Below are 42,530 nucleotides of genomic sequence, written 5' to 3' on the forward strand. Positions count from 1 at the left end.
TGGGTGGAAGGGCCTGGGCATCCCCGGCTACGGCGACAAAAGCCCCGTCCGGTGGTGCTTGGAGGTCGACTACCGCCCCGGCGTGCCCCAGCACAGAGACCAGTTGGTTGGGGCCCTGACCGACCCCGTGTTCGGGCTGCCCCTCGCATCCGCACAACACCTCGACGCGTCACGAGGTGGTCCACTCCCAGCCCACATCGTGCAGCTCGATGACGCAGGGCGTACAGCCCTGATCGAACTACGCTCTTCTATCGGAATGTTCGACTCCCTTAAGAAGAGGCATCCAGACGTCGATGCCAGAATCAGGAACAGGGTCCAACGGATCCTTACCCGGCATGAGAACTGGTCGCGTGCTGTATGAGACGGTCCTGCCGCCCCCTTTCTGCTTGCCGGACGGATGCGAACGCGCAGAAGCGGGAGCGCCCTACTTCTCGCCTACCTGCGCAGAGCGAACCGGGCGGTGGCCTTTCCTTCCCAGGGGCTTTGCCCCGGGAGTCCGCTCGGAGGGTTGCAGCGCTCGCCGTAACCACTGTGTTCTGACGGAATCACAGCGGATTCAGAAGACGTCGTCCGAGGCGATAGCCAATGATCCGGCCGGGGCATCAAACCGGAGGCTGCGTCCGGAACTTCGTCAGGAACGATCCTAAGCGCGGACCCGTTTCGCGGCCGACGACATACTTCGGTGAGAAGTCGACGCAGCGCCGGATTCAAAACGGCACGGCCAGTCCGTTGGCGATCCGCGATGAGCAACATCGAGCACGCAGCGCTGATCCATCGTGAGAGTGTGATCGGATGATGCAGTTGACGCGTACGCACCGGATACTCGTCGGGCTCGTGGTCGCCGGTGCGGTGCTCATCGCAGCGATCGGTTTCGCGGGCTCGTACGCGGCCGTGCGTGAACTCGCCGAACAGAGGGGCTTCGGGAGCTTCTCGGTCGTCTTCCCGATCGGCATCGACGCCGGTATCTGCGTCCTGCTCGCGCTGGACCTGCTGCTGACCTGGCTGCGCATCCCGTTCCCGCTGCTGCGCCAGACGGCCTGGCTGCTGACCGCCGCGACGATCGCGTTCAACGGCGCCGCAGCCTGGCTCGACCCGCTCGGGGTCGGTATGCACGCCGTGATCCCGGTGCTGTTCGTCGTCTCCGTCGAGGCCGCCCGCCACGCGGTGGGCCGGATCGCCGACATCACGGCCGACAAGCACATGGAGGGCGTCCGCCTCACCCGCTGGCTGCTCTCGCCCGTGCCGACGTTCCGGCTGTGGCGGCGGATGAAGCTGTGGGAGCTGCGGTCGTACGAGCAGGTCATCAAGCTCGAACAGGACCGGCTGATCTACCAGGCCCGCCTCCAGGCGCGCTTCGGCCGCAGCTGGCGCCGCAAGGCCCCCGTCGAGTCCCTGATGCCGCTCCGCCTCGCCAAGTACGGCGTCCCGCTGGCCGAAACCGGCCCGGCCGGACTCGCCGCCGCAGGCATCGAACCGTCCCTCCTGCCCCCCGCCCCGGCCCCCGGCCTAGTGGCCGTCGAAGCGCCCCAGGCCCAGCAACCCGAGCTCGTGGGAGCCCGTCAGCACGTCCTGGCCGCAGGGGAGTCGGACCAGGTTGCAGCGTCGCCAGCCGAGCCGGCGCCCCCGATAGTCTGGGAGGGCACCGAGTCCTCCGTCGAGGGGGACCAGCCGGCGTTGCCCGACATCGACTACAACGACGCGGTCCTGGGCTATCACAATCAGTTCGGGGAGCTGCCGAACGCAAGGCAGTTCGGGCTGTTCCTCGCGCAGTACGGGGTCTTCGACCCCCTCACGGGCGGGGTGCTCCCGGAGGGGCAGCTCCGTCCCGTCCTGCATGACTTCAAGGTGACGCGTCATTCGGAGATTGTTTCCGAGGGGGCCGAGGACCTGAGCGAAGCCGTCGCAGAGCAGGAAGCTCTCGACCTGGACGAAGATGCTGGCCTCCGCAGTGGGGGAGCTGACGCTGCGATGGGCGGTTCATTCGAGGGCCGGTCCGTCACCGCGGTGTCCTTGCCGGAGCCGACGGCGGCACCGCAGTCGGAGAGTGTGCCGGTTCTGGAGCCGGCCGCGCTGACGGGCGAGGCCGGCGACGGTGGGGGAGTGCCGCAGCGGACCGTGCTCGATGTGCCAGCACCGCGGTCCCCGGAAGCGCCCGCTGGGGATCCAGGTGCCTGGGATGCCGCGGTCACTGACACTGGCGCAGCCGCTGCTCTGGTGCCCGCGCAGCAGAGCGACGAGCCCGTCCTGGACCCGGTTGAGCAGCAGGTCGTGACCGTCGTGAGGTGGCTGACCGAGGCGGAAGAGACCGGCGGCAGGCTTACCGGAGCCGAGGTCGCTCGCCGGCTGAGTCTGTCCCCGAAAACGGGCCAGAGGCGCGTGAACGCCGCTGCCGAACGTCTTGAAGCGGAGCGCCGGCAGCAGGGCCGTGCACATCTTCGGTCGGTCAACCGCTGACCGATCCGCCGCTCGCACGTGGCCGATGACCGTGACCGGTCATCGGCCACGGCCATGTCGGTCTCCTGTTGTTGGACGTGACTGGCCGCCAAGTGACCAATGCCCGTGACCGATTTAGTGACCGGTGACCGACGAATGCGGTGACTGATCTGGTGACCGTGACCGGTGACCGATCGGTCCGACGTCGGTCACCGGTCATGGCCGATGCCGGTACTTCGGTCACCTCCCGGCCTGACCGGTCACCCAGTCTCGGGAACGGTGTGGACGCATGGCCGGACCTGAGCACCAGGTCTTCGTGGGGGCTTGCCTGGGGTTGCGCCGCTGGGTCAGGGGGCCCAGTTGGTCACCATGGGCATCTCTGTGCGCCGACGCCGGTGTCCAGGCCGCAGTGGCCGACGGGCACGTGACCGATCAGCTGGCCGACGACGTCGCGGACGTGGCCGAAGCCGTGACCGATGTCTGGGCGCGCACCCTTGGTCCCGCGCTGCTGCTGGCCGCGCTCCGCCTGGTCGGCCATACCTGAGCATCGAGGTGACCGAGGCCGTGACCGGTAGGTGTGTCCGGTGCGCCACTGAGGTCGTGAGCGATCTGTTCGTGATCGGTGGGGCCGAATCGGTCGCCGGTCACGGTTGCCGTTGCGGGTATCCCGTGGCCTGGCCGCTGTCTGGCCTTGCATCTTCGGATACCGGGAGGGAGGAAGGGACTTGAGGGGCTTCTGCGCATCGGTATAGCGGTGTCGGTGGAGAGGGCTCTGGCCTGCGAGCTTCTGGCTGGGTCAGTGATCGGGTCAGCGGCTGGGTCGGCTTTTGGGTCAGGCGCGTCGCGATGTCTGTTGGAGAGACGGAGGCGACAGCATGGGACGGTTGGCGCCCAGGGGGAACTGGCGGGGCCGGGACGCGCAGGACGACAGTCCAACTTCAAGTGCAACTTGAAGTTGGGTGGTGGGCATGTCATCCTCGTGTCATGAGCAAACCGGATTTTGCAGCGCTTCGGAAACGAGTCGAGAAGGCGGAGAAGATTGCCGACGGCCACAGGGCCGAGTGGTATGAGGCTGCCATCACCGAAGCCATGACCTCGACCGAGTACGGCCACGTCTCAGCCGTTGCTCGGGAGGCGGGCATCAACGTTCAGCACCTCCGCGACCTCATCAACAAGGCCCACCCCGGATGGCTGGCCCAAGCATCCGAGGAGCGCGAAGCCGTCAAGTCAAAGCGGAAGAAGACGGCGTGATGGCTGCGGCTGGCATCGCATCCCTGGGGGAGCCGGTGCTGTGATGATTGTCAGACCCCAAGGCCGGTAGTGGGGTGGGCGCTTGCCCGCGTTCGGGATCACCTGACGGTGCACACAGAAAGGGCCTTGCCCCATACGCTGACAGTGACGAGCTGTTCAGAGAGGGGCAAAGGCCATGCCGGAAGACGCTACCCCGGACCCGTACGGCGACCCGATCGCATTCGGACAACGCATGCAGATCCTCCGTACGAAGCGGGGCATGTCCCGGCCAGTGGCTGCCGGGCTGTTGGGCATGTCGGCCTCGTGGGTGAAGCAGGTCGAGCGAGGGGAGATCGGCATGCCCAGGCTCCCCGTCGTGCTGCGGATCGCTGAACTGCTGCGCGTCCGTAACCTCTGCGACCTGACCGGCGACCAGACCGCACCCGTCAACCTGTTCATCGGGCCGGGACACTCCCGGCTGCCGGCAGTGCGGGACGCGGTGAACGCGCTGACCCTCGGTGGGGACCGGCAAGCACAGTCGGCCGAGCACGTAGCGGCCCGGCTGTCGAAGGCGTGGCTGGCCCGGCACAAGGCGGCGAACCACCGAGAGGTCCTCGGAGAGTTGCTGCCCGATCTGATCCGGGACGCGCAGTTGACGGTGCGGCAGGCGGACACGGCTGCGGAGCGGCGGGCTGGGCAGGCCGTCCTGTCCGAGGTGTACAGCCTCAGCCAGTTCTTCGTGGCATACCAGCCGGACAGCGCCTTGCTGTGGCGGGTGGCCGAGCGCGGCATGGTGGCGGCGCAGGAGTCCGAGGACCCGCACGCGATCGGTGTCGCGGCGTGGCTGGCCGCACAGGCGCACCGGGATTCGGGTCCGTCACACTTTGACGCGGCGGATGCCATGACGATGGAGGCGCTCGGCTACCTCGAACGCTTCCTGCCCGACGCGGATGACCGGACCGTGGCTATCGCCGGCGCGTTGCAGTTCGAGGCCGGATACACCGCGGCCCGGCGCGGCGAGTCCGGTACGGCGTGGGGCTGGTGGGACAAGGCGCAGACCACGGCGCGCCACCTGGGGCCCGGCTACTACCACCCGATCACCTCGTTCTCGCAGGCCATCATGGGCGCCCACGCCGTGACCGTGGCAGTGGAGCTCAGGGCCGGCGGGGAGTCGGTGCGTCAGGCCGTGGCCGCGGATGCGGTAGCGATCCCGTCGAGGCCGCGGCTGGCCCGACACCGCATCGAGGAGGCCCGCGCGTACCAGCTGGACGGACAGGCCGAAACGGCGCTCGCGACCCTGGCAAAGGCGCACGAAGCCGCCCCGGAGACGATCAAGTACAACGGCTACGCCCGGCGGATCGTGCTGGAAGAGACGGAGTCGAAGGTGCCCGCCCACCGGCAGCGCGCCGCCGCGCTCGCCGACCAGTTGGGCCTGCTCGCCGCATAGTTCGAACCTTTGAACGAGGGGCAGGAATCCTGCCCCTCGTTCGCTGCGCCCGCCCGTACCGTCACAGAACTACCGACGAGACGACCCGGGGACGCCATGACCGTGAGGGAATTACCGCCAGTCAGAGACCTCACCGAGCAGCAGCAGCGGGGCTGGCGCTGCGTTTGGTGCCGCTACCCCCTCACGGTCGGTGCGGACATCGACCTAGTTGAGCAGCGCAGCCAGGCGGTCAACGGGGCCGCGTACTCGTGGTTCCCCCGCGCCTGCCGCGACACCACCGCCTGCGCCGGCCGTGAAGCGGGGATGGGCTGATGGCTGTCCGATCTGTGATCCGTCTCGCGGACTGGGCGATCGGCCCGGACCGCACCCCCGGCGCTTCGGCCCCCGTGTACGAGGTCGAGTGCACCACCTGCCTGGAGACTTCCGACGCGTACGAGGGGCCGACATCGCCCGAGGACTGGGCGCTGGCCCACGCCGGACGTAACCCGAGCCACCGCAGCTACCGGGCGATCATCACGTCATTCCTCCGCGTCACCCCGGCCCCGGGCAACCCGCTTTGTCAGGAGGCGCCGTGAGGGATGCGCCTGTGGCCACGATCTCCGGCTAATGCTGGAATCAGAACCCCACCGCGGCGGGGCGCTGCGTCCTGAACCCGGGCCATCTTGGTCCGCACTACGACTGGTTCGCGCGCCCGTCGTCGGACCGGCCGGGTGTCGAGTGGCCGCAGGAGCGAGCGGGGCCCAGCAGAAGGCCCCCACCGAGCTGATCAAGGTGGGGGCTCTTCACATGGACCAAGGGACGTCCGGCTTACAGCACGCGCAGGACCTGCTCGGTCTCCTCGTCCATGGAGGAGCCCAGCTCCAGAAGCAGTTCGTCGAGCTGCCGGATCGACGATTCGAGCGCGGCTTCCTCGCCGAGGAGAGACAGCGCCCGGAACTTGTGGCGCCACAAGCACTCCATCTCCCGCGCGACAGTCAGGCCGCGGGTCGCTGCCCACAGGGCGTTACGTGCGTCGCCGCGCTCCAGGTACCCCTCGGCGAGTTCGTCGGCGGCATCGACGATTGCGGAGACCATTTCCTGGGCCAGGGATTCTGCCCACGCGTATCGGCGTGAGGGGATGCCGGAGAAGGGCCGGCCGTGAACGAGCTCCAGCGCCCGGTGCAGCAGCAGTTTGCTGCCCGGGCCGTCGACGGTCCGGCTGGCGTGGACGAGTTCCTGGAACTGGCTCCAGTCGCAGTCCACGCCCGCAAGGCGGTAGAGCTTGTCGGGCTGGGCGCTCACGTGGGGCAGGTGTTTGTTTCCTTGGTCGTCCGTACCGAGCCACCGGCGGACGTCTCCGAGGCGGGTGTTGCGCGTATCGCGGGTGACGAGTCCGCCGGGTGCGAGGACCTCGTCGAGCTGATGGTGGTTCGCCCCGGGGTGAACCACCAGCCAGGCCGTCATCTCCAGCGCGAGGGTCCGCCGGTTGGACTTGATGGTGCCGCGGGCGCCGAGGAGATCGACGGTCCCGAGGAGCTGCACCAGCGGGCGGTCCGGGCTGTCGGACTTGCCGGGCTGCTCGGGAAGCGGGAGAGCCGTGTCGAGCGCGGGCGTGACGTCTTGAGGGCCGGTGGGTGCGGGGATCCGCGAGCTGACCCGGGGAGCAGGGCTGGACAGCGCCGGCAGTACAGGCGTTCCGGGCGACTGCGATGCAGTGGGCAGCGGTTCCGGTCCGGGCGCGATCTCCTTGCCGACGGGCGAAGCTGTTGCCTGCTCCTCTGTGTCAGTGTCAGGTTCGTCGTCCAGGTCGGCGAATGCGGCCATCAGCCCAGGCTTACGGACCGCGCGGGCATCGTCGCTTGCGGGAGGCGTCTGCGATTTCGGGAGGGGCACGGAGGTGGAGCCGTGGCTTTCCACTGGCTCCGCCGCCGGGGCTGGCTCGTGCACGGGGGCGGGTACGTCGCCGGGTGCGTCAGCGGTGAGTGCGACATCCAGGATGTCGGCGTACTCGGCATCGGAGCACACCGACAGCACGACACGAACCGATGTGCCCGGAACGGTGATGTGCGGCAGATCGGTGTCCACCGACCATGCCCTGTCGGCGCCCTCCGGAACGGCGGTGCTGCTCGTGACCACGGCCACCGCTGACCGCAGCTGCTGACCCAGCACCTCCCACAGGGCTGTCTGCGCTCCCTCGGGAGCAGGGCAGGAATCCAGATCTGCCACGACGACCAGCGGCCACAGATCTCCCACCTCTGCCCCGTGAACCGACGACAGGCCGTCCCCGTCACCGAGCCCGTCCAGGGCCCGCTGCTGCTCCGCGTGATGAGCTTGCAGGGCCCGTACAGCATCGGTCAGGTCCGGGTACGGGGTGACCCGGTCGCTGTCCAGGATCGCCAGCCCGGGCGCGGTGTCCTCTCCGGCGACCGCGATGTCGAGCTGCTCGGCGAGCGGTGAGAGCGCCAGCGTCAGCGCGAGGGTTCGCAGGACTTCATTGCGCAGCCCGCCGGTGAGGTGGAGCGCGCGGATGTGTTCGAGGTCGACGAGCACGATCGCGCCCTGGTCGTCCTCGCCCAGCGCGAGCAGTCCCGGATAGGGCGGGTCGACCTCCCGGCTCTCATCGGGGGACAGCAACTCCCCGGAATCCGCAGGGCACCACCACACCGTGCTCTGCGACGGGTCAGAGGTGAACGGGGCGACCGCCGGGGCGGGGGAGCCAAGGTGCAGCCGGACCCCCTCGGTGCCGAGCTGCACCGCGGCCAGAGTGGGCAGCGGCCGGCTCTCCTCGGCGAGGACGGCGGCTGCGGTCCGCAGCGCACGGTCCAGCACCGCCAGCTCCGTGCCGGCGTCCGCGCTGCGCAGCGCGATTTCTGTGAGGGCGGTCCGGTCGGTGGGCATCGGGATCCGGCGTCCGCGAGGTCGGCGGCGCTGCTGCAGGATCCGCCGGGTGGCCAGGGTGCCCACGAGTCCGGCGGCCAGGACTCCGGTGGCTCCCAGACCGATCATGCCGGCCCGCATCCCGGTCGTCGTTTGATGGTCCTCTGTGGCGGAGACGGCCGACGGCGTCGGATTGCCGGGCGTCGGCGTCTGGGCGGCGGGTGCGGGCGTCACGGTGGGGGAGGGCGACGCCGTGCGGCTGGGGGAGGGTGCGGCGGTTGACGGTGATTCGGTGTCCGGGGCCGATTGCGACGGCGATGGAGTGTCCGCCTTGGACGGCGTTGAACCCTCGTGATCGCCGTGGGTGGGCGCCTTCTCGGCAGAGCCGGAATCGGAGCCGGGGTGCTCCACGTCTGGGTCGGTTCCGGTGTGCTGGGCGCTGCCGGGCAGCGCGAGTTCCTGGCCCGGATAGATCCGGTCGGGATCGTCGAAGACCTGCCCGTACGGCTGCTGTGTGCCCTTGTTCGCGTCGTACAGCTCGGGCCACCGGTCCCCGTCACCGAGTTTGTCCTCGGCGATCTTTGACAGATAGTCGCCCGGCCGGACGGTGTACGACGTCTGAGATTCGGCTGCGTTGTCCGGTGTCCCGGCCGTGGGGCCTGCTGCCTTGGCGGCGGGGGAGGAGGCTTGCGCGGTGTCGGCTGCAGCGGGACGCCGTGCGTCGGCGGGCAGCGTGATGATCGCGCCCTTGGGCAGGTACTGGTCGCCGGCGGCGAGTTCGGGGATGTCGGGGTTGAGAGCGGCAATGTCCTTCCACCGGGGACCGCTGCCGAGATACGTCTGCGCGAGCTCCCACGGTGACTCCGTGACCGAGGTGACGGTGTGCCGTAGTTCGGCCCCGTCCGGGCGTGTGCTCTCGTGCTTCGCCGAGACGCCTGCAGCGTCCTGTCCGGCGGTGTGCGTCGCGGTCGCGGTTGCGGCGACTGCGGGAGTGACCGTGGCGGCGGAGGCGACGGTCGGGGCGAGCAGCACGATCCCACCGATCAGCGCGCCGGCGAGGGACTGCATCCCGCCCAGACCTCTGATGCGCGGTGCGGAGCGGCGGCGCAGCACGGCCACGATCTCCACCAGGACGGAGAACGCGAACGCCGCCCACGCCACCCAGCCGATACAGGTCAGGACCACGAGGAACAGCGACCCGTCATCCTGCTGGGTCAGCAGATCCAGGCCGCCGGAAAGCTCAGCCGGCTGGTGGCCCAACTTGAGCAGCAGATACGGCACGCCGCCGACCAGGGCCGCCAGGAGGGCCAGGCCGAGCAGTGCCCGCAACAGGGCGCCGACGGCGCGCAGCGGGGCGGGGGTTCGGTGGGCCATGGGGGATCAGCCTCCAGCTTGGGTCTGCAGATGGGCCGTGGCAGTGCCGGTGACGTTGATCTTTGCCATGCCGATGACTTGGGCGAAGTGGGTGGTGTAGCTGTCGTGCACGGTGACGTGGAGCGTCTGGCCGTTGTCGCTGATGCTGACGTCGCCTTGGACGTTCGCGGCGGCGAGGTAGTCCTGGGCTGCGCCGATGGCGGCGTCCGGGTCGATGGTGATGGCGGTGCCCTCGATGGCCTGGGCGGGATCGAGTTGCTGTCCGGCAGTGCGGGCGGCCTCCTGGGCGAGGGAGGTGGCTCGGTTGCCGGCGTTCAGGGCGCCGCCGCCGTCGACCAGGAGTCCCATCACCATCAGGATGGCGATCGTCGTCAGGGCGAAGAACACTGACATGGAGCCGCGGTCACGCCAGCTCAGCGCCGTGTACCGCACGGCCGCCCGCTGGCGGAGTCGGCGGATCATTGGCGCCCCCGGTAGGTGTCGATCGGGCTGGTCCACGATGCGCGGAGGGTCTTGCCGCCGGGCAGTCCGGGCAGACCGATGTCGGACAGGTCCGCGGTACAGGCGATCGTCGCCGTGACGGTGGCGTCGGCCCCGATATCGAGCGAGTAGCCCGCGGTGTCCACCGTCACGCTGGACGTTCGGCACGTGATGCCCTCTCCCTCCAGACTGCGCGAGGCCGCGGCCTGGGCCTTGTTCTGGGCGCTGCCGGCGTCGCGTTCCAGGGAGGCGGCGCGGGCCGCGGCATGGGCGGCGGAGTCCACGGCACCCTCGGCATCGATCACCCGGCCGAACGCCACCATCAGCAGCAGCAACGTGATCATCACTGGGGCGAGAACCGCAGTTTCCACGGCGTAACTGCCCCGGTCACCACGCAGAGCAGACAGCGCTCGTCGGTGTTGCGTGCGGGCGGTCACGGGGTGGTCCAGCGCTCGACGGGGGCGTCGGCGTACTGACTGACGTGCAGCTCCAGCCCGGGTACGAGGGTGGCGACGCTGCCGCTCACGGTGATGCGGACCTCTTCGGCGGAACTGCCCGCCGAGGACACGCTCGCGCCTCGGACGCTCCCCCCAAAACGGGCAAGGAAGGCCTGCGCCTCGGCAACACCGTCACCCTCGCCGGAGCCGAAAGCCCGCCCTGCCTCGACTCCATGGCGTGCCGCGGACTGGGCCACCTTGCGGGCATGGAAGTACAGGCCGACCTGGATGGTGGTGAAGACCAGGCCCAGCACCACCAGGGCCAGCACCGCGAATTCGACGCTCGCGAACCCGCGGTCGCCGCGTCGCCTCGCGAATGCCCGCCTGTATCTGCGTAGCCGGGTTCTCACGCCTGCCCTCCCCTTCCCTTTGGACTTCCTGTCGCGGTCTTGCGTCAGCCGCCGCTGATGATGCCGACCTTCTCGGCCACCTTCGTCTTGATGGCCAGGGCGACTCCGGCGGCCACGACGATGACGACGGCGGTGATTACGGCGACCTCGGTGGTGCCCTGGCCTTCGTCTCGGGCGGTCTTCAGCCGGTGCCAGTGGGCTTTGAGTAGCAGGGTGAGCGCTTCGATGTTCACGGTCTATTTCCTCCGGATCAGCTGACGAGAATGGTGAAAGTGAGGGGGATCATGACGAAGACGAGCATGAGGACGACGCCGAACGTGACGGGCAGGACCATGGCCGCCGAGGCCTCGTTGGCCTGCGCCTTGGCATCGGACAGCATCGCGATCCGGAGCTGCCTCGCCTGGGCCTGCAGGGTTGCGTAAACGGCTGCGCCGTCACCTGCCAGGGCCAGAGTGTCCGCGGGGCGGGTGAGTTCGGGAATGTCGAGCTCGTCACCGAGCTGCTTCAGGGCGTCCCACACGGTGACTCCGGCGAGGTCGGCCTGGTGGAAGATCTGCCGCATCCTGACGAAGATCCAGCCGTCGCCGACTTCCGCGGTCTCGGTCAGGGACTGGGCTGCGCCCGAGTTCGCGATCCGCGCCAGCGCGACGCGTTCCAGGTAGGAGGCTGCGGCGTGCCGGACCACGAGGCGGGCGGCTGCTGCCTTCCGGGCGACTTCCCGGCCGGGCAGGATCCAGAACAGGGCTGCCAGGGCGAGCGAGACGACGAGGGGGATGGTGAAGGAGAACGCTGCCCCGGCCAGCGCGAGGAGCGCTTGCATCAGCTGGGGGAGTAGCAGCCCGTACAGGGAGAACAGCACGCGTTTGCCCAGGTGTTCGGCCGGGCTGATCCGCAGCAGGTTCAGGTCTTTGAGCGGCAGGGCGATCCGGCCGCCGAGCTCGCCGAGCAGCCGGTTGCCGACGCGTTCGCTCAGCGAATTGGTCACCCTCGGAGCTGCGGACGGCAGCGCCGCTTGGGTTTTGGTGACGTCGAGCCGGTCCAGTACGGAGGAGAGGTCGGGCTTGGCCGGCCAGGCGGCCCGTACGGCGAGGCCGATCAGGGCGCCGGCTGCGGCTGCGGGAAGGACGGCCTGCACGGGGATCACCGAGCACCTCCACCGGTCGGGACGTTGGTGGGCAGCCCGTCCGGCCGCCGCGGTGCTGCGATACCGGGTGCGGCTGGCAGGTCGGTGGTGGGCAGCGGGGCCAGGAGGCGGGGGTCGGGCTTGGTGCGGGCGATGCGGCGCAGCCACGACAAGGTCCAGGCGAACATGACGCCGAGGACGGCCAGCACGATTTGCCCGGCCGGTGACTGGTACCAGCCCGACCAGCCCTCATTGAGCATGCACCCGACGACGACGATCGAGATGACGACCGAGACCATGCGCGAGGACTTGCGGACCTTCGCCCGGTCGGCCTCGATATCGCGGGCGTCGGCGGCCTGCTGATGGATCGTGACCGCGAGCTTCTCCAGCGCGTCGGAGAGGCCGGGCCCCTTGTACACGGCGTGGCTCTGGAACAGCAGGACCACGTGGTCGGAGACCCCGTCGGCGAGCTCGTCCGCAAACAGGGCGAACGCGGTGTGTGCCTCCACGCCCGAGCGCAGCCGCTCGGACAGGGCCCGTACGTTCGCGGCGATCGGTGCGGGGGCGTTCTTCGCCGAGGCCCGGATGGTCTGGGGCAGGCTGATTCCGGCGGTGTGGACACCGGCGAGATGGTTGAGCCACTGCCCCAGCGCTTCGAGGCGGTCGATGCGGTGCACCGCGGCGGTGCCCGGGTTCAGGATGAACGGGAATCCGAGCACGGCGGCTCCGGCGAGGAGCCCGTGCACTGGCCATCCCGTCCACGCCCACACCACCAGGGTGACGATCGCGGCCGCCATGACGAGGTGGCGCCAGCGGTGTTGCCACTTCTCCGGCAGTTCGGACCGGGCACGCTGGATTCGGTCGGTCATGCGCGAAGCGGGCTTGACCGGGTCGGGCACCCGACCGCGGAACTCACGGACGGCGGCGAGAACGGCCAGCAGGCCAAGAACGGTGCAGCAGGCTGCCACCAGGGCCAGTTGGGATGTGGTCATCGTGTGCTCACTGTCTGCAGGGGCGGGCCCCACCAGCTGTGCGGGTTCTCGGTCAGCCACTGCCTGGCGAACTTGCCGGTGCGCTCCAGCTCTCCGATGAAGGACGGCATGTTCTTGTACACCGCCCGCACTTCGGTGCCGTGCGGGGCGAACAGCTCGGAGGTGGTGGGGCGTCCGCCTTCCCCGACGACGTCGTGGATCTCGTAGATGTGCGACACGTAGCGGTGCTTCTTGCCGCCGAGCGCGGTCTCGTCCAGGTAGGTGAGGTAGACGACGACGTCGATGGAGGAGGCGATGAGATGGTGCGCGGCCTCGGTCGCCATGCCGGCCTCGGTGCAGAGCTGGACCAGCCGACTGATGATGGCGTGCGGCCGCCGGACGTGAAGGGTGCACATCGAGCCCGAGCCGCCCGCGGACATCGCCTGCAGCATCGGCACGATCTCCGTGGACCGGACCTCCCCGACAATGACGCGGGTCGCGTTGTACCGCAGCGCCGTGGCGAACATGTCGCCGATGGTGACCTCACCGGCCAGCTTGTCGCCGTGGCGCTCGCCGTTGGACTGCCGCGCCTCGAACGCATAGGTGACGGGGCCGGGCTTGGGGCCGGGCTCGTCGAGGTAGAGCTCACGGTCGGATTCGAGGGTGACCAGGCGCTCGGCCGGCGGGATCTCCCGGCCCAGCGCACGCAGCAGTGACGTCTTGCCCGCGCCCATGTCACCGACGACCAGGACGTTCATCTTGGCGTGGACACAGGAGGTGAGGAACGCTTCCAGAAGGGGGTTGATCGAGCCCCATTGGACGAGTTCGGCGATGCCGTGCTGGCGGATGCGGTGCTTTCGGATGACGACGGAGGGCCGTGTGGTGAGCAGTGAGGCGGTCACGCGGGAGCCGTCGGGCATGCGGAAGCCGACCATGGGGGTGGCCTGGGTCAGGGCCCGCTCACCGTGGCCGGACAGCCTCGCCATCCGGTTGACCCACGTGATCAGCTCTTCGTGGCTGTCGGCGACCTTCTCCACGGTGCGTCGCGGCCGGTCGTGGTACTCGACATGGGCGCGCAGACCGTCGACCATCACGTCCTCCACGCCCTCCTCGTCGAGGAGGGACTGCAGCCTGCCGCCGCGGTACATGGAATCGAAGACCGCGGCGCCGATCGCACCTTCCTGATCGGCGGTCAGCGGAGTGTTGCCGTGGGCGTGCTTGGTGGACCAGTCCGCGACCGCGGTGGTGACCAGGGCCCGGGCGAGAGCCCGGCGGTCGGGCTCGGGCAGGTGCTTGTCGGGATCTTCCTCGCTCAAAGCCTTCGATACATCGCTCTGCAGGGCCTCGATCACGTCCCAGCTCACCGGGAGCTCGCCGGGCAGTCCGGCCAGACGCGGCACAGCACCCGGACTCACCGCCGGGGCGGCGGCCGGCGGTTGCGGTGACTGGGCGGGCGCAGGGGCGCGGCGCTGACCGAGATGCCCGGACAACAGCGAAGCGAGCTCCTGGCGGCCCAGCGGGTCGGGATGCCCGTTGGCGCCGGGCCGCTGGTGGGTATCAGCCACGGCTTCCTCCACGCTGTACGGCCAGCTGCTGCAGCACACCCGCCAGCTGCGGGTTCGCAGGACGGGGCGGGTACTCCTGCTGGATCCGGCGGCGCGAGGTGGCCGCCTCGATCTGCTCGGTCGCGGTGCGAGCGTGGCGGAGTAGTGGGCTGCGGGCGTAGCCCCGCGGCGGCCGGCCCCCCAGGGTGAGGTACTGGGCGGTGTCCGTGTCCCAGGGCAGGACGCCCAGCACCGGCACCCCGTGGAGCGCGTCGCTGACCTGATGGGCCCGGTAGGTACCGCCCTCGATGAGGAGCAGACCCAGCGCGTCGGCGCCCGAGCCACGTTCCTGCAGCTCGGTGCGCAGCGGGTCGATCACGTGGCGGGCCAGGGTGAGGGACTGCTCGGTGCCTTGGACCACGAGCAGGACCAGGTCGGCCTGATGCAGCAGTGGTGCGGGAGTCAGCGTGGGATGCAGGTGCCCGGACTCCAGCGCGAGGCGCCCGGCGTCGACGAACACGTCGTATCCGGCTTCGGCGGCCAGGACGTGCAGGACATCCGACAGAGCCGGCCACGTACGGCCGAGCGCCGCCGCCTGGGCGGGGTCGGTCAGACCGGGCAGCAGCCTGCGGTGCCCGGCCTCGTCCAGCGGCCACAAGTGATTGGCGAACGCATTCGCGAGCGCATCGCGCCCCGTGCGCTCAGCGGCTGCCAGGTGGTAGAGGCCGTACCCCGCGGTGGCGCGTCCGGCCAGGAGCCCGGCACGGATGGTGCCGCCGGCCGGGTCGCACTCGGCGAGCAGCGAGGGACGTGTCGAGGCCATGGTCAGCGCGAGCGCGGACGCGGTGACGCCGCAGGACTTGGCGGAGACAAGAGTGGTTACGGGCATCGTCAGTTGCCCCGCGGTTCGCGGACCAGAGCGATGCGCCCCGTTGACGCCCTGGTCGCCAGCAGCGGCCCGTCGGTGGGGGAGACGGCGAGGTTGACCACGATCGTGCCCGAGGCGTCCGGGCGGGACACGGAGACCACGACACCGTTGATCGACGACGGAGGCGCCTCGACGCCCTTGGCGTCGGACTGCTCGCCCTGGGCCGGGGTGGTGACGGCAAGCACCTTGTCACCGGGGGCCAGGGAGCCGGCCGGGGCCTGGCCCCGCTTCACCTGCACACCCACCTGCTGCTTGTCGTCGCCCAGTCCAGTGCCGGCGGACAGCTGGGAGGCCGTCAGCAGCCCGCCCTTGCGCAGATCCACGGCGGGACGCTTTCCGACCATGCTGCCCCGGTCGGAGGCCGGGACCGGAGTGAGATGCGCATCGGCCGACACCTCCGCCACGGTGAGATCGCCATCCGTCAGCGCCTGCCCGGCCGGGACATCCCGGGCGACGGCAAGAACCCGGATGCGGTCGCTGGCCGACGTGACCGCCGCCGCCGCGCCGAGCCCGGCGACAGCCGCCAGGACGATGCAGAGCGCGACCACAGACCAACGGCGCTCCCGCTTGACCGGGGCCGTTGTGGTGATGGGGATGTCAGGGCGGGCCGGAGCGGAGGGCCGGGGCGCCGGCGGTGCGACGGGGGACTCCATGCTGTGTTGCCTCTCGGATTCTGCGAAGAGAACGTGTTAGTTGAGGACCTGGACCTCAGCGACGGTGATGTCCACGGCGCTGTCACGGATCTCGGTGAGCTGCCCGGTCTGGCCGCCGCCGGTCCAGTCGACCGTCCAGGTCGACGTCGCGGTGACGTGGTACTTCCCGGACTCGCTGGAGGAGGAGGGCTGGGTGTAGCGGTGGCCGCAGTCCGGCGACGGCCTCTTGCCGTACTCCGCCCTGTACGGCGTCCCCGCGGTCGTGCACGTGACGGCTGTACCATCCCCCATCGTCCACACGATCTTGCTGACCTTCGCAGTAGCCGTAACGGTGACAGCTCCAGCCGTGGCAGAGGCCCGGTTGGGCCCATACGTCGCGGCTCCCCTGCCGGTCCACATGTAGACCGGCATGCCGACCACTCCCTTGCCGCCCGGCTTCGGAGTGATACCGATCCGCGGGCCCTTCAGCAGCATCTTGTCCACGGCCTGCTGGGCCACGACGGCAGGATCAACCTGGGCCGCGGGAGGATCGGCCGCCCAGACCAGTTGGGTAATAGCGTTATCGGTCCTTCCGGGGGCGCACGTCTTTTCGTAGACCGCACCATCACCCGGTTCATGGCCGTCCCACTCCACGCTTCCGGACGGAGGCTGCGGCTCGGCCAGCTTGTATGTGCAGGGCATGCCGATGACGGGACCATTGCTCTGGTTCCCTGCCTTGTCCACCTCAGGACGGCCGGCGGGCTTGGTGCCTTCGGACGTGCCTGGGTCGTCAGCTTCCACACACACGAAGAGCCCGCAGCCGTCCACTCCGGTGCCCGTGCCGTCTGCGGCCCGGGCACCACTGGGGAACGCGAGAACTGCCAGAACCATGGTCGTGACAGCGGCAGCGGGCCGGTGGCTCAGCATTTCTTCCCCCGGGGTTCGTCGCTGATGACCCTCCAGCCCTCCGGCCACCGTTCGACGGTGGACACGATGACGTACTTGGTCAGCCGCTTCGGAGGAAGGGCTACCGGCTTCTTGGTGGTGCTGTCGATGACTTGCCAGTGCGAGATGTCCAGGCAGCTGGAAATCTTCGCGTTGGGGATCTTTCTGTTGATGTCGACACTGGTCACGGTAGGGCTGCCGACAGTGACTTGGCCGGAGATCACGTGTCCCTTGTCATGCATGCTTTTGGCATCCGACTCGGCGTTCTTCAACGCTGCGCCTGCGGCGTACTGCTTCAGGTCTGTGTTCTTCGCGTTGACGTCCGCGTAGAGGCGTTCCATTGCTTGCCAATACTTCTGGTACGTGGCGACGGCTTCGGTCTTGGTCGTTTCGGTAGGGTCTGCTGGCTTGCTCGGGGTCTGCTTCACTGAAGCAGACGGTGGAGGGGCCACTTTCGGGTCATTTCCTTTATCGGAGCTGCACCCGGTTGCGGTCGTGAGTGTGCAAGCGGCGACGAGCAGGGCTACCGAACCCACGCGGTTTCGTTTGCGAATGTCCGAGTTCCTCAGTCGCACTGACTGCGTCACTGTGCCTCCCCATGTGTATGCCACGGTGCCCCGACCTGCGGCGCGCGTTGCGAGTGGCAGCATGCGCGAGGCGTGGTCCAGAAGAAACCGTGCGGTCTGGTTCCATATGCTACGCAAAGTTCGACCAACTTCCCATCCTGTTCATCCAGTTCATGGCTATGGCGTGCGCCGCAAATCGCCACAATTTCGCTTGGCGGGAATCCGGTGTCAGGGATTCCGCGTTCCGCGTGCGACCCGGTGCGAAAGTTGAACGCAGAACGGCGCGGCTAAAGGGGCCGGTTTTGTCGACTCGTCGGCAATTGTGGGGTATTCCGATTCACTTGCTCGCTCCCGGTTCGTCATGCGACGTCAGTAGTGCGTCGGTGGGCTCGGCGTTGTCCAGCACCGGCGTGAAGATGGGTGCGAAAGGGCCGTGTCTGTCAAGGAGTTCGGCGGTGGTGATCCCGGCACGCAGCTGGCTTCCCTGCGCGATGCGGGGGTCGGCGGAGGCCAGCGCTTGCAGGTCCTCGGCCCGGCGTCTCAGAACCCGGTCAGACGCTCCGGACAGGACGATCAGGAGTCGCGGGAACGCGGGATATCGCTCGCGCCATGCCTCTCGGGTGCTTGCTTGTTGACGGCGTCCCGTCGGCTGCGGTGTGTAGGAGGCGTAGCGGGCGTACGTACCGAACTTCCGGCCCAGCCGGGCCACCTGCATCGTGGCCCGGTCGATTTCGAGGAAGAACGTCAGGAGCTGGCGCCGGCCTTCCGCTGTGGTGCGGGTGTAGCGCAGCACCGCGTCCGGGACGAGGAACGCGTCGTCGCCAAGGCGGCTGTCGCCATCGCGGACGCGGTGCGCGAGCTCCGGCTCCCAGTCCAGCGGCCCGCACTCATCCCCGAGACGGCCGGCCCACTCGGAGAACGCGATACCGGTGTCGACCACTGCGAGGGTGTGTTCCTGGAGCTGGGAGGCGGCTGCTCTGGGGCTGATGCGATACGCCCGAGCGGTCACCTCGTCGCTGGCCTCCACGACCTCGTAGCCCAACGGGGTGAGGTACCAGAGCAGCTCGCAGGGTCCCATCCGGCCGATGCGCCGGTCGGTGGACTCAGCGAGTCCCATCGCGCGCAGGTAGCCGAGCTGGCGCAGCAGGTAGACCGGGCGCCGGGTGTGCGGAGTCAGGAGCCGGTGGAGTTGGCCGGTGGCGATGAGCCGGTGCTGGTACAGGATCGGCAGCAGCTGCTGTCCGATGCGGGACAGACCGGCCGTGCGGGCCTGGGGGGCGGCAAGGGACATCAGGCGACCTCGCTCCGGCCGGTGGTCCGGGCCGACCCGGCAGGGGTGCGGCGGGTGAGATGGGCGAGCAGCAGGTCGTCCAGACCCGGGAGCCGGCCGTCGTCCCCATCGAGGACGCGCAGGATCTCGCCGACGGGCCTGCGCCTCAGGCTGTGGTCGATCGCGGCGTCCAGGGCGGGCAGGAGGTCGGGGCGGCGGTAGTCGGCCAGGACCTGATGGACCGCGACACCCCGCACCCGGAAGGGAGAAGACCGCTCCCCGTGCAGCATCGTTGACACCACGTACTGGTACTTCGCGAGCTGTTCCAGCACCGCCGGCGCGACACCGGCCAGCCGCTTGGTGACGAAGGCGGCTTCATCGCTGTCCGCCCCGCTGGCGGACAGCAGGGACTGGTTCTGCATCAAGGCCTGCCGGGTTTCCTCTGACAGTCGCATCGCCATCTGTGTGAGACCCATCAGCCGCAGCTCGTACTTCCGCAGCTGTTCCAGGATCGCGGCCACATATCCGCGTGAGGCGCCGTCGATGGCGGTCAGCTCGTCCGCGAACGCGAACATGGCTTCCAGGTCCTCGGGAGGCACTCCCTCGCGGGACAGCCCGGCCAGGAACAGGTCGAACAGCAGCAGGCTCGTGATGATCTGGTCGCCGCCCCCGGTGCCCGAGCAGCGCAGCAGCACGATCTTGTTCTGATCCATCGCGCGCCGCACGTTGTAGCTGGAGCGGGGCTGTCCGAGGAAGGCCCGCAGGGAATCGGAGGTCTCCAGCTGCTCCAGCATCTGCGTCACGACCGGCACCGCATTCCCCTCGTACTTCGGGAACGTTTGCTGCCAGAACCGCGACAGCCGCCGCGGAAGCCGCTTCAGGATCTGAGCCCGCCACTGCTCATCCGTGAGCAGCCGTGTGATCGAGAACAGGGTGGGCTGCAGGTCTGGCCGGCCCTGCTCGCACATCAGCAGCGCCAGATGGGCCAGGACTTGCACGGCGTGGGACAGGATCGCCCTCGCCCGCGGTGCCCGGTCGCCCCAGCCCTGAGCCGAGGCGAGGCCGCCGACGACGGCGCCCACCACGTCCTGCACTTGTGTGGCGTTCCGCCCCTCCATGGACAGCGGGTTCCACGCCCCGATCCGTGCCGCCGGATCCTTCACGCTCACATCAATGAGCTGCACGCGGTGGGCGATGGCCGGGTGCGTCAGGTACGGCAACGCCCGCTGGACCGCCGCACCGTGCGGATCCAGGAACCACACCCCGAACCCCGCATACGCCAGCGTCAGCGCCTGGAGCAGAGCCTGTTCCGACTTCCCGAACCCCGACCGCCCCAGGCTCGCGCCGAACAGCACATCCTCCTGCGGGACAGCCCCCAGCCGCACCCGCCCGTCCGCACCGGTCACCAGCCCCAGCGGCACCACACCCCGCTGCCCGGTCCACTCCGGCAGCCGCGACGGCGCCGCCGGCACCACCCCTCCGGTGCGCACCACGTTCGTCGGCGTGCAGTGCACCGACGGCGGCTTGAGCAGCGCGGCAATCTCCCGAGAGGTCACCCACTGACGACGCGACGGCGCGAACTCACCCGACGCGAAACGCCGCTCGAAACTCCTGCGGCGCCACCACACACTGCTGTACGGACGCCACGCCCCCACCCGCGGTCCCACCGGACGCCACCAGTTCTCACCCGACCACGCATCCATCACCGCCATCACCTGATGCAGCAAACCCTGCGCCTGCGCCGGATGAGCAGCAACCGTCCGCACCATCACCTGCACCGCGAACACCTGGGTATCCGCGCCCGGCAGGAACTTCCCCACCCCCTCGGCCAGATCCGACGACCGGGAAGCCCGCCCCGATGTCCGGCCCTGCCGGCCACGCGAACCACCCCCGTCCAGGCCAGCGAACACCTGGGACCAAATTCCCGCGCCCGCCCCCGTCCGCTCCGCGCCGGCCAACTGCTCGCCGAACGCTGACGGGCCACGCTGCTGTGCACGCCGTACCAGCCGGCGCCGCCACCGCGCCACCCGTCGCCCGGCCACCGGCACCAGATCCACGACGAGCTCAACGTGCTCGCCGCGCTCACGGTCCGCATGAGCGCACGCGGCGGCCATCAGCTGCAGAGGGTCCGGATCCAGGCCGGCGGCCGTCAGCTGACGATGGTCGGGCCGGGCCAGGACCAGCTCCGCCCGCGCCACGTACAACCGGCCCCCGACCTCTTCCGCCTCAACGTCCGTACGCTCATCCACGCCGACGCCCTCGGCGCTCGAAGCCTTCTCCAGCCGGATCGTCACGCGTCCTCATCTCCATCGTGATCGTCCCCGCCGAGCGGCGGCACACCGTCGAACCGGATCCGAGGCACCTCATGACGCACCCTGGGATCCACGACATCGACATCGGGATACGACCGGAGCCTGAGCAGCGCCGCCGCCCGTCCGGGACCCTCCAGCCGGTACGAGAGCCGGCCCTCGTCACTGGACAGCCGGATCCGCACCCCCACCGCCCGCTCCGGCGCCCACCCCACGACCGCCGGAACCCTCGCGAGCCGCGCCGCGTGCCGCTCGATCTCCTCCAGCGACGGATCGAAGCCCGCAGCCGGGACCAGAGCGACAACCGACCGATCCAGCAACATGGCCCGAGCCCGCCGCAGCCACCACCACCGCGCACACCCCCAGACGCACACCGCAGCCGCCATCCCGACCAGCACCCACCACCGGACACCCCACAGCGCCTCCGGCAGCCAGCCCGGATCAAGCTCACCGACAGGCGAGAGCTGCCCCATCACAGCCGCCACCCGCGACGCCGGACCCGGGGATCTATCCCACACACCAGGTCAGCCAGAGCGAGCCACGCCCAGCGTGCACTCACCGCTCCCAGTGCCGCGGCCAGGACCGGCACCGCCGGCCAGCCCCACCGCTCGTTGACCGCCTCGGCAGCCGGGTCGCCCAGTCCCCAGGGAAGGTTGTGCAGATCCCCGCCCCACCACCATCCGCGGATGAACCCGACCACGAACACCACCGCGACAAGCCACCCGCACAGGCTGATCATCGTCTCGACATCCGAATCCAGGCGACTGCGCCGTGCTTCATTCCGGAACTCTGTGGTGTGCCGTGTCATACGCACCTCCCGCACCGGGCAGCTCTGTTGCCGCCTCTCACCCACACAAGGAGTCCGCCGGCCCGAAACGTGACAGCCAAGCCGCCAGCAATTTCCGAGCACCGCCTGCCCAACGTGGTGCCCAGCGCGTGGCGTCAGGCCGCCGATGACCGCGACCGCATGTGCCACGCTGTACCCGACCGGCGGTGGCCCCGCCTCGAAGGTCGATGCCCCCTCCGGGGTGCCAACGACAAGAACACCCCCGCCCAGCCGTCAGGGCCAAGCGGGGGTGCTGCTGCTTGTGGGGTGATCCCCCGCGCCTGGAATGCGCCGGGGGCTACTCGCTCGCCAGCCCAGTCTCCGGCCGGCAGATCTCGCATGCCTCGATATCGGGCTCGGCCAGCGCGATCAACGCCTCTTCCCGGTTGAGGAACCCCATCGTCGTCTCGTACAGGGAGCACCCGCCGTGGTGCAGCATCGCCGTCGTCCCTGCACGCTGCGGCTGGATCTTCCATGACATCTCAGCCCGGGCCCGCTCCCGCGCCCGCTGCTCCTGCTCGGCCTTGACCTCCAGCTCCCGCACCCGATTCTTGGCCTGGCGCAGCTGGTACTCCAGCCAGTCGACGAGCGCCCGGTTCTTGTCCAGGTCGGAGATCTCGCCAAACACGGCTACGCCTTGGCCGGCTCGTGGGCGTGCTTCAGTGCCATACGGGCCGCGACCGCGTCGTCGTCAAGGGTGGCCCAGAACGGGTGGTTGAACACCGCGGCGGACAGCTCCAGCACCCGGGCCCGAAACCGGGCGACCTCGGCGTGCTGCTCCTCCGTATACCCAGGGCTGTCCGGCCTCGGTGATGGTTGGTGAGCCAGAGCTAGTCTTCGTCCACCGAAGTGACGTTCCAGTGGGAGCTACCTACCGTGCAGCCATTGCAAGAACAGGACCCCGACCGGGTCGATGACTACCGGCTCCTCGGCCGGCTTGGGGAAGGCGGTATGGGGGTGGTCTACCTGGCCCGGTCCCCGCGGGGCCGGATGGTGGCGGTGAAGACCATCCGGGCCGAGCTGGCGGCGGTCCCGGACTTCCGGCGCCGGTTCGCCAAGGAGACCGCTGTGGCTCGGCAGGTCGGCGGAGAGTGGACGGCCGCTGTGCTGGCCGCCAACCCGGACGCGGCACTGCCCTGGGTGGCCACGGAGTACGTCGCCGGGCCGACCCTGCAACAAGTGGTGGCAGAGCAGCACGGGCCGCTGCCGGAGCACTCGGTGCGTGGCCTGGCCTCCGGGTTGTGCCGGGCGTTGGGTGACATCCATGTTGCCGGGCTGATCCACCGTGACCTGAAGCCGTCGAACGTCATGGTGACCATCGACGGGCCGAAGGTGATTGACTTCGGCATCGCCCGTACCTTGGACGCCACTGCTGGTGGCCTCACCAGCACCGGGGTGGTGATCGGCTCGCCCGGCTTCATGTCACCGGAGCAGATCCGCGGCGAGAGACTGACCGAGGCGAGTGACATCTTCTCGCTCGGCGCGGTGCTGGCCTACGCCGCATCCGGGCGGCTCCCGTTCGACGTGGCGGAGGGACAGGTACACGCTCTGATGTACCGGGTGGTGCACGAGCCGCCGGACCTCACCGGTGTGCCCGATCCGCTACGGGAGTTGACCGCGGCTTGCCTGGCCAAGGATCCGGCGGATCGGCCGACTCTGACCGAGTTGCGGGAACAGCAGGAGACGCAGTACCGCTCGCTGGGGTCCTGGCTGCCGCTGGAGGTGCTGACACGGCTCGGGCAGGAAGCCGTCCAGCTTCTCGGCCAGGAGGACCCGCACACCCGGCGGACTTCGGTCGCGGGCGCCGCGCTTGTCGTGGACCCTGCGGCCGAGGCGATAGCCGAGCGCCCGACCAAGCAGTTGTACCCGCCCGCCGTCGTCAACCAGGCGCAGCAGGCAGCCCGGCGTGAACAGGCCGGGCGGCAGGCCCAGCAGTTCCGGCTGGCCGACGAACGCCGCCGCGCACGCGGCGAGAGGGGCCCGGCCGACGGGTATCGGGCCGCCGTCTACTGGTTCCTCGCCCTCTCCGCCCTGGTCTCCGTGCTCACGGCTGTCCACCAGGTCGTTGTCGCCACCGACCAGAGCCACGTGTATGACGACCCGATCTACAGGGACCTGGACATGTGGAAGGACATCGCGACCGGGACCGGCTTCCACAGCAGCAGCGACGCACTCAACGCCCTGTTTACCGCGCAGCTTCTCTTCGGCGTAGGGCTGTTGGTGAGCTGGCTTCTCTGGTCCGCCCGCGTGCGTGCTGTCGCCGAGCAGTTTGCTCCCGGCCGGCTGCGATACCGCCCGTCCATGGCGGTGGTGGGATGGTTCATCCCCGTCGTGAATCTCTTCCTTCCCAAGCAGATCGCCAACGACGTCTGGCATGCCTCCAGCCCATCCGGCCAGGGCGACGCCACAGCATCGGCCCGTCTGCTGCAATCCTGGTGGGCTGTCTGCCTGGTCACCCTGATGACCTGGCCGCTCTTGCTGTCTCCGTGGACCGGGTTCATTGAGTTGGTGAGTTTCGAATCGAAGGAGGAGATTGCCGTCGCAGGTCAGAGCGAGACGGTCTGCTGCGGTTATGACTTCCGGTATGAGTTCGAGCCGGAGACCTGGCTGATTCTGGCCTTGCATGTCCTGGTGGTGCCGGCAGCGATGGTCGCCGCTCGCTACGTCCGCGAGCTGACCGCCATGCAGGCGGCCAAAGTCGACGGCTGACCGCGGGAGCCTGTCCGATCGTTGATCTTGTAGCGGGTCAAGGTGAGTTGGCGGAATTGGCGTGGAGGCGTATAGAGCCCCTGCTGCCGAAGTTGGCGCCCCTTGTACTAGCGGTAATCCCGCACCGGCAGTTTGCCACCACCTCGACCACCAGCCTGCGACGGAGTGGACCATGGTGCGGTGATGAGCACTGAAGTGGAACCCAGATCACTGAGAATCCGACAGATCTAATGCGGTCCTACACTCGTCATAGGACGCGTCGTACGTCCCAGTCGTACTTGGCCCAGTAGCCGGCCGTGGGGGTGGTCTCTACGGTCTTGCCTGGTCTTGGTGCGTGGATCATGGTGTTGTTGCCGGCGTAGAGGCCGACGTGTCCCCAGTTCCCGTCGTTGTTGATGACGATGAGGTCGCCGGGCTGGATGTCGGAGCGGGGGATGTGGGTGCCGGAGGTCCTCATCTGCTGGGAGGTGCGGGGGAGCGTGATTCCCGCGCCCTGGTGGAAGGCGTAGAGCATGAGGCCCGAGCAGTCGTAACCACCTTTGGTGGGGCCGGTGGTGCTGCCGCCGCCCCAGACGTAGGGGGTTCTTCGTTCGGCGAGGGCGGCGTTGATGACGGCGCCGGCCCGGCCGGTCGCGGTCGTTGGCGTGCCTGCTCCGGTGGCGGGGATTTGGTCGTAGTCGGTGATGTGCCTGGTGACGTCGTTCACGTATGTGTCGGAGTGGTTGTAGCGGTAGACGGCTTTGCGTAGCTGGTCGGGCCGGGACAGATCGGTGGTCCCGGTGCCGCACAGGTACACCGCGGTGCCGAGCGCGGCGTCGAAGGCGTTGTGAGGGTTCTTGACGCTGTCGTTGTTGCCGTCCTGTCCGTTGGGTCCGTTCCAGGTGGAGGGCAGGAACTGCATCGGGCCGACTGCCCGGTCGTAGGCGGTGTCACCGTCGAGGAGTCCCCGGTCGGTGTCTGAGAAGCTGCTGGTGTTCCCGCCGATTCCTAAGCCGTCGAGCCGGACGCCGAGGATGCGCGGGGTGATGTCGCCGTTGGCGGCGATGGTGCGGCCCGCTGCGTGGTTGGACTCGACCTTGCCTATGCCGGCGATGACGGACCAGCGCATGCCGGTGCACTTCGGCCGCACCGTGCGGGTACCGGCAGCGGCGGCTGTGTAGGCGGACAGCATCACCGGGTCGATGCCGTCCACTGCTCCCGGGGCACCGCCGGCACCCGTGGCACCGGATGGGTGGTCGTCTTCGTGGCCGGTGGCCCCGTTGGCGACAGCGGAGATGAACAGGATCAGGAGGCCGAGCACGGTCACTGCCGGGACGAGGCAGCCGGCGGAGCCGAGCAGCATTTTGTGCGTGTTGTTCATGGTCGGCCCGGGCGGCGAGGTGCCCGCCGGGGGCGGGGCGTGGGCGGCGGCGTGGGGGTGGGCGGGGTAGTGGTGGTGTTGGCCTGGCGGATGCGGTGCAGGCGTTGCTGGAGGAGTGCCTGCGCGGTGCTGGCGGGCGGCTGTGCGCCACGGGGCGGGGCCGGGCGGCGCCGGCGGACCGGTGCGATCACGGGGGCTGGTGGTGGGGTGGGGCGAGGAACAGGCGTGCGGCGGGGCGTGGTCGGCCGAGTCTGCGGCCGGTTGGGGGGCCGAGGCGGGGTGTACCTGCCGAGACCCGGCTGCCCGCGGACGATTCGGCCGAGGGACCGCATGTTGTGCCAGCCCTCCCCGCCGAGCTGCAGAGCGGGCTGGACGTAGCTTCGGTTCAGAGCCTGGGTGTTCTGCTGGACGCTCTGTACGGCGCTGGATACCCGGCCGGCTGCCTGTCCGGGCAGAGCGGTCGCGGCGGCGCCAACCCTGCGGGCGGCCCGCGGACCGTACACCGGCAGTCCGACGGTGGCTTTGAGGCCGAGAACCCCGGCCTTCGCGGTGCCCTTGGCGCCCGCTTGGACGGTACGGCCGGTGAGTTTCGTCAGCCCTGCGACGGCGCGGCCGCCGCCGCAGGCGAGCCGGCCGCCGAGGCTCGCTGTGAGCCGGGTGGATCCCATCCGGCCGGCGCCGCCGAGGACGGCGCCGGTGCCGCCGGTGGCGGCTGCGGCACCGAGCATCAGTCCGCCGAGTAGCAGCCCTTTGCCGAGGCTTGTGCGGCGCGGCGGGGTGACGGAGGCGGGGGAGACTTCACCACCGAGCGGGCTGTTGCCCAGGCGGTGGCGTGTGCGGGCGACGATTCCGCGGGTGGAGCGGGCGAGCTTCTTGCGGTAGATGAACGCGGCGACGCATACACCGTCCAGCACGATGAACCGCACCGTGACTCCGCCGGGCAGGTCGCTCTCCCGCGTGTTCAGCACGGTGTTGACGAGGACGATGAAGACGGACAGTGCGACGACGCAGGCGAGCATCAGTGCCAGGGCGCGGGCGATGGCGGCGGCCCGGTCCCACAGCCAGGCCCGGCCGGGGCCCGGCAGGATTCCGGCCGCAAGGGCCACCTTCGCGATCATCGCCTCGATGGCGATCTGTACCTGGGCGAAGAGGAATCCGCAGTCCAGGACGATGATGAAAGCGCAGGTGAGGAAGGCGGCCAGGAGCATGAACAGGGCGCCGCCGACCTTGTCCATAGACGCCTTCTTCAAAGCGCCGGCCTGCGGGACGCAGGACTTCTCGAATGCCTTGATGGGCCCGGATGCCTGGATCTGCTCCCGAATCTGGTCGGCGGTCAGATCGACGGCGGTGCCGACCAGCCAGTCGTTCACCTTGTCGGGCAGCGGAACCCCGAAGGTGAGGGGCAGGTGCTTGAGTACGGACTTTGCCTGCTCTTTCGGGCCGTTGAACTTCTCGTCGATCATCTGGTCGAACACAGCCTGCTGGATCCGAGAGTCGCGAAACTGTTTCCCACAGGCCCCGTCGAAGGTCCGCCCGTACGACAGGAGCATCGCCGGCCGGGCCACGAACGCGTCGACCAGCGCGTCGGTGATGGGCCGGGCAAGCGCGCTCGGCGCGGAGCGGACCTGCGCCCCCACACTCCCGCCGGCCGGCTTCTTCTCCCACTCGTTGTCGGTCGTCGGCCGGTTCGTGTCGATGGCTTCCTTGTCCAGGACCAGCGCGGCGGTTTCTACAGCCAGGGACCGTACGGTGCCCACGATTCCGGTGTCCTTGCTGAGCAGGAGCTGTGGGGGAGAGGCGAGTGCGCCGAGCGCGAGCGCGGAGATGACCAGGGCGGCGGCCATCTCGCCCCAGCCGCGGACCCGGTTCCCGAACAGCAGATGCCACGACGCGACGACCATCGTGAACGTCAGGAACAAGGTCGGCAGCCCCAACTGCACGATGACCCCTCCATACAGCGAGGAGGACACCTGCAGTGCCGGTTTCAGCATGAGCCCGGCCAGGGAGAACGACAGACTCCAGGAGATGAGGAAGCACGCGAAGCTGACGAGCCACTTGTTCCCGAGAAACATCATCTCGACGAGGAACCCCTCGACGCTCAGGTCCCAGTCGTTCCAGTCCCCGGTGTCGGCGTAAATGCGGTACGAGCTGACCGGGTTCCCGTCGCGGTCGGTCACCTCGAACGCGGACAGTACCCCGCCCTGCGCGGCCCGGTCCTTCTTGTACTTCTCGACCTTCTTGTCGAACTCGGACCGGGCGGCCTTCTCCTGCTTCTTGGCCTCCTTCTTCGCGTCCTTGATCAGAGGGGAGTCCTCCGGCGGGGCCGAGGCGCCCGGCTGAGGGACGAGCGGGCTCGGCTTGAGCGGGTTGTCCGGGCCGGGCAGCGTCGGGCCCACCGAAGGCGTCGGAGCCGGCGTGGGCGTCGGGGCGGCGGTGGCCGACACGGTGGCCAGTACCAGCGACGTCAGGCACGACAGCGCCAGCAGCACCAGGCCGGCAACCATGCTGCGCCCGGGGCGCAGCCATCGCCGTGCCCCCCGCCATGCACGTACCCACCGGCCACGGCGCGGTGATGTCGGTGTTCCCGCCCGGGCGGCGGCCCGCCGGCTCATGCCGCGGTGCTTGTCATGGGCTGGGAGTGGATGTGAGCGACGGCCTGTTCGTCGGCGGGCAGCGATACCCGCATCGCGCCGATCCGGCCGGTCAGATCGCGGTGGAGGCACTCACCGGCCCGTGCCGCTCGTTCCTCTTCGTTCAGATCGGGGCTGTTGGGGGAGAGCCCGGTCGTGACGAGCGCCAGGAGGTCCTCGTCGTCCGGGTTGCATCCCAGGAAGGCCAGCGCCCGGCGGGCGAGGTTGGTGTCGGTGTGCCGGAAGACGAACTTGCGGGGGATCAGGCCGCGCAGGATCTGCCCGTCCTCGGTATCGGCCGAGCCGATGTCCTCGTCGTCATGCGCACCGAACAGGGCGCCGGCGCCGTGCTTACGGCCGTCCCGCACCAGCTCCAGCGCCAGGGCGAGGCCTTCGGGGCTGGACGTCAGCCACCAGCACTCGTCCCACACGACGAGCGCGAACTCGTCCAGGTCCGCGTACACGATCTTCCGGCACAGGGCAGCGATCAGGTACATCACCGCGCGCCCGAAGACCTTCTCGAACTCCAGCTTGTCCAGCCGGCCGCTGTTCAGTTCGCTCTTGGTGGGCAAGGTGAGCGAGGACACCGAGAAAACCAGCGCATCAGCCGACGAACCACGAACCACAGGCAGGGACTCGTCGAACACGGACCGGGCCAGGTCCTTGCGCCGCACCGCGGACAAGCGGCGCGCCGCCATCGCCGAATGCGGGTCCCCGGACGCGCCGCGGTTGGTGAGCTCCTCGACCAGGACCCGCATCGAGGGATGCGGCTCGGACAGCACCGCCTCGACCGCCTCGGACAGGGCGATGCCCTCATCACTCATCGGCGCCAGCCCCAACAGCAGAGTCAGAAACGACTCGGTGAACCGCTGCGCCTCCCGCCCTTTGAATGTGCGCAGCGGGTCGAGGGAGACGGTGGCGTGGTCGTCGATGGTGATGCACTCGGTCTCACCCGGGCACGCCTGGGCGTAGCGCAGCCACTCCTGACGCGGGGTGCGGTCCACGATCACCACCCGGCCGCGCTTGGACCCGCCGCGCGTGCGGCGCCCTGCGGCGAGCACGGAGTACACCGCGGATTTCATCGCGGTCGTCTTGCCGGCGCCGAGCTCCCCGATGAACGCCGCGGTCGCCGAGGTGTTCTCCCTCGGGCCGCGCTCCCAGTCCGTCAGCACCGGCCTGACCCCGCCCCCGGCCAGCTGCAGACCGAACAACGGACCCGTGCTGTCGCCGAGCCCCTGGCCCGAGAAGGGGCCGGCCATCGCGAAGTCCTTGGCCACCAGATACTGCGCGTACTGAGCCATCACCTGCGGGGTCCGGGTGCCCGGGAGCATCCCGTACCAGAGGTTCTCCTGCTCGCCGCGCGGCGAGACGAAGGAGTACTCGTTGCCGCCGAAGTGCCCGGTGATCTCACCGGCCCGCCGCTCGGCCTCCTCAGGAGTACCGCCCCAGACACACAAGGTGGTCATGGCCCGGACCTCGACCTCGGTCCGCGACGCGGTCAGCCGCTCGCGGAACTCCTCCAGCCCGCCCACCGCCTTGTCCACGGTGGCCGGGACACCGGTCCCAGTGTTCTCGTTGTGCAGCTCGTTGTACTGATTGGCCAGCTCGTTGGCCTGACGCCGCGTCTTGGCCTCCGCCTCGGCACCGGAGGAAACGTGCAGACGCACCACCCAGTCCACCGGGAAGGAGAACGCGTCCAGCGACGTCAGGTACTCCGACCCGGGGAACGCGAACGCCTCGGGCATCTCGGACAGCGCCAGCATCACCTGATACGACGGCCCCCACTCCGTCGTCGCCTCCAGCCACCGCCGCGCGAACGGATTGCCCCGCACCCTCTTCCCACGGCGCGCACGACCCCGGCCGGGACCAACCTCCGCGCCCGCGCCCGCATCCAGTTCCTCCAGTAGATTCCCGCCTTCGGCGAGCACCACCTGGCCGAGCGCCGCCGCCCCCCGGCCCCGTCCCCGCATCCGAGGACCCGCCCCCTCCGGCAGCGCCGGCTCCAGCACACCGCGACGCGCACTGTGCCCGTAAATCCACAGCACCTCGGCCGTCGTTGCCTCACGCAAGGCAATGCCCGCCGGCCACACCGACGCCATCCGCTGCGCCTGCGCCAGGCGCTCGTCCTCCTCCTGCGCGGACACCGGACGCGGCAGCAACCCCAGCTGCAGAGCCACATCCGCCCGCGCCGCCGCGAAAACCTCCCGCACCGACTCACCCCGCCCCATCGGCAGCGGAACCGCCAGCCAGTCCGTGCGCCCCGTCAACTCCAGCTGCTCCCGCAGCACGTTGGTGGCCTGCCGGTAGCGGGGAGAGGTCACCATGTCGATCCCCGCCGTCATCTTCGCGACCACTCCCGCCGGATCAACGGCCGGGCACAGACTCAGCAGCATCGACTCACCCTTGAGCGCCTTGACCAGCGCCTCCAACTGCCCCAGCCGCTGCTCCTTCGCCCGCCGCGAAGCATGCGCAGCATCCGCCCCCGCCACCCGGTACACCGCCCACACCTGACCGTGCACGGTCCACATCACATTCCCGGCCACATGCCGGATCGGCATCCGCATCGCAGTCACACCCCTCGCTGTGCTTGTTGCGCTTCGCTCATACCGGACCGGCTGTCGCTGCGACGAGCAGCGACCAGAGCCGCGGCGACCGACACCGGCCGCCTCCCCGCCCCGGCCGAAGGGACGCTGCCCGGCTGCCTGAAGCACGCCGAACCGGTCGGCCGAGAAGGCTTCGCCACCCGGGCCGGGCCTTCCGAGCGGCGGGGGACCTCCGGCCGTGACGGCCCCGGTACCCACGACAGGGAGCAGACGCCGATCACCTGATGACGGGCCCGCAGGCCCCGCAGCGGGCGCCCTCCCAGCCGGCCCGCGGCCGGTCTCGTCAACAGCCCGATCCCGCTTGCGGCGACCGCGAGCGGGCTACGACCGTCGACCTGCACATGACGCACCAGCAGAGACAGCCCATAGGGCAGCCCCAACGCGATGACGAAGTTGAACAGCCCGAACCGCGCCCACACACCACGGGTCAGCACCAGCGCCGCCAGGCTGACGGCCAGCACCACCACCTGCGCCACCGTGTACGGACCACCCCAGATCCGCCCTCGGCCGCCCGGCCACTTCCCGATCATCAGCGGATGACGCCGTGCCCGCGTATACGAGCGACCGACCAGCAACTCCGCTGCCGGCGACGCCGAGCCAGTGCCGCTCACCGCAGCCCACCGACCATCTGCCACAGCGATACAGCGCAGACGAACACCGCACCCGAGCACAGCAGCGACCGGACCTTGGCCCAGGCGTACGACACTGCGAATCGAGCGAAGAAAAATGCGGCGCAGCCCGCAACGAGTTCGTTCACCGCAGGTCACCCGGTTCCGGATCGACGACCTGGACCACGACTCGGTCCGCACCGGCGGTCTTGGCCGCCCCTGTCGGAGCGATGTCCACTCCGATGCTGTCGCGAAACGCCGGGGCATTCATCACCGCGAACCACAGAGCAACAGCACCGACGAAGGCCATCCCGGCGGCGATCACGGAGTTGGTCTTGACCCAGGTACGCACCACTGCCAAGGCGCACAGGAAGGCCATCACCGTCCCGGCCAGGATCCCCGTTCCCTTCGCGGTGAGGGCGTCGAGATCATCGAGCACGGCCAACGTCACATACGTCATTGCGAGGTCTCCTTCTTCTCGGCCGGAGCCTGTGACTTGCTCAGCACCGGGTTTCCGTCCACGGATGCGATCTCCCAGCGTCCGTCCCGCGCGGTGATCGTGATGGCGTACGCAAGCGGCCGCTTCTGCCCACCCGCATCGGACGCGGCGACATCGACAAGGAGCTCCCTGCGCGAACCGTCCACAACAGGAGCGGCCTGCTGATCGGCGCTGCCCGGGTCGTTCGTGCCGACCTCGGCGAGCTGCGCCACCTCAACCTGGATGTACGGCGCAGGCGACACCGCAGCCACCGCCGTACCGGGGGACAGATAGCGATCCAACTGGCCGCTGCCCGCGAGATACGCGGCGAAGAACCCGGTGAGCGTCTGCGCGGCCGGATCAGAACCGCGAACCGGAACAACCTGCCCGTACGCCAGCGACGGAGCATCACCGGCCACCGGCGCGCCCACCTCGGCCGGGAGGGCGGCCGCCGCCAGGGCGCCACCCGTCCCGGTCCGGACCGGGACCTGGAAGTACCGCAGCACAGGCCCGGCCTGTACCTCGCCCGGCTCCGCCTTCTTCTTCCCGACCGGGACCACCCGGGCGGCCACGGTCACCGACCAGTACCCGGGGGAGACGAGCCGCACCCGCACAGCCGCGAGCTCCTGAGCCCGCTGCACTCCCGGATCAGCCGTCAGGCTCACATCACGAGCATTCGGCAGGAACGGCGCCAGAGAATCCTCGGTCCCCTGCCCAGCCGCGAGGTACGCGCTCACGAACAACTCGGCGAACCCAACCGGCCCCGCCGGCTGCCCGGCCACAGGCTGCTCCTGACGCACCGGAGCCGCGGACACCGTCACGGCGGGCCGAGACACGAGCGCCCACACGGCCAGAACCGGCCCGGCCACCATCAACACCCAGGCAGCGCGACGAAGCACCGTCACCGTGTTCGCCGCAGCACCCAGAGAACCCAGCGCCCAGCCACCCGCCTCGGCCGGCAGCACATCCTCCGAGTACTCCTTGCGGCGCCTCACAGCTGCTCCTGCCGAACCCGCGAAGCTGCCCTGTCGCGCACCTCTTTCGGCAGTGCGACCCAGCGGGCGAACGCCGACTGCGCCGTCGCCGCCTCCTCATCGAGATAGGCGCGCATGCAAGCCGCTGTCTGCTCCGCGAACGGGGCCACCTCCAACTGCACCGCCAGATCGCGCAGCCGACGGTGCGCTCGCATCAGCAGCGCAATGTCCGCACCGTCCTCCGCGACAAGCATCGGATCCGTCATGTCCCGTCCACCCCTTCCAAGCCCGGGTGCAGCAGCAGTTCCGCCACACACCTGACCCAAGGAGCGGCCAGGGGCCAGATGTGACAGCCGCAGCGGAGAAGTTTCAGGAATCTTCATCACGCCGCCTGCACCCACTGATCCGCGACCGCCCGCAGCTGCCGCACGGTCCGGCTGCGCCGCTGGCGCCACGCAACCGCGGACACACCGGCCTGTTTCGCGCTCGCCTGGGCGCCGGCCCGGGATTCGCTCACGATCGCCCGAGCCCGTTCCGCATCCAGCCGTCCGGCGGCCACGGCCCACACCAGCAGCTCGACCAGCGCACCGTCCGCGACCTCACCGCCCCGCACCAGCCCGACCGCCACAGCCTGCTGTCCAAGGACCGTCTGCCAGGCCGCCGCCGCCGGATCGTCCGCCGCCATCAAATGACCGGCCACGACCGCCGAATCGGGGCCCGGGTGCCACGGCACCGCGTTCAGCTCGGCCGCCTCCGCCTTCAGCTCACGGCTCGCCAGATGCAGCGTCTCCAACAGGAGATTCGCCGCCACACCGCCCTTTCGCCCCAGCGGATACCGCCGCACCACCTGATACAAGCAAGCGGCGACCACCTGCCCGACCTCGTCGAAATCCCGGCCGGCCCGCAGCCGCTGCGTCAACCGCACCGCACCCGGCACCATCGCCTGCACCACCACCCGCGCCGCAAGCAACGCTCCGGCACCCTCACCAGCAGCCCGCTCCAGGAGCACCCGCAGCCAACGGTCGCTGTGCTCACGCCCCTGCGCCCGGTCCCGGCGCCCCAACTCGGCCAGCACATCCTCCAGCCCGCCCGCCGCGCACTCGCCGACCAGTACCCCGCCCTCCTGCAGCCAGCCCAGCACCGTCCCGGCACGCCCGGACTCGGCGCAGACCAGCGCCCACTCGGCATTCAGCGACTCAAAGACCCGTGTTCCATTCACGACAACTCCCGTTCAGGTGATGTCGTGAATGCTGCTCAGCGCCCCTGACCCGATTGCTGACCCAAACCCTCGAATGTGCAGGTCAGAGGGTTGCCCAAATGCCGACCCACTCAGAACGCAGTAACAGACGCTGACCCGCCATCGAGGGACGCGGACGGCCAGGGATTTAGCGCATGTGGGTCACCGTGCGGGTGCTGTGCCGACGGCTTCCGGTGAGGACCTCGGCCCGCGGCCGGACTGTTCCGTGCCGGTGGCGCCATGCGAGGTATCGGTCTGAGCAGCGAGATGCCACCCACCTTCCTGAAGCGAGAGGGGGTGTTTGCTGACGGGGCGTTACGGCCGTGCGACGCTCCTAGCGAGTGCACGCACGCCCGCCGTGTGCGGGTGCCGTGACGAGAGCACGGTGACGATCTCCTGAATCGCGGGCCGGTCGCGTACCTCGCCTGGGCAAACCCGCAGAGCAGCGAGCAGCTCCCGCGCGGTTTCCGCGGGCTTGCCCCACTGCCACCAGGCCCGCGCCAGGTCGGTATGCATCCGGCCGCGGCGCTCGGCGGTCGGGAACTGCGAGGCACGAAGTCCCTTGCCCGACTGCAAGGCTGCCCCGGAGTCTCCGAGCGCCCAGTGAACACCCACCGCGTACAGGTCGACAGCGGCCGGTGTCAGCGGGAACAGTCGGCCCCGCGGGGGCTGTTCGGGGAGGCTGCGGGCGGCGCGGCGGGCCTCTTCGACCATGGCCAGGGCCTGTGTCCGGTCGCCTGCGCGGGCGGCGGTGTAGGACGTGGTGCACAGCATCTGTGCGTAGGCGGCTCGCTGCGGCGCGGTGGCGAGGCCGGTGGACTCGACCCCGGCGGCGGCCTGAAGGATCAGGCGCTGAGCGGCGGCGGGCTGGTCCTGGTGCCGCAGCACGATGGACAGTTCCCGGGCGGCGGCCGCGGTCGCGAGTGGTGATCCGGACAGCTCTGCGTATGTCGTGGCCCGGTCGGCTGTGAGCCTGGCCCGGCCGTGCCGCCCAAGTTTGATCAGGACCTGCGAGGCCAGCGCATAGCAGGACGACAAGCGCGCGTGGTCGAGGTCCTGACGCGACCGGGCCGCCTCGTGAGCATCGCCCAGCAGCTCCGGTAGCAGGCCGAGGAGGGCCGCATGCCGCCCCGCGTCGAAGAGGGCCCGCGCGTTGGCGAGGCGGCCGTCGAGCGGCGCCTGTGTGCCGGACGGAACGAGCGGACCGGCCAGGGCCTCATCTACGGCGAGGAGCAGGGTTGCGGGTACTGCCGCCCCGGCGGTGGCGAGCAGTGTGCGGCGGCGCAATGGGTCCTCCTCGGGTCGCGGACCGGCCGACGCAACTCTAGTGGCGGGAGGGGCGGATAGGCCCAGAGCTGCCGATAGGACATTTGACGGCATACCAACCGCCGATGCTGCCTGCCTGATCAGCCGGAGCTCGGCACGGCCGCCGCGTGATTCCAGCCGGGAGACGGTGGACGCCGAGCACCCGAGCCACGACCCCTAAGTCGCCCTGCCGCCAGCCTCGCGACTCCCGGCCCAGCCGGATCAGCCCGCCGGCGTCATGACGGGCCAGCAGGTCCCGCACCTGCGCGGAGTGCCATACAGGGTCCGAGTGCATGCCCGCCTCCTGACCATGGTCCGGGGCCGTCCCCCACGGTAGAGCGGCAGGAGAGCCCCGTATACGCCGTGTGCAGGATCTGCAATCCGCGTGCATGCAAAGGGAGTTGGAGGCATCCCGGCGGTCTCCGGTGCTGTCCTGTCAACGGAGCCCCCGCCCCAGGGGGCCAGCCGAAAGGGGAGCACGATGACCATCGTTCTGGAACGCCCCGCCCGCACCGCCGGCCCCGACTCGACGCCGAGGGACCCGCGCACCTTCGTCCCCGCCGAGCAGTGGACCAAGCTGACAGGGCTGCTGATGCGCGACTACCCGTTCGACTCCGTCATGGCAGAGCGGGTGCTCGGCCAGGCCATCGCCTACCTGATCACCGCCATGGAGCACCGCGGCCAGGGGCTCGGCCTCGGGCCAGGCCGCATCATCGACATCGGCGTACACACCATGATCCTTGACACCGTGGCGTACATGGAGTTCTGCGAGCGCCACAACGGGGGTACCTACCTGCACCACGTGCCCTTGGTCGAGATGAAGGTCGACGGCTCGGTGTCGCGGACCGCCGACTTCATCGCCCGTGCCGGTTTCGCCGTCGACCGCCCCTTGTGGGCCGCCGATTCCACGAAGTGCACCCCGTGCCGCCCCGGTGAGGACGGACACTGACGACCCGTACGAAGCAGCAGCGCGGCCCTCACCCGCCGGTGGGGGCCGTTGCCATACCCGCGGGGCGGACCCGTTGAGGTGAATCGGAACGAGACCCGACGCCGATCATGACCCCCGGGCCAGGATGGGCCGGTGAATCCGTCCTCACCCACCCCAGCAGCCCCCGCCGACCTCTGGCAGCACTACGGCGCCCCCACGCCCGCGGGCACCCCCCGCAGCGTCGATGCCCGGATGTACTGGGACTGGTACCAGCGCACCGGACCCGGCGCCGAGATCCTCGGCGACGTCGCCGGACGCACCGTCACCGAGATCGGGGCAGGCGCAGGCCGCCAGGCCGCCCACGTCGCCGGGCGCACGGCCGCGGCCCGGGTGCTGGCCATCGACAGCTCACCCACCCAGCACACCAAGGCCCGCGCCCTGTACGGACACGTCCCGGGAGTCGAGTTCATCGAGGCCGACGCAGCGGACTACCTGCACCGCCACCCCCGCAGCACAGACGTCCTCTACTCGCTGTTCGGCGCCGTCGACTTCACCGACCCCCGCACGGTGCTCCCCGCCGCCGCCTCAGCACTCCGGCCGGGCGGACGGCTTGTGTTCTCCACCCTGGCCCACTACCGCAACGGGGCACCGCCAGAGACCGACTGCCGCCCCGCGGACATCCCCACCCGCACCGGCACCATGCAGCGATGGGTCCTGGACGCGACCGTGTGGGAAAAACTCCTCGGCGAGGCCGGATTCGAGGCCTGCCAGACGGAGACCCTGCACGACCCCGGCGACGACACCTCACCCTCCATGGCCACGCTGGTCATCTGCGCGAGCATGCCACCCGGAACCCGCTGAACCACCACAAGGGTGTCCGGATGCGGGTCTACCACGGTTGCTCAGCAGGTTGCCTGACAGGTTGCCTGACAGGTTGCTTGACGAGTTGCTTGACGGGTTGCCAAGGACGAATTCGCTGAACCGTTCCACTGCAGGTCAGCGGCTATGGGTCAGCGGGAGCCGCCGCCGACACCTCTTCCCCCCTTGGGGAAGAGCATCTCTTCCCTTCCCCTCTCCCGGGGCCGGGACGTCGGCTGGCTCCGAGGCGGCGCCCGCTCCCGGGCCGCCTCGGGCTCGGCCCCGGCCCCGGCCTCGGCCCCGGCCCCGGCCTCGGCCTCGGGCTCGGGCTCGGGCTCGGGCTCGGCCCCGGCCTCGGGCTCGGGCTCGGCCCCGGCCTCGGGCTCGGGCTCGGCCCCGGCCTCGGGCTCGGGCTCGGGCTCGGGCTCGGGCTCGGCCCCGGCCCCGGCCCCGGCCACACCGGGGCCGGGGAGCGCCGGCTCTTGTGCCGACGGTTCGTCTTCCTGCCCCGGGTCGGTGATGGTCCCGTCGTCCCGCGTCCTCGAAATCACCTGGTCGTACAGGGCCTTGTGGTCGTCGATTGTGTTTGCGTTCCGCAGCGTGAGGGACTTCGCGTTTGCGCGCACTACTAGATACGTACAGGTGTAAGTGGAGGTCTTACGCTTGCGTACCTCGACGATGTCGCCAGGGTTGAAGTCGGCGCGCTCCCAAGGGCGAGAGCGGCCGTGGACGGTCTTGGCGAGTTCAGCTTCCTGCCGCGCCCCGCGGGCGAGCCCCTCCGCCCGCCTTGCTGCCTCGGCCGCCTCCATCGCGCGGCGGGTCGCAGCGTCCCCGCGCGCGCGGTCCCGCAGCGCGCCCCGCGCGGAGTGGTGACCCATCAGGATCGGCTGACCGCCCGCAAACCGGCCGTAGTGTGCCGAGGCGCCGTCCTGGAGAGCCTCGGCCTGCCGCCGCGCCTCGGCCGCCTGGACCTCCGCTTCCTCGGCACGGCGCAGAGCTTGCCGGACCGCCCCTGTTTCGCTAGCCCCGTCCTCGGCAAGCCGTGTGGGAAGCGCTGCCGGGCGGGGAGCCTCGACATCCGGCACCGCGCCGCCGTCGCCCTCCCACCCGTCGACGCTGCCGGGGTCGGACACTCCCGCAGGCGCCGACGCGCTCGCACCCGTCGGCGCACCGGCCGTCGCGATCTCCCCCGCATCCGCGCTCTGACCGATCGTGGTCAGCACCCGCGACAACTCGGCCGCGCCGTCCAGACGCAGACCAGCCACGACCGCACCCGACCGGTGCGCGTCGTACATCCCTGCCGTCCACACTGCGACGATCTCGCCGGCCACCGGTCCGGCCGTCCGCGCGAGCACACCGGCCGCACGCACGATGACGACCCCGGACCCCTGCCGCTCCATCGCAACCGTCCACCCGTTCGCCGAGGCAGTTTCGGCCACCCAGACAGCCGCGCGCGGCAACCACACCCCGGGCGCCGCCTCTACCTCAGCGCACACCCCATCGGCATCCAGAATGGCGAGCGCTGCGCCATCCAACGGCTTACCCGCCGCCGGAATACGGGGAGCCTTCCAAGGCTGCACCAGCGGACGCGACGCGCGGGCAACGGCCTGCTTGAACTCTGTACCGAGGCCGCGCCCGTGCTTGGGCTTGCTGGGAACGTCCGTCGACTTCAACCGCCGTCCGGCATCCTTCGCAGCAACCGCACCGGACAGAACTTCAGCGAACCGCGCGTCCGCCTCCGTCACGATGTCCGCCCCCGCGGGCAGTGCAAGCGCGACGACCGTACGACCGTCCGTCGACACCCAGCGGGACCGAACGTCACCCTCTCCGGAGAACAACCGAGCCGTCCGCGCGCGCATCGCCGCCATGTCCGCTGCGCTGCGCTCGGCGTCCCGCGTCCAGCGCTCCGCCTCCCAGCGTGCCCGGTCGGCATCCTTCGCCGCGGACACTGCGACGGATGCCGCATGGGCCGACCAATCCCGCGCGTCTGCGACGTCGACACCCAACACGTTGCATCCGTCGTGCACGTCCACGAACAGCGCGCGCATGTCGACCGCCCACGCGTTCCGCTCCCGCGCAATCACGTCCAGCCGCACCGCCTCTGCCTCCACCCGTGCGATGCACTCGGCCACCGGCACGACTCGCGCCGTTACCGGTACGCTCCACCGCGCCGCCCCCGCCGGCTGCTGCGCATCCTGCGTACCGAACGGGGCGCCCGGGGCCGGCGCCCCGACCACCACCGGACCGGACTCCGGACCCCGGGGAGGCTCCACCCCAACACACGCGCCGCCGTCAGACTCCCACCCGTCGACCGCGCCCGGATCGGACGGCGCAGCGTCCGCCGCCACCGACACAACCGCCGCCACGTCCGGCACACGCACCCCCACAACCGCCGCACCCTCGACCAGCCATGCCGCAGCGCTGCGCACCCGATCGGCGTACTGCGGCAGCAACTCCCACCAACACGCCGTAGCACCGCGCCGGACACGCTCGCACTCAGCCGCGTTCCGGGCCGCGTCCGCCGCCGCGTCCTCTACAGTTTCCTGCGCATCATCCGGCATGAAGACATCCACGGTGCGCAGCGCACGGAATGCCGCCACCGCGCGGGCGGCATCGGTGCGGACCGCGTCGAGGGCACGCACCCCCGCAGCCTCGGCCGCCGCGTACTCCGCCTCACGCTGCGCCATGATGAGCGCGTTCCGGTCGTGAATTTCGCCGTACGCCACGACGTTCGCCGGATGCTCCGCGATCACGTACGAGCGCACCGCGCGGGCAACGTCACCCCAGCTGCCGACCACATCACCGGTAGGCAGGCTGACCGTCCACCCGGTGCCGTCAAAGTCCAGACGCGCGCCGAACTCAACTCCCGCAGCGTGAACGGTCGACAGAAGAGCCGACCGCCGCCATTCCCCCTCGTACCGCTCGAATCGCTCGCGCACCTCGACGCACTGCGGGAACCGTGAAACGTAGTCCTCGGCCTCGGCCACAGTCGCCCAACCTTCAAGCACCGCTGCGCGCTCGTGCGTCCGACCGTTCTCCCAACCCGCACGCCTCGACGGACGGACACGGGCCGTGGACGGCGCCTCGGCAACCACCACGCACGTGGCGACGTCCATAGGCTCGGCGCACCGCTCGACGACGTCCGTCGGCCCTTCCAGGGCGCGCGTAACCAGTTCCTCGGCCTCGTCCCACGCACCACAGAGCATCATCTGACCGGCCGCGTGCAGGTCCTCATCATCGGACATGATCAGTTCACCGATCCGGACCGCCTCGGCATTGACCGTGCGCGCCACACCGGACCCATACCGCGCGAGCATCGCGCACATGACCTCTCGGCACGCGCAGCGCCACTCATCGCACGCCATGCACTCGAAATCCGCCGATACCCGCGCGCACTCGGCCGCGTTCTTCGCAGCCTCGGCCGCGTCCTCGGCATCCCCCAACACCTCGCGCGCCGCTTCAACGTTGTCCGTCGCCGACTCGTACGCGCCATCGGCCTCGGTCTCATACAGGGCACCTGAAGCACTCTCAGCAGCCTTACGGCACTCCGTACGGGCACGCTGCGCGCGCTGGAAAGCCTTCTTGCACTCCTTAGCCGACTCGACCGCATCGGCCGCCGCGTCCTCGGCATCGGCCGCCGCGTCCTCGGCATCGGCACGGGTGAGCGCGTACTCGGCAGCCTCGGCCGCGCACTCCGCCGCACCCTGCGAACCCTCGGCCGCCGCCTTGTACTTGCGCGCGCATCCGAGTGCGTCCATGGACTTCTGACCGGCCTTGACCGCGTCCAGCGCGTTGCGAGCGGCATTCGATCCGCCCTCGGCCTCGGCCACCGTGCGTGCCTCGATGGCACCGGCGGAAACCTTGACCGCGGCGACCGTCTGCGCACCGGACGCCCCGTCAATGGCGGACCGGTAGAAAGCGAGCGTCTCGCGGTAACCGTGTGTGTTCTTCCCCCACTTGCCACCGACCCAGGTGTACCGACCCGTACGGGAGTCGTGAACGGTGCTGAGAATCAGCGTCCACGCGGCGCCGCTCCGCTCGACCATGGCGCCCCATCCACGGGCAGTGGCGGTAGCGGCGAGCGCTCCCAGGTGCCGGGGTGCGCCGTTCGCGAGAGCCTCGGTAACGGGCATCGGCTGCGCGCTCACGGTCATCTGAGGGTCCTTCCAGTCAGTCTCGCCAGGTTGGTTCCGTGCGAGTGATCCGAGAACCACAGTAGTCAACTTGCAGTGTCACTGCAAGTACCACTGTAAGTATCGCTGCAAGCAGTTGTGAAACTTTGAGTCGGGATAGTGCGCGGCCGACACGTAGTTGAGGAGTTCGGCCATCGCGCGCTCCGAGTGGCTCGGCTCGCTGACGAGAACCTGGTCCGCGACGTCGGCGTCCGGGGAGGCCGGCTCCTTCTCGTAGCCGGGGTGGTGGCCTGCCCTGAAGCGGAGTTCGAAGGTGGCCATCGCGAAATTTGCGTGGCACGACCGGGAAGCTTCCGTTCTGTGGCTGGGAAATTCTAGGCCGCGCAGTTCTGCATTCCACCGGAAGTTATTCGGCCGGGGTACGGGTGGTGCATCCAGGAACCCAAACGCTACACAACGCATACCTATGATGCATCACCCTCGTTACGCGGTTCGTGCTCTCGGGTGACGCACCAACGGATTCTGCCTCACTATTGCGTGTTGACGTGTATGCTGTCGGGGTATTAATGAACGCGAGCGGCTGGTTACAAAGGGTAGGAGGAGGGTCAGGGTGGAGCGCAGCGGAACCCGTCACTGCGGTGGGGGCCGGCGCCCGATCGGCCCGATGGTCCGTCATCCTCGTTGCGGGGGTGGTGGCTGGGATTCCCAAGCCCTACACAGGCTCGCGCGTGATGCACCTCCCCCTGTAGCCAGCTCCGGTGATCGCGCTTGCGCGGTCGCCTCCAATTCGCGCAAGCGCGAATTGCATTCCGTTCGGAATTCCGTTTACGGAATTCCATTCCGGCGCTTGCGCCGGAATCCGAATTGCGCTTGCGCAATTCGGCGCTCTATGCCCCGGCTTGCCGGGGCATATCCCGCTCCGCGGG

The 42,530-nt window shown here is 69.6% G+C and carries 38 protein-coding genes (1 of these 38 cut by a window edge); 10 read left to right on the forward strand and 28 right to left on the reverse strand.

Features of this window, described 5'->3' with window-relative positions; genetic code table 11:
- The 7 genes from ACIOEW_RS36590 to ACIOEW_RS36620 all read left to right on the forward strand — a co-directional run.
- Positions 1-361 carry the 3' end of a hypothetical protein gene (locus ACIOEW_RS36590; RefSeq protein WP_401969454.1) on the forward strand. Its footprint begins 644 nt before the window's first position, so only the last 361 of its 1,005 coding nucleotides appear in the window; its start codon lies beyond the left edge, outside the window; it ends in the stop codon at positions 359-361.
- Positions 362-795: 434 nt separating this feature from the next.
- Positions 796-2,454 (forward strand): DUF2637 domain-containing protein, encoded by a 1,659-nt coding sequence (locus tag ACIOEW_RS36595; RefSeq protein WP_401969543.1) that lies wholly within the window; start codon positions 796-798, stop codon positions 2,452-2,454.
- Positions 2,455-2,722: 268 nt separating this feature from the next.
- Complete coding sequence (locus tag ACIOEW_RS36600) at positions 2,723-2,977, forward strand: hypothetical protein (protein WP_401969455.1); 255 nt, start codon at positions 2,723-2,725, stop codon at positions 2,975-2,977.
- Between the two features lie 440 nt (positions 2,978-3,417).
- The gene (locus tag ACIOEW_RS36605) at positions 3,418-3,684 is read left to right on the forward strand and encodes a hypothetical protein (RefSeq protein ID WP_401969457.1); all 267 of its coding nucleotides are present in this window, start codon (positions 3,418-3,420) and stop codon (positions 3,682-3,684) included.
- A 175-nt stretch (positions 3,685-3,859) separates the two neighbouring features.
- Positions 3,860-5,110, forward strand: a complete 1,251-nt coding sequence (locus ACIOEW_RS36610; RefSeq protein ID WP_401969459.1) for a helix-turn-helix domain-containing protein — start codon at positions 3,860-3,862, stop codon at positions 5,108-5,110.
- A 96-nt stretch (positions 5,111-5,206) separates the two neighbouring features.
- On the forward strand, positions 5,207-5,422 hold the full coding sequence (locus tag ACIOEW_RS36615) for a hypothetical protein (RefSeq protein WP_401969460.1): 216 nt from the start codon (positions 5,207-5,209) through the stop codon (positions 5,420-5,422).
- A complete protein-coding gene (locus ACIOEW_RS36620; protein ID WP_401969461.1) occupies positions 5,422-5,685 on the forward strand; it encodes a hypothetical protein in 264 nt (87 codons plus the stop codon). The genes ACIOEW_RS36615 and ACIOEW_RS36620 overlap by 1 nt, the downstream gene beginning before the upstream one ends.
- A gap of 232 nt (positions 5,686-5,917) precedes the next feature.
- On the opposite strand, the gene ACIOEW_RS36625 is transcribed toward ACIOEW_RS36620, so the two are convergent.
- From ACIOEW_RS36625 to ACIOEW_RS36705, 17 genes are all read right to left on the reverse strand, one after another.
- Positions 5,918-9,340 (reverse strand): LysM peptidoglycan-binding domain-containing protein, encoded by a 3,423-nt coding sequence (locus ACIOEW_RS36625; protein ID WP_401969463.1) that lies wholly within the window; start codon positions 9,338-9,340, stop codon positions 5,918-5,920.
- A 6-nt stretch (positions 9,341-9,346) separates the two neighbouring features.
- Entirely contained in the window at positions 9,347-9,802 is a 456-nt protein-coding gene (locus ACIOEW_RS36630) for a TadE/TadG family type IV pilus assembly protein (RefSeq protein ID WP_401969464.1), read from the reverse strand.
- Complete coding sequence (locus ACIOEW_RS36635) at positions 9,799-10,191, reverse strand: TadE/TadG family type IV pilus assembly protein (RefSeq protein ID WP_401969466.1); 393 nt, start codon at positions 10,189-10,191, stop codon at positions 9,799-9,801. Before ACIOEW_RS36635 ends, ACIOEW_RS36630 begins: the two co-directional genes overlap by 4 nt.
- A gap of 62 nt (positions 10,192-10,253) precedes the next feature.
- Positions 10,254-10,667, reverse strand: a complete 414-nt coding sequence (locus ACIOEW_RS36640) for a TadE/TadG family type IV pilus assembly protein (RefSeq protein ID WP_401969468.1) — start codon at positions 10,665-10,667, stop codon at positions 10,254-10,256.
- 44 nt (positions 10,668-10,711) lie between these two features.
- Positions 10,712-10,900, reverse strand: a complete 189-nt coding sequence (locus ACIOEW_RS36645) for a hypothetical protein (protein WP_311308082.1) — start codon at positions 10,898-10,900, stop codon at positions 10,712-10,714.
- A gap of 17 nt (positions 10,901-10,917) precedes the next feature.
- The gene (locus tag ACIOEW_RS36650; protein WP_401969470.1) at positions 10,918-11,811 is read right to left on the reverse strand and encodes a type II secretion system F family protein; all 894 of its coding nucleotides are present in this window, start codon (positions 11,809-11,811) and stop codon (positions 10,918-10,920) included.
- Positions 11,808-12,782 carry a type II secretion system F family protein gene (locus ACIOEW_RS36655; protein WP_401969472.1) on the reverse strand — a complete coding sequence of 325 codons (975 nt, stop codon included), beginning with the start codon at positions 12,780-12,782 and terminating at the stop codon, positions 11,808-11,810. The genes ACIOEW_RS36650 and ACIOEW_RS36655 overlap by 4 nt, the downstream gene beginning before the upstream one ends.
- Positions 12,779-14,326 (reverse strand): CpaF family protein, encoded by a 1,548-nt coding sequence (locus ACIOEW_RS36660; protein WP_401969475.1) that lies wholly within the window; start codon positions 14,324-14,326, stop codon positions 12,779-12,781. The genes ACIOEW_RS36655 and ACIOEW_RS36660 overlap by 4 nt, the downstream gene beginning before the upstream one ends.
- Positions 14,319-15,194, reverse strand: a complete 876-nt coding sequence (locus tag ACIOEW_RS36665) for a MinD/ParA family protein (protein WP_401969477.1) — start codon at positions 15,192-15,194, stop codon at positions 14,319-14,321. Before ACIOEW_RS36665 ends, ACIOEW_RS36660 begins: the two co-directional genes overlap by 8 nt.
- Positions 15,195-15,196: 2 nt before the next feature.
- A complete protein-coding gene (locus ACIOEW_RS36670; RefSeq protein ID WP_401969479.1) occupies positions 15,197-15,886 on the reverse strand; it encodes an SAF domain-containing protein in 690 nt (229 codons plus the stop codon).
- Positions 15,887-15,922: 36 nt separating this feature from the next.
- The gene (locus tag ACIOEW_RS36675) at positions 15,923-16,756 is read right to left on the reverse strand and encodes an ATP/GTP-binding protein (protein ID WP_401969481.1); all 834 of its coding nucleotides are present in this window, start codon (positions 16,754-16,756) and stop codon (positions 15,923-15,925) included.
- Positions 16,757-16,785: 29 nt separating this feature from the next.
- On the reverse strand, positions 16,786-17,238 hold the full coding sequence (locus tag ACIOEW_RS36680; RefSeq protein WP_401969482.1) for a secreted protein/lipoprotein: 453 nt from the start codon (positions 17,236-17,238) through the stop codon (positions 16,786-16,788).
- A 475-nt stretch (positions 17,239-17,713) separates the two neighbouring features.
- Positions 17,714-18,667 (reverse strand): replication-relaxation family protein, encoded by a 954-nt coding sequence (locus ACIOEW_RS36685; protein ID WP_401969484.1) that lies wholly within the window; start codon positions 18,665-18,667, stop codon positions 17,714-17,716.
- On the reverse strand, positions 18,667-20,940 hold the full coding sequence (locus tag ACIOEW_RS36690) for a hypothetical protein (protein ID WP_401969487.1): 2,274 nt from the start codon (positions 20,938-20,940) through the stop codon (positions 18,667-18,669). The genes ACIOEW_RS36685 and ACIOEW_RS36690 overlap by 1 nt, the downstream gene beginning before the upstream one ends.
- A complete protein-coding gene (locus ACIOEW_RS36695) occupies positions 20,937-21,428 on the reverse strand; it encodes a hypothetical protein (RefSeq protein WP_401969489.1) in 492 nt (163 codons plus the stop codon). Before ACIOEW_RS36695 ends, ACIOEW_RS36690 begins: the two co-directional genes overlap by 4 nt.
- Complete coding sequence (locus tag ACIOEW_RS36700; RefSeq protein ID WP_401969490.1) at positions 21,428-21,694, reverse strand: hypothetical protein; 267 nt, start codon at positions 21,692-21,694, stop codon at positions 21,428-21,430. Before ACIOEW_RS36700 ends, ACIOEW_RS36695 begins: the two co-directional genes overlap by 1 nt.
- Positions 21,695-22,079: 385 nt before the next feature.
- Complete coding sequence (locus ACIOEW_RS36705; RefSeq protein WP_401969492.1) at positions 22,080-22,409, reverse strand: DUF6233 domain-containing protein; 330 nt, start codon at positions 22,407-22,409, stop codon at positions 22,080-22,082.
- A gap of 248 nt (positions 22,410-22,657) precedes the next feature.
- Between ACIOEW_RS36705 and ACIOEW_RS36710 the strand changes: the two genes are divergently transcribed.
- Positions 22,658-24,490 (forward strand): protein kinase, encoded by a 1,833-nt coding sequence (locus ACIOEW_RS36710; protein WP_401969494.1) that lies wholly within the window; start codon positions 22,658-22,660, stop codon positions 24,488-24,490.
- Between the two features lie 247 nt (positions 24,491-24,737).
- On the opposite strand, the gene ACIOEW_RS36715 is transcribed toward ACIOEW_RS36710, so the two are convergent.
- From ACIOEW_RS36715 to ACIOEW_RS36755, 9 genes are all read right to left on the reverse strand, one after another.
- Positions 24,738-25,850, reverse strand: a complete 1,113-nt coding sequence (locus ACIOEW_RS36715) for an NlpC/P60 family protein (protein WP_401969496.1) — start codon at positions 25,848-25,850, stop codon at positions 24,738-24,740.
- Positions 25,847-28,354, reverse strand: coding sequence for a hypothetical protein (locus ACIOEW_RS36720; protein WP_401969499.1), 2,508 nt, complete (start codon positions 28,352-28,354; stop codon positions 25,847-25,849). Before ACIOEW_RS36720 ends, ACIOEW_RS36715 begins: the two co-directional genes overlap by 4 nt.
- Before the next feature lie 104 nt (positions 28,355-28,458).
- Positions 28,459-31,044: an ATP-binding protein gene (locus ACIOEW_RS36725; RefSeq protein ID WP_401969501.1), complete on the reverse strand. Its 2,586-nt coding sequence runs from the start codon at positions 31,042-31,044 to the stop codon at positions 28,459-28,461.
- A 5-nt stretch (positions 31,045-31,049) separates the two neighbouring features.
- Positions 31,050-31,550, reverse strand: a complete 501-nt coding sequence (locus ACIOEW_RS36730) for a hypothetical protein (RefSeq protein WP_401969504.1) — start codon at positions 31,548-31,550, stop codon at positions 31,050-31,052.
- Positions 31,551-31,836: 286 nt separating this feature from the next.
- Complete coding sequence (locus ACIOEW_RS36735) at positions 31,837-32,151, reverse strand: hypothetical protein (protein WP_401969505.1); 315 nt, start codon at positions 32,149-32,151, stop codon at positions 31,837-31,839.
- Positions 32,148-33,164, reverse strand: a complete 1,017-nt coding sequence (locus tag ACIOEW_RS36740) for a conjugal transfer protein (RefSeq protein ID WP_401969508.1) — start codon at positions 33,162-33,164, stop codon at positions 32,148-32,150. The genes ACIOEW_RS36735 and ACIOEW_RS36740 overlap by 4 nt, the downstream gene beginning before the upstream one ends.
- Positions 33,161-33,409 (reverse strand): hypothetical protein, encoded by a 249-nt coding sequence (locus tag ACIOEW_RS36745; protein ID WP_401969510.1) that lies wholly within the window; start codon positions 33,407-33,409, stop codon positions 33,161-33,163. Before ACIOEW_RS36745 ends, ACIOEW_RS36740 begins: the two co-directional genes overlap by 4 nt.
- Before the next feature lie 116 nt (positions 33,410-33,525).
- A complete protein-coding gene (locus ACIOEW_RS36750) occupies positions 33,526-34,362 on the reverse strand; it encodes a hypothetical protein (RefSeq protein ID WP_401969511.1) in 837 nt (278 codons plus the stop codon).
- A gap of 333 nt (positions 34,363-34,695) precedes the next feature.
- Positions 34,696-35,667: a transcriptional regulator gene (locus ACIOEW_RS36755; protein WP_401969512.1), complete on the reverse strand. Its 972-nt coding sequence runs from the start codon at positions 35,665-35,667 to the stop codon at positions 34,696-34,698.
- Between the two features lie 499 nt (positions 35,668-36,166).
- On the opposite strand from ACIOEW_RS36755, the gene ACIOEW_RS36760 reads away from it, so the two are divergent.
- Complete coding sequence (locus ACIOEW_RS36760; RefSeq protein ID WP_401969514.1) at positions 36,167-36,634, forward strand: glycine-rich domain-containing protein; 468 nt, start codon at positions 36,167-36,169, stop codon at positions 36,632-36,634.
- Between the two features lie 132 nt (positions 36,635-36,766).
- Complete coding sequence (locus tag ACIOEW_RS36765) at positions 36,767-37,474, forward strand: class I SAM-dependent methyltransferase (protein WP_401969516.1); 708 nt, start codon at positions 36,767-36,769, stop codon at positions 37,472-37,474.
- A 149-nt stretch (positions 37,475-37,623) separates the two neighbouring features.
- On the opposite strand, the gene ACIOEW_RS36770 is transcribed toward ACIOEW_RS36765, so the two are convergent.
- Both ACIOEW_RS36770 and ACIOEW_RS36775 read right to left on the reverse strand, forming a co-directional pair.
- A complete protein-coding gene (locus ACIOEW_RS36770) occupies positions 37,624-41,625 on the reverse strand; it encodes a DUF3560 domain-containing protein (protein ID WP_401969518.1) in 4,002 nt (1,333 codons plus the stop codon).
- Positions 41,626-41,703: 78 nt separating this feature from the next.
- Positions 41,704-41,925: a hypothetical protein gene (locus ACIOEW_RS36775; protein WP_401969521.1), complete on the reverse strand. Its 222-nt coding sequence runs from the start codon at positions 41,923-41,925 to the stop codon at positions 41,704-41,706.
- Between the last annotated feature and the right edge of the window lie 605 nt (positions 41,926-42,530).

Source organism: Streptomyces sp. NPDC087901 (assembly GCF_044742205.1).
Taxonomy (GTDB): domain Bacteria; phylum Actinomycetota; class Actinomycetes; order Streptomycetales; family Streptomycetaceae; genus Streptomyces.

Excerpts from the sequence above, each read along its gene's own strand:
- ACIOEW_RS36595 (WP_401969543.1), top strand. The coding sequence starts at position 796 with ATGCAGTTGACGCGTACGCACCGGATACTCGTCGGGCTCGTGGTCGCC.
- ACIOEW_RS36600 (WP_401969455.1), top strand. The coding sequence starts at position 2,723 with ATGGCCGGACCTGAGCACCAGGTCTTCGTGGGGGCTTGCCTGGGGTTG.
- ACIOEW_RS36605 (WP_401969457.1), top strand. The coding sequence starts at position 3,418 with ATGAGCAAACCGGATTTTGCAGCGCTTCGGAAACGAGTCGAGAAGGCG.
- ACIOEW_RS36610 (WP_401969459.1), top strand. The coding sequence starts at position 3,860 with ATGCCGGAAGACGCTACCCCGGACCCGTACGGCGACCCGATCGCATTC.
- ACIOEW_RS36615 (WP_401969460.1), top strand. The coding sequence starts at position 5,207 with ATGACCGTGAGGGAATTACCGCCAGTCAGAGACCTCACCGAGCAGCAG.
- ACIOEW_RS36620 (WP_401969461.1), top strand. The coding sequence starts at position 5,422 with ATGGCTGTCCGATCTGTGATCCGTCTCGCGGACTGGGCGATCGGCCCG.
- ACIOEW_RS36625 (WP_401969463.1), bottom strand. The coding sequence starts at position 9,340 with ATGGCCCACCGAACCCCCGCCCCGCTGCGCGCCGTCGGCGCCCTGTTG.
- ACIOEW_RS36630 (WP_401969464.1), bottom strand. The coding sequence starts at position 9,802 with ATGATCCGCCGACTCCGCCAGCGGGCGGCCGTGCGGTACACGGCGCTG.
- ACIOEW_RS36655 (WP_401969472.1), bottom strand. The coding sequence starts at position 12,782 with ATGACCACATCCCAACTGGCCCTGGTGGCAGCCTGCTGCACCGTTCTT.
- ACIOEW_RS36665 (WP_401969477.1), bottom strand. The coding sequence starts at position 15,194 with ATGCCCGTAACCACTCTTGTCTCCGCCAAGTCCTGCGGCGTCACCGCG.
- ACIOEW_RS36670 (WP_401969479.1), bottom strand. The coding sequence starts at position 15,886 with ATGGAGTCCCCCGTCGCACCGCCGGCGCCCCGGCCCTCCGCTCCGGCC.
- ACIOEW_RS36675 (WP_401969481.1), bottom strand. The coding sequence starts at position 16,756 with ATGGTTCTGGCAGTTCTCGCGTTCCCCAGTGGTGCCCGGGCCGCAGAC.
- ACIOEW_RS36685 (WP_401969484.1), bottom strand. The coding sequence starts at position 18,667 with ATGTCCCTTGCCGCCCCCCAGGCCCGCACGGCCGGTCTGTCCCGCATC.
- ACIOEW_RS36695 (WP_401969489.1), bottom strand. The coding sequence starts at position 21,428 with ATGGGGCAGCTCTCGCCTGTCGGTGAGCTTGATCCGGGCTGGCTGCCG.
- ACIOEW_RS36700 (WP_401969490.1), bottom strand. The coding sequence starts at position 21,694 with ATGATCAGCCTGTGCGGGTGGCTTGTCGCGGTGGTGTTCGTGGTCGGG.
- ACIOEW_RS36715 (WP_401969496.1), bottom strand. The coding sequence starts at position 25,850 with ATGAACAACACGCACAAAATGCTGCTCGGCTCCGCCGGCTGCCTCGTC.
- ACIOEW_RS36720 (WP_401969499.1), bottom strand. The coding sequence starts at position 28,354 with ATGGTTGCCGGCCTGGTGCTGCTGGCGCTGTCGTGCCTGACGTCGCTG.
- ACIOEW_RS36725 (WP_401969501.1), bottom strand. The coding sequence starts at position 31,044 with ATGCGGATGCCGATCCGGCATGTGGCCGGGAATGTGATGTGGACCGTG.
- ACIOEW_RS36735 (WP_401969505.1), bottom strand. The coding sequence starts at position 32,151 with ATGACGTATGTGACGTTGGCCGTGCTCGATGATCTCGACGCCCTCACC.
- ACIOEW_RS36745 (WP_401969510.1), bottom strand. The coding sequence starts at position 33,409 with ATGACGGATCCGATGCTTGTCGCGGAGGACGGTGCGGACATTGCGCTG.
- ACIOEW_RS36760 (WP_401969514.1), top strand. The coding sequence starts at position 36,167 with ATGACCATCGTTCTGGAACGCCCCGCCCGCACCGCCGGCCCCGACTCG.
- ACIOEW_RS36770 (WP_401969518.1), bottom strand. The coding sequence starts at position 41,625 with ATGACCGTGAGCGCGCAGCCGATGCCCGTTACCGAGGCTCTCGCGAAC.
- ACIOEW_RS36775 (WP_401969521.1), bottom strand. The coding sequence starts at position 41,925 with ATGGCCACCTTCGAACTCCGCTTCAGGGCAGGCCACCACCCCGGCTAC.